This is a genomic window from Allorhizobium pseudoryzae (assembly GCF_011046245.1).
GTDB classification, from domain to species: domain Bacteria; phylum Pseudomonadota; class Alphaproteobacteria; order Rhizobiales; family Rhizobiaceae; genus Neorhizobium; species Neorhizobium pseudoryzae.
On the sequence record NZ_CP049241.1, the window covers coordinates 1,643,738 to 1,685,000 of the forward strand.

General features: G+C 63.0%; 35 protein-coding genes (2 of these 35 cut by a window edge). 11 read left to right on the forward strand and 24 right to left on the reverse strand.

Annotated elements, in window-relative coordinates:
• Positions 1-874, forward strand: partial view of an acetyl-CoA carboxylase, carboxyltransferase subunit beta gene (gene accD / locus G6N78_RS07995; protein WP_165217233.1) — the 3' portion only. 11 nt of this gene lie to the left of the window's left edge; the window shows 874 of its 885 coding nt (coding positions 12-885); the start codon falls outside the window, past its left edge; its stop codon occupies positions 872-874.
• A 139-nt stretch (positions 875-1,013) separates the two neighbouring features.
• Entirely contained in the window at positions 1,014-2,357 is a 1,344-nt protein-coding gene (locus G6N78_RS08000; RefSeq protein ID WP_234905909.1) for a bifunctional folylpolyglutamate synthase/dihydrofolate synthase, read from the forward strand.
• 74 nt (positions 2,358-2,431) lie between these two features.
• Here G6N78_RS08000 and trxA read toward each other — a convergent pair whose 3' ends face one another.
• The 12 genes from trxA to G6N78_RS08060 all read right to left on the reverse strand — a co-directional run bounded on the left by trxA (position 2,432) and on the right by G6N78_RS08060 (position 20,013).
• Entirely contained in the window at positions 2,432-2,752 is a 321-nt protein-coding gene (gene trxA / locus G6N78_RS08005; RefSeq protein WP_165217235.1) for a thioredoxin, read from the reverse strand.
• Between the two features lie 72 nt (positions 2,753-2,824).
• Positions 2,825-6,379 carry a double-strand break repair helicase AddA gene (addA, locus tag G6N78_RS08010; protein ID WP_165221490.1) on the reverse strand — a complete coding sequence of 1,185 codons (3,555 nt, stop codon included), beginning with the start codon at positions 6,377-6,379 and terminating at the stop codon, positions 2,825-2,827.
• Positions 6,372-9,578 (reverse strand): double-strand break repair protein AddB, encoded by a 3,207-nt coding sequence (gene addB, locus G6N78_RS08015; protein WP_165217237.1) that lies wholly within the window; start codon positions 9,576-9,578, stop codon positions 6,372-6,374. The genes addA and addB overlap by 8 nt, the downstream gene beginning before the upstream one ends.
• Positions 9,579-9,582: 4 nt before the next feature.
• Complete coding sequence (locus G6N78_RS08020; protein ID WP_165217239.1) at positions 9,583-10,314, reverse strand: nucleotidyltransferase family protein; 732 nt, start codon at positions 10,312-10,314, stop codon at positions 9,583-9,585.
• A gap of 4 nt (positions 10,315-10,318) precedes the next feature.
• On the reverse strand, positions 10,319-11,839 hold the full coding sequence (gene tsaE / locus G6N78_RS08025; protein WP_165217250.1) for a tRNA (adenosine(37)-N6)-threonylcarbamoyltransferase complex ATPase subunit type 1 TsaE: 1,521 nt from the start codon (positions 11,837-11,839) through the stop codon (positions 10,319-10,321).
• Positions 11,836-14,412: a sensor histidine kinase gene (locus tag G6N78_RS08030; protein ID WP_165217252.1), complete on the reverse strand. Its 2,577-nt coding sequence runs from the start codon at positions 14,410-14,412 to the stop codon at positions 11,836-11,838. The genes tsaE and G6N78_RS08030 overlap by 4 nt, the downstream gene beginning before the upstream one ends.
• Positions 14,413-14,608: 196 nt before the next feature.
• A complete protein-coding gene (ahcY, locus tag G6N78_RS08035) occupies positions 14,609-16,009 on the reverse strand; it encodes an adenosylhomocysteinase (RefSeq protein ID WP_165217254.1) in 1,401 nt (466 codons plus the stop codon).
• Positions 16,010-16,154: 145 nt separating this feature from the next.
• Positions 16,155-16,430, reverse strand: a complete 276-nt coding sequence (locus G6N78_RS08040; RefSeq protein ID WP_165217256.1) for an HPr family phosphocarrier protein — start codon at positions 16,428-16,430, stop codon at positions 16,155-16,157.
• A gap of 8 nt (positions 16,431-16,438) precedes the next feature.
• Positions 16,439-16,840: a PTS sugar transporter subunit IIA gene (locus G6N78_RS08045; RefSeq protein WP_165217258.1), complete on the reverse strand. Its 402-nt coding sequence runs from the start codon at positions 16,838-16,840 to the stop codon at positions 16,439-16,441.
• A 124-nt stretch (positions 16,841-16,964) separates the two neighbouring features.
• Positions 16,965-17,426, reverse strand: coding sequence for an HPr kinase/phosphorylase (locus G6N78_RS08050; protein ID WP_165217260.1), 462 nt, complete (start codon positions 17,424-17,426; stop codon positions 16,965-16,967).
• Positions 17,423-19,165, reverse strand: coding sequence for a sensor histidine kinase (locus tag G6N78_RS08055; RefSeq protein ID WP_234905910.1), 1,743 nt, complete (start codon positions 19,163-19,165; stop codon positions 17,423-17,425). Before G6N78_RS08055 ends, G6N78_RS08050 begins: the two co-directional genes overlap by 4 nt.
• 128 nt (positions 19,166-19,293) lie before the next feature.
• Positions 19,294-20,013: a response regulator transcription factor gene (locus G6N78_RS08060; protein ID WP_206531622.1), complete on the reverse strand. Its 720-nt coding sequence runs from the start codon at positions 20,011-20,013 to the stop codon at positions 19,294-19,296.
• A gap of 326 nt (positions 20,014-20,339) precedes the next feature.
• On the opposite strand from G6N78_RS08060, the gene G6N78_RS08065 reads away from it, so the two are divergent.
• The 3 genes from G6N78_RS08065 (at position 20,340) to G6N78_RS08075 (ending at position 23,091) form a co-directional block, all read left to right on the forward strand.
• A complete protein-coding gene (locus G6N78_RS08065) occupies positions 20,340-21,950 on the forward strand; it encodes a phosphoenolpyruvate carboxykinase (RefSeq protein ID WP_165217266.1) in 1,611 nt (536 codons plus the stop codon).
• A gap of 83 nt (positions 21,951-22,033) precedes the next feature.
• Positions 22,034-22,468 (forward strand): alternative ribosome rescue aminoacyl-tRNA hydrolase ArfB, encoded by a 435-nt coding sequence (gene arfB, locus G6N78_RS08070; RefSeq protein ID WP_165217268.1) that lies wholly within the window; start codon positions 22,034-22,036, stop codon positions 22,466-22,468.
• An 11-nt stretch (positions 22,469-22,479) separates the two neighbouring features.
• The gene (locus tag G6N78_RS08075; RefSeq protein WP_165217270.1) at positions 22,480-23,091 is read left to right on the forward strand and encodes an alpha-ketoglutarate-dependent dioxygenase AlkB family protein; all 612 of its coding nucleotides are present in this window, start codon (positions 22,480-22,482) and stop codon (positions 23,089-23,091) included.
• Positions 23,092-23,122: 31 nt separating this feature from the next.
• Here G6N78_RS08075 and coaA read toward each other — a convergent pair whose 3' ends face one another.
• The 7 genes from coaA to hisB are packed head-to-tail and all read right to left on the reverse strand — an operon-like array spanning position 23,123 to position 27,723.
• Positions 23,123-24,118 carry a type I pantothenate kinase gene (gene coaA / locus G6N78_RS08080; RefSeq protein WP_165217272.1) on the reverse strand — a complete coding sequence of 332 codons (996 nt, stop codon included), beginning with the start codon at positions 24,116-24,118 and terminating at the stop codon, positions 23,123-23,125.
• Positions 24,115-24,438, reverse strand: coding sequence for a phosphoribosyl-ATP diphosphatase (locus tag G6N78_RS08085; protein ID WP_165217274.1), 324 nt, complete (start codon positions 24,436-24,438; stop codon positions 24,115-24,117). Before G6N78_RS08085 ends, coaA begins: the two co-directional genes overlap by 4 nt.
• An 11-nt stretch (positions 24,439-24,449) precedes the next feature.
• Positions 24,450-25,238 carry an imidazole glycerol phosphate synthase subunit HisF gene (hisF, locus tag G6N78_RS08090; protein WP_165217276.1) on the reverse strand — a complete coding sequence of 263 codons (789 nt, stop codon included), beginning with the start codon at positions 25,236-25,238 and terminating at the stop codon, positions 24,450-24,452.
• Positions 25,235-25,978, reverse strand: a complete 744-nt coding sequence (hisA, locus tag G6N78_RS08095; protein ID WP_165217278.1) for a 1-(5-phosphoribosyl)-5-[(5-phosphoribosylamino)methylideneamino]imidazole-4-carboxamide isomerase — start codon at positions 25,976-25,978, stop codon at positions 25,235-25,237. Before hisA ends, hisF begins: the two co-directional genes overlap by 4 nt.
• 1 nt (position 25,979) lies before the next feature.
• Positions 25,980-26,630 (reverse strand): imidazole glycerol phosphate synthase subunit HisH, encoded by a 651-nt coding sequence (hisH, locus tag G6N78_RS08100; protein WP_165217280.1) that lies wholly within the window; start codon positions 26,628-26,630, stop codon positions 25,980-25,982.
• Positions 26,630-27,109: a DUF2628 domain-containing protein gene (locus G6N78_RS08105; RefSeq protein ID WP_165217282.1), complete on the reverse strand. Its 480-nt coding sequence runs from the start codon at positions 27,107-27,109 to the stop codon at positions 26,630-26,632. The genes hisH and G6N78_RS08105 overlap by 1 nt, the downstream gene beginning before the upstream one ends.
• A 17-nt stretch (positions 27,110-27,126) precedes the next feature.
• Positions 27,127-27,723: an imidazoleglycerol-phosphate dehydratase HisB gene (hisB, locus tag G6N78_RS08110; RefSeq protein ID WP_165217284.1), complete on the reverse strand. Its 597-nt coding sequence runs from the start codon at positions 27,721-27,723 to the stop codon at positions 27,127-27,129.
• 216 nt (positions 27,724-27,939) lie between these two features.
• On the opposite strand from hisB, the gene hslV reads away from it, so the two are divergent.
• From hslV to G6N78_RS08135, 5 genes are all read left to right on the forward strand, one after another.
• Positions 27,940-28,464 (forward strand): ATP-dependent protease subunit HslV, encoded by a 525-nt coding sequence (gene hslV / locus G6N78_RS08115; protein ID WP_165217286.1) that lies wholly within the window; start codon positions 27,940-27,942, stop codon positions 28,462-28,464.
• A 73-nt stretch (positions 28,465-28,537) separates the two neighbouring features.
• Positions 28,538-29,845: an ATP-dependent protease ATPase subunit HslU gene (gene hslU, locus G6N78_RS08120; RefSeq protein ID WP_165217288.1), complete on the forward strand. Its 1,308-nt coding sequence runs from the start codon at positions 28,538-28,540 to the stop codon at positions 29,843-29,845.
• A gap of 229 nt (positions 29,846-30,074) precedes the next feature.
• The gene (locus G6N78_RS08125; protein WP_165221493.1) at positions 30,075-30,995 is read left to right on the forward strand and encodes a DUF1402 family protein; all 921 of its coding nucleotides are present in this window, start codon (positions 30,075-30,077) and stop codon (positions 30,993-30,995) included.
• Between the two features lie 46 nt (positions 30,996-31,041).
• Positions 31,042-32,445, forward strand: coding sequence for a cytochrome P450 (locus G6N78_RS08130; RefSeq protein ID WP_165217290.1), 1,404 nt, complete (start codon positions 31,042-31,044; stop codon positions 32,443-32,445).
• Between the two features lie 121 nt (positions 32,446-32,566).
• Positions 32,567-34,735, forward strand: coding sequence for a malate synthase G (locus tag G6N78_RS08135; protein ID WP_165217292.1), 2,169 nt, complete (start codon positions 32,567-32,569; stop codon positions 34,733-34,735).
• Positions 34,736-34,854: 119 nt separating this feature from the next.
• Here G6N78_RS08135 and G6N78_RS08140 read toward each other — a convergent pair whose 3' ends face one another.
• Complete coding sequence (locus G6N78_RS08140) at positions 34,855-35,532, reverse strand: L,D-transpeptidase (protein WP_165217294.1); 678 nt, start codon at positions 35,530-35,532, stop codon at positions 34,855-34,857.
• A gap of 176 nt (positions 35,533-35,708) precedes the next feature.
• On the opposite strand from G6N78_RS08140, the gene G6N78_RS08145 reads away from it, so the two are divergent.
• Complete coding sequence (locus tag G6N78_RS08145) at positions 35,709-36,197, forward strand: MmcB family DNA repair protein (protein ID WP_165217296.1); 489 nt, start codon at positions 35,709-35,711, stop codon at positions 36,195-36,197.
• Positions 36,198-36,201: 4 nt separating this feature from the next.
• Here the strand turns inward: G6N78_RS08145 and G6N78_RS08150 are convergent, their stop codons facing one another.
• The 4 genes from G6N78_RS08150 to lhpI form a co-directional block, all read right to left on the reverse strand.
• Positions 36,202-36,780 carry an ActR/PrrA/RegA family redox response regulator transcription factor gene (locus G6N78_RS08150; RefSeq protein WP_165221496.1) on the reverse strand — a complete coding sequence of 193 codons (579 nt, stop codon included), beginning with the start codon at positions 36,778-36,780 and terminating at the stop codon, positions 36,202-36,204.
• Between the two features lie 75 nt (positions 36,781-36,855).
• On the reverse strand, positions 36,856-38,178 hold the full coding sequence (locus G6N78_RS08155) for an ActS/PrrB/RegB family redox-sensitive histidine kinase (protein ID WP_370691496.1): 1,323 nt from the start codon (positions 38,176-38,178) through the stop codon (positions 36,856-36,858).
• The gene (gene hrpB / locus G6N78_RS08160) at positions 38,175-40,634 is read right to left on the reverse strand and encodes an ATP-dependent helicase HrpB (protein ID WP_165221502.1); all 2,460 of its coding nucleotides are present in this window, start codon (positions 40,632-40,634) and stop codon (positions 38,175-38,177) included. The genes G6N78_RS08155 and hrpB overlap by 4 nt, the downstream gene beginning before the upstream one ends.
• An 8-nt stretch (positions 40,635-40,642) precedes the next feature.
• Positions 40,643-41,263: the 3' portion of a bifunctional Delta(1)-pyrroline-2-carboxylate/Delta(1)-piperideine-2-carboxylate reductase gene (gene lhpI, locus G6N78_RS08165; RefSeq protein ID WP_165217298.1), read on the reverse strand. It continues 333 nt past the right edge of the window; 621 of the gene's 954 nt are visible here — the last part of the coding sequence; its start codon lies off the right edge, out of view; its stop codon occupies positions 40,643-40,645.

Consider the following 41,263-nt stretch of genomic DNA (forward strand, 5'->3'; position numbering starts at 1 on the left):
CACCAACTATGTGCGCCCGAAGATCAACTCGATGCTCGGTCGCCGGGAAGTGCCGGAGAATCTTTGGATCAAGTGCCCGGAAACGGGCGAAATGGTCTTCCACAAGGATCTGGAAGAGAACAAGTGGGTCATTCCCGCTTCCGGCTTCCACATGAAGATGCCGGCCAAGGCGCGTCTGACGGATCTCTTTGACGGCGGAGTCTACGAGAACCTGCCGCAGCCGAAGGTGGCGCAGGATCCGCTGAAGTTCCGCGATTCGAAGAAATACGCCGACCGCCTGAAGGATAGCCGCACGAAGACCGAGCAGGAGGATACGATCCTTGCCGGTCTCGGCCAGGTGAAGGGCGTCAAGCTCGTGGCGGTGGTGCACGAGTTCAACTTCATCGGCGGCTCGCTCGGCATGGCGGCCGGCGAGGCGATCGTCAAGGCTGCCGAACGCGCGCTGGCTGAACGCTGCCCGCTGGTCATCTTCCCGGCCTCCGGTGGTGCCCGCATGCAGGAAGGCATTCTCTCCCTCATGCAGCTGCCGCGCACGACGGTGGCGATCGACATGCTGAAGGAAGCCGGTCTTCCTTATATCGTGGTGCTCACCAATCCGACGACCGGTGGTGTGACAGCGTCTTATGCCATGCTGGGTGACGTTCACATTGCCGAACCCGGCGCGGAAATCGGTTTTGCCGGCAAGCGCGTGATCGAACAGACGTTGCGCGAAAAGCTGCCGGAAGGCTTCCAGACGTCGGAATACCTGCTGGAGCACGGCATGGTCGATATGGTGGTGAAGCGCCATGAGATTGCCGAGACCCTGGCGACGCTTCTGAAGATCATGATGAAACAGCCCGCCACCGCGGATCAGCCGCTGGCGTTGACGGCCTGAGCCTGGAGCCGGATGATCTCAGGTCGTTTCGACCTGAAACTTAATCCGCTCTAGAATCAAGAAGTAGAGCATGATGTCGACCGAAAACCGCATACACTTTTCGGCATCATGCTCTAGCACGGGAGCCTCGGGGACTTTGATGAATGAGATTGCCCAAAGCGAGGCAGAGCAGGTAATCAACGAGCTGATGAAGCTGCATCCCAAGGGGTATGACATGACCCTTGGGCGTATGCGCCGTCTGCTGGAGGTGCTGGGCAACCCGCAGGATCGGCTGCCGCCGATGATCCATGTGGCCGGCACCAATGGCAAGGGATCAGTCTCGGCCTTCAGCCGAGCGCTTCTGGAAGCGGGCGGCCATGCCGTGCATGTCCACACCTCGCCGCACCTCGTCAACTGGCATGAGCGGTATCGCATTGGGAAGCGTGGCGGACCGGGTGCGCTGGTGGATGATGCTCTGCTGGCGGATGCGCTGCGTCGAGTGGCGGAAGCCAATGCCGGCCAGCCGATTACCGTCTTCGAGATCCTGACGGCGGCCGGCTTCCTCCTGTTTTCCGAAATTCCCGCCGATGCCGTGATCATCGAGGTTGGCATGGGCGGGCGGCTTGACTGTACCAATGTCGTGGATCGGCCAGCGGTCTCCGTCATCATGCCGATCTCCTTCGATCACCAGGCCTATCTCGGTGACCGGGTGGAACTGATTGCCGCTGAAAAGGCCGGCATCATGAAGAAGGGGCATCCGGTCGTCATCGGCCATCAGGAATTCGAAGCCGCCGAAGAGGTGCTGGTTGCGACGGCCGAGCGCCTGGGCTGTCCCCTGTCCGTCTACGGACAGGATTTCTCCGCCCATGAAGAATTCGGCCGCCTGATCTATCAGGACGAGTTCGGTCTGGCCGATCTGCCTTTGCCGCGGCTCCCCGGGCGCCATCAGCTCGCAAATGCGGCAGCTGCCATTCGGGCGGTGCGGGCCGCAGGCTTTGCGGTCACCGAGGCCATGATGGAACAGGCGATGACTGGCGTCGAGTGGCCGGGACGCCTGCAGCGGCTGACCGAGGGCACCCTCATCCCGCTCGCGCCAAAGGGGTCGGAAATCTGGGTCGATGGCGGCCACAATCCAGGCGCCGGAGAGGTGATTGCCGAGGCCATGGCGGCCTTCGAGGAGAAGCAGCCGCGGCCGCTTTATCTCGTCACGGGCATGCTGAACACGAAAGATCCGATCGGCTATTTCCGCGCCTTCACCGATATTGCCGAATGTGTCTTCTGTGTTCCGATCCGCGGCAGCGATGCGGGGCTGGATCCGGTGGTGCTGGCCAATGCCGCCTATGATGCCGGCCTTGTCGCCGAACCGCATTCGACGGTCGCCGATGCGCTGAAGGAGATCTCGGCCCGGCAGCTGGATGGCGATGTGCCGCCGCGGATCCTGATCGGCGGCTCGCTCTACCTCGCCGGCAATGTGCTGGCCGATAACGGCACGCCGCCGAAATAACCCGAGAGCCAAACCGACGAACGAAAAAAGCCCGGCGAAAACCGGGCTTTTGTCTGTCTGGTGTGCCGGAAGGCTCAGGCCGCGCTGGAAATCCAGCTGGAAAGGGCTGTCTTCGGAGCAGCACCCACCTTGATATCGGCCACTTCGCCGCCCTTGAACATGGCAAGCGTCGGGATCGAGCGGACGCCGAACTTGGCGGCGAGTTCCGGGTTCTCGTCAATGTTCAGCTTGGCGATCTTCACCTTGCCGGCCAGTTCCGAGGAGATTTCTTCGAGGCTCGGCGCGATCATCTTGCACGGGCCGCACCATTCGGCCCAGAAATCCACGATCACGGGTTCGGAAGCGTCCAGAACTTCGGCCTGGAAATTGGAGTTGTCGACTTTCACGGTAGCCATGGGGCTCTCCTTCGATACGGGTGTTGGCAACAATGTGATGCGTGGACGCGTCAAATTCAATGCCTGCCTATCTCACTTTGTCAGGAGTTCTTCAAGCGTGGCCGCCAGCAGGCCGTCCGGCAGTTCCATCACGCTGGCGGTCTCGCTGTAGACCAGCGTGCAGGCAATCCGGAGCGCCGGATAAAGCGGCTGCAGGATCTTTGCATAGATCGCCATCTGCGCCCGGTGGGCAAACGGAATGTCGGAAAGCCCGCGGGGCGGAAAGCGGTTGGTCTTGTAATCCAGGATCACCACGCGACCGTCTTCGGTGACCACCAGCCGGTCCACACGCCCCGAGACCGCATAGTCTCTGCCCTTCAGCGAGAGGCGCCCCATGATGGACACTTCCGCCTGGGCATGGGCAGAAAACAATTGCGAAAGCTGCGGGTGGCGCAACACGCCCATGACCGCCGACAGGAGCGCCTCGCGTTCGCCAGCGGGCCAGAAGGATGCGGTGCGGTCGAGATAGCGACGCGCGGCCGCCTCCTGCTCGTCTGCGGCAAGGCCCGGCAGCATCTGCAGCATGCGGTGCGTCAGCCGGCCCTTCTGCAGCGCCAGCCCGGACGATGCCTCCTTTTCCCCGAAGAGCGGCGAGACGAAGGCCGCCTCGCCATCCTCGTCCTCGATGATGATCCCGGCACCGGAAGGGCTCAAAGGCCGCGGAAGCGGCGGGGCAGGCGGCAGGGGCTGGAACAGGGCAGCGGGAAGGCTTTCCCGTAGCTCGTGGCGTTCGTCCTCGACATGCCGTTCCAGCGGTCGCAGTTCCTGGGTTCCGATGCGCCAGCGATGGCCGCTCCATGTTCCGTCCGGCCCGGAAAATTCCGCCGGCTGGCAATGCTCCGGATCAGCCGACAGCGCCCGGGCGATCATCGCCTGCCAGCTGTCGTCATTGTCGCGCTTGCCCCGATAGCCGCAGACGACCAGCCGGTCGGCGGCGCGCGTCATGCCGACATAGAGCAGGCGGCGATATTCCTCTTCCGCCGATTGCTTCAGGCGATCATCATCTGCCGCCGTCAGGGCATTCGACAGCGTTTTCCCCGGCACCCAGGCGGGAATGTCCGTTTCGCCGATCTTCAGGAACCGGAATTTCGGGACGTGGCTGGAGATGAAGGCTTTTGAGCCGGAATCGACCAGGAACACCACGGGCGCCTCCAGACCCTTGGAGGCATGCACGGTCATGATGCGCACCTCGTCGCGGCCGCTATCCTGTTCGCGTTTGATCTCCGGCGATTCCAGCTCAAGCGTCGAAATGAAGCTCTGCAGGCCGGGCAGCGCCTTGTCCTCGTGTTCGAGCGCCAGGCTGAGGAACTCGTCGAGAATATCGCCCGCCTCGCTGCCAAGCCGGGCCAGGAACCGTTTGCGCCCGCCTTCGGCACCGAGGACCCGGGCGAAGAAATCATGCACGCCGCAGCCTTCGGCCATAGTCTTCAGGCGAAGCAAGTCCTCCCGGACCCGCGCAAAAGCCGTATCCCCCTGGTCCGCGAGAGCGCACAGATGCGCCCATGCGCTGGTCTTCTCCGGCCGAAGTGCCGCGAGGCGGAAGAGATCGTCCTCCGTCAGATTGAAGAGCGGGCTTTTCAGAGAGGCGGCAAGCGACAGATCGTCATGCGGCTGCAGCAGGAAGCGGCCAAGCGCCATCAGATCCTGCACCGCGATATGGCTTGCCAGACGAAGCCGGTCGGCACCGGCGACGGGAATCTCTCCGCGCCGTTTCAGCGCGCGGGTCAGCGCATTGACAAAGGCATCACGCTTGCGCACCAGAACCAGAATGTCGCCGGGGCGGATCAGCCGCTCCTTGCCCTTCTCGATGATCGTCTGGTGCCCCACCAGGTCGCCGACGTGATGGGCAATGCGCCCGGCAAGGACAGCCGACGGCGCCTTGTCCGGCGTCGCATCGAAGGGGGCCGTCCAGTCCTCCTCCATCTCTCCCACATCCGGCACGACCGTTTCCCAAAGATCGACGGCGCCGGCATGGCCGAGGCGATTGGAACGGTGGATGACGGGATCGCCGGTGGCGCTGAGGCCGCTGGCATTCTCCGGCAGGGAAAACACTTGGTCGACCGCGCTCAGCACATCCGCTGTCGATCGGAAGGACAGCGGCAGGCGCACGGGATGAAAATTCTGTCCGCTGCGCGCGACACGCTTGCTCGTCAACTCACGTTCTTCGGCAAAGCGCTCCGGTCGCGCACCCTGGAAGGAATAGATTGATTGTTTTTCGTCACCAACGGCGAAGATCGTTCGTCGGGTTTCGCGGGCGCTGCGCCCGGCAAAGAAATCTTCCGCCAGCGATTGGATGACACTCCACTGAATGGGGCTGGTATCCTGCGCCTCGTCCACCAGGATGTGGTCGATGCCCTGGTCGAGCTTGTAGTGCACCCAGGCGCCCACGCCGTCGCGGGTCAGGAGTTCGGCGGTGTGGTTGATCAGGTCTTCAAAGTCGAGCAGGCTGCGGCGCCGTTTCAGCTCCTCGTAATCCTCGTTCAGCCGTTCGGCGAGCGTCAGCGCCGCGCGCGTCGCCGCCAGCATGCGCACCAGCTTCAACCGGTCGCGAAGGGCGGCCACATGGTCACGCGCCTCGGTGACAGCATCGCCCAGCTCCGGCGCGGCGGTCAGCATGGCCTTGGTGATCAGTGATGTATCGGCCTTCGGCTTTCCGGCCTGCGTCATAAAAATCTGGTCGAGCAGGCGGGCGCGGATCGCCCCGTCTCTTTCCTCGACCACCTGCCGCAGGGTAAAAGCCACCTCGGCCGCCTTGGCGCCGCCCTTGGCATCGGCCACCTCCAGATAGGTGGTCAGCCGGGGCCCGTTCAGGCCCTTCAGCGGCCAGTAGGCCGCAAGCACGGCAGCCTCCGTCTCGCCCGGCTGCAGCCCGAAGGCCTCGGTCAGAACTTTCTCCATGCCGCCGCGCGCATCGGCCGCGCCCAAGAACCGGCGGATGGCCGTGCGGTTGGCGACGATATCGGACAAGAGCGTTTCCAGACCGGATTCGTCGCCGAGATCCAGCACATGGGCAAAGGCGTCCGCCAGTCCGCTGTCTTCTTCGATCGCGGTAGCGGTGAGCAGCGACCGCCGCGCTTCCGCCAGAAGGGTGGAGGCCGAGACATCGTCCAGTACGGAGAAATGCCCCGCCACATTGGCTTCCAGCGGAAACTGATGCAGTAAAGCCTCACAGAAGGCGTGGATCGTCTGGATCTTCAGCCCGCCCGGCGTTTCCAGTGCCCTGGCAAACAGACGTCGCGCATCGGCCAGCTTGAGGGAATCCGGCTCATGACCTTCGATGGCGGCAATCCGTTGCGCCAGCTCCTCATCTGGCAGCACTGCCCATTCGGCAAGCCGCTGAAACACGCGGTTCGACATTTCGGAGGCCGCGGCCTTTGTATAGGTAAGGCAGAGGATCGCGGACGGACGGCAGCCGGCCAGCAGCAGCCGGATCACCCGCTGTGTCAGCACATGGGTCTTGCCTGATCCGGCATTGGCGGACACCCAGGCGGAGCTTTCCGGATCGGAGGCGAGCGCCTGCTGCTGCGCCGTCCAGTTCAGCCATTCGTGCGGATCGTTGCCAAGCGTTTCGAGGCTCATCTCAGTCATCGGCATCACCGTCTTCCGCATCGGCCGTCGACCATTCGGCAACCCGGGCGAGATGATCATACTCGCCGCCGAAATCGCTCTGCATCACCGGAATGACGCGGGAAGCAAACCCAACGCTGTTGTCGCGCAGACGTTTGACGAGCGTGGTCAGTTGCGTGATCGAATCCTCGGCCAGTTCGATCGCCGATTTTGGCTGGGTCGTCGCCGTTGCGCGGGCGCCCTCGTTGTTGACTTTGTCGCACGTGAAACGTTCGCCGGGGCGCAGTCGGACATAGAGGAGATTGTCCGGCCGCTGGGCGCCGAGTGCCTTGAAGGCACCGGCTTGCAGGGCGGCCGCCTCCAGCGCCAGTTGCGGGTCGAGCAGCGCGCGGGCCTGGGCGGGCGAGGGGTTCAGCCCCGTTTTGTAGTCTATGATGTCGGCATCGCCGGACCCTTTGAGGTCGATCCGATCGGCGATACCGGTGAGCCGGATACCTGCCTCCGTAAGCTCGAAGCCCGCCGGAAGCTCCGTATAGGTCTTGCGGATATCCGGCGCACGATCGGCCTCCCAGCGCAGGAAGGCGCGGGCCACCTCGCGAAAGCGCGGACGCCAGACCTGGTCGATATGCGGCGGCAGGTTTTCCCGGTCGAACTCTTCATTAGTCACCCGGCGCATCACCTCTTCGGCATGCGGCGTGCCGGGCACCGGGGCCACCCGCGTGTAGCGCTCGATGATCCGGTGGTAGAGCGTGCCGCGTTCGGCAGCACCGGGATCCTCGTTGAACGGCTCCAGCGGATCGAGTTTCAGGATACGGCGGGCATAAATCGAATAGGGGTCGCGGCGCAGCCGGCCCACTTCGCTGAAGGAATATTTCGCCGGCTGCAGATCGGCGGGCGGTGTCGGCGCCGGGCGTTTCGTCAGCGTCTGCTTGTCGCTCAGCTCACTGTCATCCAGTTGCTGGGCCCATTGACGATAGGCGGTGCCGCGGGCTCGCAGGTCGCGACCCAGCTGCTCACCGCCAAGCGCCAGCAGGCGCTGCAGCCAGCGGGAGGCCACTGTCGGGGCACCACCTTTGCGCAGCGAGCGGGAGTAGACCAGCCGACGCGTGCCGTTTGCCATCTCGAAGTCGTGCGCCAGCTGGCCGATCTTGCGTTCCGGCGGTTCCAGCCCGATGTCGGTCTTCATGCTGCGCGACAGGAAGGGATTGTTGACCGACTGGCCCGGCCAGGAACCCTCGTTCAGCCCGCCGAGGATCATCGTGTCCACCCGCTGCAGGCGCGATTCCAGCGTACCGAAGATGAAAACGCGCGGATGGCTGAGCTGCCGGGGTTTCACCGCTTCGCTGGCGAGAAGCGCGGCCATGATGTCGATCCACTGCGGCCCATCCGCCTCAATCTGTCCGTCGGTCTCGATGATTTCGGACAGCACGGCGGCGAGGCGTTCGCCCGCCTCTCCCGTCCAGAGGGGGCGGAGATCTTGTTCGGCATTGGCAGCTATCGCTTCGAGCACGCGGCCAGTCCGGGTGGCCCAGTCGGACAAGGGCAGCTTGGCGGAGATCCGCCGGCCATCGGGCATCCGGGTGATCAGGACTTCCGCCAGCGGTTCGACCGCCGCCTGGATTTTTTCCGCCAGAGCCAATGCCCGGTCGCGTGCGTCCTCCGGCAGCGAGAGACGCCATTGCGGGGTGTGGCGGTCCTCGTCCTGCTCCTTCAGGCGCTGCTGGAGGAGGGGAAGAAGCGAGGCAATATCCGGTTCGCCGGTGCCGCCGCGCAAGCCCAGAAGCTCCAGTGCTTCGCGGGCCGGGCGGCAATCCCCGCTTGCCATGCCGAAACAGGCGAGCGGATGTTTCAGGAGCGCGGTGATCGCGACGGGATCGCCGGGCCGCAGGATCGATTCCAGCACGAGGGTCAGCAGCGTGCCCTGCGGCGTGGCGGAAAGAGGCGTGCCGGCGGTATCGTCGGCGGTGATTCCGAAACGGGCAAGTTCCGCCGTCACGCGGTGGGCCAAAGCCCGGTCAGGCGTGATGAGCGCCGCTTGGGATGGTCCGTCGGCACCCGGTTCCTCCAGCGCCAGCCGGAGCGCAATCGCGATGGCGGTCGCCTCCTCGCGCTCGTTGGCGGCCTCGATCAGCGCCACATCGGCAAAGGCAGCGGCGACGGTGCCGGCCGATGTCGATTGCCGCCAGGCGTTCCAGCGATCGGTGGCGTCTGCCGGTGCCAAGGCCTGGGAGAGCAGGTCCGCCCGGCACTTCAGATCCCCCGGCGCATCGCCCAGGATGGAAACCTCGTCGCGCGACACCTGAAGCCGCTGCAGCAGACGGTAGAGACCGTATTGCGGGTGGCTGCGGCTGGTCGGATCGGGTTTTAAGCCGTCCGCGCCCTTGCCCAGCATCACCCATTGCTCGTCCGGCATGGAAAGATCGAGACCCGGCAGAATGACCGCACCGTTGGGAAGAGCCGCGATGGCGGCGATGAGATGCGCGGCGGCCGGAACCGAGCCGGTGGACCCGGCGACGATGACCGGCCCGTCGTGGCTGCGTTCAGTGATCCGCCGCGCTTCGGCATTGATCCGCGCCGCCTGGTGTTTTGCCGGCGAAGACCGGCGCAGCTCTTCCAGCCGCGCCGGCCAAAAGGCACTGGCGATCTTCAGAAATTCCGCCGTCAGCTGCCACCAGAGCGAATGTTCGGCCGTCTGCAGCCGTTCGAGATCCGACCAGTCCCGCTCTTCGGTCTCGATCGCATCGATCAACTCAGCGAGTGACCGCGCTAGCCAGATGGCATCCGCCGGGCTTGCCGGTGCCACCAGCGGCGAGTCTTGGTGCACGTCCATGATGGCGCGGGGCAGGGTGTTGCGCCAGGCCAGGATCAGCCGGCCGAGCTCCAGCAGACGCGCGGTGCCGCTGATCGGAACCGCGAGATCTATCTCTTCGGGCGCCACGAGATCAAAGAAACCCTCGTCGTCATCGGTCTCGCCCAGCGGCCGGACGATCGGCAGGATCGCCGAACGACCGCCGAGCAGCTCGACGAATTCCGAGCGCAGCACACGCGCCGCACGCCGGGTCGGCACATAGATCGTCACCTTGGAGAGGGACAGCGGATCGTCGGCATCGTAGCGGAAGGAAGGCAGCACGCGCCCGTCGCAGAGACCGGCAGCCACCGTGCGCAGGAATGGCACGGCGGCAGGAATGGTCAGAATGCGTTTCTCCCGATGATCCGCCATGGCATCAGGCCGGAACGGAACGGCTGGCGAGAAAGGCCTCCGCCTGTTCGAGTTCCTGAGGAGAACCGACCGTCAGCCAATGACCGGCAAGCTCGATGGCAAACAGCCGCTGCCTTGCAATCGCCTTGTCGAAAGTGAGGTTGAGGTTGAAGGCTGTCTCCGGCGCATCGGCGAGGAAATCGGTGTGCATGACGAAGGCGCCCGAATAGACCACGGGATCGGGATCGCCTGCCTGATAGCGGGTGAGCCGGCCATCGGGATGCAGGCGGAAATCCATCTTCCCCGCATGGCAGACGACGCGCTCCGGGCGCGCGCAGAGCATCAGCATGTCCATGCGTGACGGATCGAACTCAGCCATCAGCCGCTGCAGATTGGAAGGCACGCCATCCGGTTCTCCAACCCAGAACAGATCGGCGTTCATCACCAGCACGAGGCCGGGCGGCAGGAGCTTCAGCCCCTTGGCAAGCCCACCGCCATTGTTCATCAGCTGCGCGCGCTCGTCCGAAATCAGGATGTCCAGATCCGTGCGGCCGGCCAGATAGGCCTCCATCTGGTCGGCGTGATGATGCACGTTGATCGCCACGGTCCGAATACCGGCCGCTGCGATCGCGTCCAGCACATAATCGATCATGGGCTGACCACCGACAGGAACGAGCGGTTTCGGCATCCGGTCGGTGAGGGGACGAAGACGGGTGCCAAGCCCTGCGGCCAGCACCATGGCATTCTCGACACGCATCAGATCAAGCCCTGGATTCGCTGAACTCTATGCCTGCTTGTGCCATCCATTGGCGCAAGGGTGCAAGCACGGGATGCGAAAGAACATCATTGAGATAGGCAAGCGTGCGCGGCATGTGGCGCATGTAGCCCGGCTTTCCGTCTCGCTCCTTCAGCCGCACCCAGAGCCCGATCAGCTTGCAGTTGCGCTGGGCCGCCATGATGGCAAAGGCCATCCGGAAACGGTCTGCGTCGAAGGGGCCTTGCGCCTGTCTCTGGCGAAGGTAATGTTCCAGAAGCGTTGCGCGGAGCGCTGGCGGAATGGTGACGCGCGCATCCTGCACCAGCGAGGCCACATCATAGGCCGTCGGTCCGATCATTGCGTCCTGGAAATCGATGAGACCGACCCGTTTGAGGCCGGTCGCCTCCGGCTGCCAGAGAAGGTTCGGCGAATGGTAATCGCGCAGCAGCAGGTGCCGCTCGCAATCCGCCAGCATCCGGATCAGGTCGTCCCATATGTCGCTGAACGATTGGCGTTCGAGATCGCTGGCAGTCTCCCCGCCGCGTTTCCACGGCAGGTACCAGTCGAGCAAGAGCCGGGTTTCCATCTTCATCGCCACCGGATCGAAATCCGGAACGTGATGCCGATGCGTCGGCGAGACTGGAAGATCGCGAACCGGTGCCGTGCCGTGCAGATGAGCCAGACATTCGACGGATGCCAGATACCGTTCGGCAATCGGCGCGCCGTCCTCATCCAGCACGCCATCCTGCCCCAGATCCTCGATCAGCATCAGGCCCTGATCGTAATCCACCGCCAGCACGTCCGGCGCCAGAAGACCGATCTCCCGCAGATGCCGGGCGATGGCGACGAAGGGATAGGCGTCTTCGGCCAGATGAGCGACCTTGGGATAGGCTTTCCCGTCCAGAACCGGCGGTCCCTCCGGGCGCCTCGGCCAGTCCATCAGGATCAGGGGCGTGCCGTCCGCAATCGTCAGCGTTTCATAGGCGCGGAAGGAGGCGTCGCCGCTCAGGAACCGGCGGGTCGCGGTGCCGTAACCGTGGTCTGTCAGAAATTGTCGGATGGCCAGCACACGGCGAAGCCTTGCTGCCATGTCCGGGGGCGCGTCAATCTCTGCGCGGCGTCCCGTCTCGGTATGCGAAAGTGTCAGACGAATGCGATCCTTCGGCAGCTCCGCCTCGGCCATTTCTGGCCATTCCACAAGGCATATCCCGTCGGACAGAGCCTCATCGAAACCCAGTTCATCGAGTTCGGAGCCATCAGCCAGACGGTAGAGGTCGAAATGTGCCACCGGAATGCGGAGTTCATAACTCTGGACCAGCGTAAAGGTCGGGCTCGGCACTTCGAGATCCGAATCATCGGCCATGGCCCGCAGGAAGGCGCGGGCGAGTGTCGATTTTCCGGCGCCCAGATCACCGGAAAGAGCAAGGCAGCTTCCCGGCTTCAGCGCGAGTGCCAGATCTTCGCCGAAGCGGATCGTGTCCGCCTCGTTTGCGAGTTCCACGACGATCCGGTCGTCAGCAATCATTCGGCAGCGACGGAACGAAAGGAGACGGCGCTGGGAATGCGGCAGGTGACGGTGGTGCCATCACCCGGCCGGCTGTCGATCTTCACATCGCCCTTGTGCAGGTTGACGAAGCTTTCGACGATCGACAGGCCAAGGCCCGCACCGCTGCGCTTGCCGCCCTTGCCGCTCGAGAAGCGATCGAACACGGTTTCCAGCATCTCCTGGGCAATGCCCGGGCCCTTGTCGGCGACGGAGAAGAAGAAATCATTGCCGGTGCGCCAGCTGCTGAGCGTGATGGTGGAGCCTTCCGGCGAAAAATTCGCCGCATTGGTGATCAGCTTGATGAGGATCTGCTTCAGGCGCTGCTGATCAGCCACGATCCTGCCCATGCCCTTCGGCGCGACGATTTCCAGCATCACCGTGTTTTCATGCAGCCGGTCGGCAATCTGCATCGCCACATCGTCGAGCAGATCGTCGATGTCCATCTCCGAATAGTTCAGCTCCATGATGCCGGCATCGACGGTCGCCAGATCCAGGATGTCGTTGACGATGGTCAGCAACACCGAGGAAGAGGTGGAGATGTGGTCGATATATTCGGCCTGCCGCTCGTTGAGTGAGCCGATGCCAGGTGTCTTCAACAGGTCGGTGAAGCCGATGATGTTGGTGAGCGGCGAACGCAGTTCGTAGGAGACGTGCTGGACGAAATCGTTCTTCAACTCGTCGGCCTTGCGCAGCGCCTCGTTCTTTTCCTTCAGCGCCCGCTCGGCGCGCGCGCTGTCCGTCATGTCGACGAAGGTCAGCATCGTCTGTGCATTCGGCAGTGGTGTGGCAGCGTAATCCAACACGATGCCGGAGAACAGCTCGAACGTGCCCTGCAGCGACGGGCGTTCGTCGTCGAAATTGGTCAGCATCTGGCCAAACAGGCGCCAGCCATCCGGCTTGTCATATTCCAGCGCACAGGCCGCCTCGATGGCCCGGATATGCGTGCCGGGCTTCGTCTGGTCTTCGGTCAGGCCCCAAAGCGCCCGGAAGGCGGGGTTGGAGAGGCGGATGCGCCCATCCGGTCCAAAGACGGCGACACCTTCGGTGAGGTGGTCGATGGTCTCACCCTGCACCTTCACCAGCGTGTTGTAGCGCGTTTCCAGATCCACCTGTTCGGTGAGGTTTTCGAAGACCCAGGTGGCCCCGCCCTGCGGATGGGCGGTCGCGATCACCTGCAGCGTCTGGCCGTTCGGCAGGTGCCAGCGGTTGGTCTGCGTGTCGAGCGCGCGGTAGACGGAGAGCACGCTTTCCTTCCAGTTGCGCCAGTTGAGCTGTTCCGGCAGCTTGTTCTGGCTGCGCAACCGGTCGAGCAGCTCGTTGTGGTCCGGTCGGCTTTCCAGGAAACCAAGATCGAGATCCCACAGCCGCACGAAAGCCTGGTTGTAGAATTGCAGCCGCTGGTCCCGGTCGAAGATCGCCACCGGCGTCGCCAGGTGATCCAGCGTCTCGGCGTGACTCTTCAGCGTCCGGTGCAGTTCCGCCTTGATGCTCTCGGCTTCGGAAACATCGATCGCCATGCCGGCGGAGCCAGCCTTGCCCACCACATCCACCACGTCGAAGACGGTGCGGTTGCCGCTGACGACGGTCGAGATGCGATCGTGGAAGGGGGAATCGACCGTCGCCGTGGCGCGGATCTTTTCGCGTGCGATCGTGCCAAGGAATTCACGGCTTTCCTGCACGGCCTGCGAAGCGCTGGAGGCTTCCACCGCCTCGCCATAGGCGTGGTTGACCCAGGCCAGATTGCCATCACGGTCACGGTGCCAGACCGGCTGTTCCAGCGCATCCAGCAGCGATTGGAAGAGGTTGATCGAGGAGACCAGCCTTTCGCGCTCGATCTTCAGTTCCGCGAGTTCCGCGCGAAGATTGTCGAGGGCGATGAACCGGACAAAGGCCTTGCCGCCGGAGACGCGGCCCTGCACTTCGAGGATTTCGTCCCGATTGGTTTCCACCACCATGTCGAAGCTGCGAGCCTGCCCGCGCAGACCTTCGACCGCATGCTCCAGTTCGGCTGCGGAGTGGGCGCGCATCCATTTGCCGAAGGCCAGAAACTGCTTGGCTTCCGAGGGCGCGCCGGTTTCCGGCGGCAGGTGGCCCAGAAATTCCGGGCGCGAGGGACCTGCTTCCCAGATCACGATACGCCGGTTCTTTTCGGCAATCAGCGCTTCATATTTCGAGATCGTCTGCTGGGCATCCGAGAGCGCGCCCCGCATCTCCTGGCTTTCGGCCTCCAGATGCGTGCGCTGGCGAAACAGCCAGATCGACGAGAAGAGAGCCGCCGCAATCGCGCCGATGGCGAGAGAGGGGAAGATCACCTCGGAGGAGGTGAACAGGCGGGCCGCCGGCAGGCGTGCATCCTGCGCGAGCGCAATGCCGGCCATGCCGGAAAGCGCCGTGCCTGTCAGCGCCGCCCGGGCGATGTGAACCACGCGCGAAAGGCTGCTCAGTCTTTTAGGTGTCACGTGTTCCGCCATCCATCGTCCACCGATTGCCGGCGCCTCGTTGCCGTCATCGGTCTTGGCCCGCCCGGGGTGAGCCGTAGAAATTTCCGCCATTCGGTCTGTCTCCGTCCAAGTGCCGCATCATCGACAAGACATCCCTGACCACGCGGCCAACGCCTTCAGCCTGCGCGAATCGAGTCTGAAAACAATATCTGCTTCGGAAATCGAGGCAAAGGGTGGGCCGCAAAAAAGAAAGCCGCGGACTTGTCAAGTCCGCGGCCACCATATCTTGTGGATTAGTCAGCTCACATTAGTATCTGTAGTGCTCAGCCTTGAACGGGCCCGTCTTGGAGACACCGATATAGGACGCCTGTTCGTCGGAAAGCTCGGTCAGCTTCACGCCGAGCTTCGCCAGGTGCAGGCGGGCAACCTTCTCGTCGAGGTGCTTCGGCAGGATGTAGACGCCGGGCTTGTACTCTTCCGTCTTGGTGAACAGCTCGATCTGACCCAGCACCTGGTTGGTGAACGAGGCCGACATGACGAAGGACGGATGGCCCGTTGCATTGCCGAGGTTCAGGAGGCGGCCTTCCGACAGGAGGATCATGCGGTTGCCCTTCGGGAACTCGACCATGTCCACCTGCGGCTTGATGTTCGTCCACTTCAGGTTCTTGAGAGCCGCAACCTGGATCTCGTTGTCGAAGTGGCCGATATTGCCGACGATCGCCATGTCCTTCATCTCGCGCATATGATCGAGACGGATGACATCCTTGTTGCCGGTGGTGGTGATGAAGATGTCGGCGCTGGAGACGACGTCTTCCAGCTGGACGACTTCGAACCCGTCCATGGCCGCCTGCAGGGCGCAGATCGGATCGACTTCGGTAACCTTGACGCGGGCGCCGGCGCCGACGAGCGAGGCGGCCGAACCCTTGCCGACGTCACCGTAACCGCAGACGACGGCAACCTTGCCGGCCATCATCACGTCGGTTGCGCGGCGGATGCCGTCCACCAGCGATTCCTTGCAGCCGTACTTGTTGTCGAACTTCGACTTGGTGACGCTGTCGTTGACGTTGATCGCCGGGAAGGGGAGGAGGCCCTTCTTGGCCAGTTCATAGAGGCGGTGAACGCCCGTGGTCGTCTCTTCGGTGACGCCCTTGATCGCGTCGCGCTGCTTGGTGAACCAGCCGGGGGATGCCTTGAGGCGCTTCTTGATCTGCGCGAACAGGATTTCTTCTTCTTCCGAACCCGGGTTCGACAGCACATCTTCGCCGGCTTCAGCGCGGGCGCCAAGCAGGATGTACATGGTGGCATCGCCGCCATCGTCGAGGATCATGTTGGAGACGCCGCCATCGGTCCACTGGAAGATGCGGTCGGTATATTCCCAGTATTCGGTCAGCGATTCGCCCTTGACGGCGAAGACCGGAATGCCGGCGGCTGCAATCGCAGCGGCAGCGTGGTCCTGGGTGGAGAAGATGTTGCAGGAGGCCCAGCGCACGTCGGCGCCCAGAACCTGCAGCGTCTCGATCAGGACGGCGGTCTGGATCGTCATGTGCAGCGAGCCGGAAATGCGTGCGCCCTTCAGCGGTTTCGAGGTGCCGAACTCTTCGCGGCAGGCCATCAGGCCCGGCATTTCGGTTTCGGCGATGTTGAGTTCCTTGCGGCCGTAATCGGCAAGCGCGATATCCGCGACAATGTAATCTTTTTCAGTGGTCATGGTGGCTCTCCAGCTCCGCAGGGGGCTACCGCTCATCGTCAAGCGGCGTTCATCCAGCCGCTGCAACCCGCAGCGGCGCTGCCCTCGATGTAGCAGGGTTCCCGGAAACTAGCAATAAGGATATAAAGAAGTCTTTATATGTTCATTACATCTCTTCGCCAAATCGATCGGCGACGAGATAGGTGAGAGCATCCAGCGCGGCCTCCGCCTGGGCGCCGCTGGCCGTGACTTCGATCGTGCAGCCCGGGCTTGCCGCCAGCATCATCAGGCCCATGATCGAGGTGCCGCCTACGGTCATGCCGTCCTTCGACACCTGGATCTGGGCGTCGAACCCCTCCACCGTCTGCACGAACTTGGCGGATGCACGGGCGTGCAAGCCGCGCTTGTTGATGATCAGGAGTTCGCGGGAGAGATTGCTCATGGATGATCTTATTTGCCGCTCAGGACGCGGCTTGCGACGTTAATGTATTTGCGCCCGGCATCGGCGGCCTCGGCGAGCGCCTTCTGCATGTCGTTGTCCACGCGAACCCCTGCCAGCTTGATCAGCATCGGCAGATTGACGCCGGCAATCACTTCGATCTTGCCGGTGCTCATGGCGGAGATGGACAGATTGGACGGCGTTCCGCCGAACATGTCCGTCAGGATCACGACGCCGTGGCCGTCATCCACCCGGTTCACCGCGTCGAGGATATCCTGACGTCGCTGATCCATGTCGTCTTCGGGGCCGATACAGACGGTTTCAATATTCTTTTGCGGCCCTACCACATGCTCCAGCGCATGTCGGAACTCATCAGCCAGCTTGCCATGCGTGACAAGCACAAGTCCGATCATGAAATCACCCCCAGGTACAACGATACGCTCGGCCGTGTTTCGCATTGCAACAGGCCCAACGGCGGTGGGAAGCCATCTTGTCGATGTAAAGTCGAAGTGCAAGCTAAAAATGGTCGTGGACACATCATGAAAAGGGCGGTTCTCCTTTGAATTCTGCGTGAAGCGCGCCAATCGTGGCAAGGGGTGCAATGGAGCGCGCCGAAAGTCGGATCAGGGGCAGATCGCCAAACCCGCCAAGATCGGTCCGCTCCTGCTCGGGCGGCAGACGCTCGTCGCGAGTCGGATCGATCACCCGGATCGCCAGATGAAGGACGGCACGCTCGACGCTGTCGAGTCGAACGATGCCGCTGCCGCGCAGCTCCAGAAGCCCGGCAATCGAGTCCGGTCGTGTCGCGATCGTCTCGCCGTTCTCCATCGAGATGAAGACCTGGTCGTCGGCGATGAGAGCAGCCGATACCCCTTGCAAGCGTGCCGCCGCAAGGCAGGCAAAGGCCAGTTCCGATTTGCCGGCACCGGGGGGACCGAGAAAGATCAGGCCCCGCGTGCCCATCACGATCGCCGTGCCGTGAACATTGTTGGCCGTCATGTCGGTTGACCCGCAGGCAAAGACAGCGTGAAGCGGGCACCGAGCAAATCACCGGCCGCATCGGCCAGGTTTTCCGCTTTCAGCGTGCCGCCATGCGCTTCGGCAATCTGGCGGCTGATGGACAGGCCAAGGCCCGAATTCTGGCCAAAACTCTCGCCTTCCGGCCGGTCGGTGTAAAAGCGTTCGAAGATGCGGTCGATATCTTCCGCCCGGATGCCGGGGCCATTGTCATCCACCTGGATGATGCAATTGCCCTTGGCGCGGAACAGATGCACGGAAATGCGGCCACCCTTTTCCGGCACGAAGGAACGGGCGTTCTCGATCAGGTTGGTAACGATCTGGCCAAGCCGCAGATCGTGGCCCTGCACCAGATAGCTCGTCTTGGTGCCCTGCTTGTGATCGACGACGAGGTCGATATCCACCGGCTTGCGGCCGGTGCGGATCTGGCGGGAGATTTCCACCAGATTGCCGAGCAGAATTTCGAGGTCGACCGGTGCCGCATCCGAACGGGCAAGTTCCGCATCCAGACGCGAGGCATCGGAAATATCGCTGATCAGGCGATCGAGGCGGCGCACGTCGTGCAGAATGATATTGGTGAGTCGCTGTTTGGATTCTTCCGTCTTGGCAAGCGGCAGGGTTTCGACCGCACTCCGCAGCGAGGTCAGCGGGTTCTTCAACTCGTGACTCACATCAGCCGCAAAACTCTCGATCGCATCGATCCGGTCGTAGAGCGCATTGGTCATGTCACGCAGCGCAATCGACAGGTTGCCGATCTCATCCTGCCGAACGGAGAAATCGGGGATTTCCTCGCGCTGCTTCACGCCGCGCCGGACACGAATGGCCGCCGCCGACAACCGCCGAAGCGGATTGGCAATCGTCGAGGACAAAAGCAGCGACAGGAGAATGTTGACGAGCGTTGCGACGCCGAAGACGCGCATGATGGCGAGCCGCTCGGCATGCACGATGTTGTCGATGTCGCCGGCCTGCGTTGATAGCAGGAGGACGCCGAGAACCGCGCGAAAACGCTGGACCGGAACGGCAACCGAGACGATCAGTTCGCCCTTGTCGGTCACGCGAACGACCGCACCGCGCACACCGGTCAGCGCGTTCATCACTTCAGGATAGATCGAGCCGTCGCCGCCCGGCGCCTCCTTGTAGGCCGGCAGATTGCCGGGCTGCAGGATCCGGTTGATCACGCCGGCAAACCAGCCGCTCCATGTGGTGTTTTCGCCCTCTACCGGCGGCAGGTCAAAGCGCAGAACCTGGCCGCGCGAATAAAGATGGCGCGAATCGAGAATGAGATTGGCATCCGCATCAAACAGACGGGCACGGGTGCGGGTTGGCGAGATCAGACGCCTCAGAACCGGGGCCACACGCTCCGGATCGATCGGGAAATCGAGATCTTCGTCATTCGGCACCGGCGTGATGCTCTGGCCTGCCTGCAGTTCCAGAAGTTTCTGCGGATCGATGGTGATTGAGTTCGTATCGACCGAAGCGGAGGCGGAAATCGCGCCCGCGATGATTTCGCCCTGCGTCAGCAGGCTTTCGACGCGGGCATCGATCAGCCCCTCGCGGAACTGGTTGAGGTAGAGAATGCCGGCGACGAGCACCACGGTTGCCGCGATGTTGAAGAAGAGAATACGGCGCGTCAGGCTGGAAAAGACGGCATTGCCGAAGATGCGGCGCACCAGCGTGAAGGGATGTGACCATACCCTTCCCGATGCACGGGAGGTTTTCAAATCCTCCCCGCCCGAATTTCCGGAATGAATCGTCTGATCGGCCAAGCCTTTCCCTTTCACGGCGACCGCCGGCCGTCACGGCGGTTCATGCGCAGTGAAGCAGCGTTGCGGACTCGTTGAGATGCAAATCAGGCTGCTTCGCGGAAGCGATAGCCTACGCCGTAGAGCGTCTCGATCATATCAAAATCGGTGTCAACCATTTTGAACTTCTTGCGAAGCCGCTTGATGTGGCTGTCGATCGTCCGGTCATCGACATAGACCTGCTCGTCATAGGCGGCATCCATCAGCGCATCGCGGCTTTTGACCACCCCGGGGCGCTGGGCGAGCGAATGCAGGATGAGGAATTCCGTCACCGTCAGCGTCACCGGTTCGCCCTTCCAGGTGCAGGTATGGCGCTCCTGATCCATCACCAGCTGGCCGCGTTCCAGCGTGCGGGCCTGCTGGTCGGCAGCCGCCTTGCTGCCGGGAACCGGTGCCACGTCGCTCTTGGCCGAACGGCGCAGGATCGCCTTCACGCGCTCCACCAGCAAACGCTGCGAAAACGGCTTGGTGATGAAATCGTCGGCGCCCATCTTCAGGCCGAACAACTCATCGATCTCTTCATCCTTGGAGGTGAGGAAGATCACCGGCAGGTCCGACTTCTGGCGCAGGCGACGCAGAAGTTCCATGCCGTCCATGCGCGGCATCTTGATGTCGAAGATGGCGAGTTGCGGCGGCCGTGCCAGAAGCCCGTCCAGCGCAGACGCACCATCCGTGTAGGTCTCGACCCGGTAGCCTTCCGCCTCCAGTGCAATCGACACCGAGGTGAGAATGTTGCGATCGTCGTCTACCAACGCGATAGTCTGCATACTGTCTGTCTCCGCCATTCTGTACGCATCTCCTGGATTGTGGCCCAGCCGGACGTTGTGTCCGGGTCCGCGTGTCATGGGGATAAAGGTGGAACAAATTGTGGCAAAGATAAAGGGGTGCCTGCTCCAGGGTGGAAGCGGGCCGCTTTCGGGGAGGCCCACGACAGGAATTTTATGCCAATCAAACCGATTTAAATAAGTAGGAAAATTTTTAAATCGATTAATTGTTTGATTTTATTGACTTAATCCGATTGCCGCTCTTGCTCTTTTGCATTTGCGTCGTTAGCGTGCACCATCATCAACGTCAGCTCAAAGGAAAGCGCGACATGGAGGAGTACGGAGTTCACAATCCGTCGAACGGTTTGGCGGCCATCGGCTTGTCCGGTGCTGCACGTATCAATTACAACCTGAATGAGAGCGAACTCTACGAGGCTGCCCTCCGGAATGGTGAAGCAGAGCTGACGGTGGATGGGGCTTTGCGCGCCGTGACCGGCCAGCACACCGGTCGTTCCCCGAAAGACAAGTTCGTCGTGCGCGATGCCAGCACGGAAGCGAACATCTGGTGGGACAACAACAAGCCCATGTCGCCGGAGCACTTCGCGCTGCTCAAAGAAGACATGCTGGCCCATGCCGCTGGCAAGACGCTCTATGTGCAGGATCTCGTGGGCGGTGCCGACCGCGATTACGCGCTTCCGACCCGTGTCGTGACGGAACTCGCCTGGCACGCACTCTTCATCCGTAACCTGCTGATCCGTCCGGACCGTTCGACTCTCGGCGCCTTCCAGCAGAAGCTGACCATCATCAACCTGCCGAGCTTCCGTGCCGACCCCGCCCGCCATGGCTGCCGCACGGAAACGGTGATTGCCTGCGATCTCGCCAATGGCCTGGTGCTGATCGGCGGCACCTCCTATGCCGGCGAAAACAAGAAGTCGGTCTTCACGGTTCTGAACTACCTCCTGCCGGAAAAGGGCGTCATGCCGATGCACTGCTCGGCGAACGTCGGCCCGGAGGGCGATGCCGCCGTCTTCTTCGGCCTGTCGGGCACCGGCAAGACGACGCTGTCTGCCGATCCGAACCGCACGCTGATCGGCGACGACGAGCATGGCTGGGGCGAAAACGGCATCTTCAACTTCGAAGGTGGCTGCTACGCCAAGGCGATCCGTCTGTCGGCGGACGCCGAACCGGAAATCTATGCCGCAACCCGCCGCTTCGGCACCGTGCTTGAAAACGTGGTGATGGATGAAAACCGTGTGCCGGACTTCGACGATGCGTCGCTGACCGAAAACACCCGCAGCGCCTATCCGCTGCATTTCATTCCGAACGCCTCGGCAACCGGCCTTGCGCCGCACCCGAAGACAATCATCATGCTGACGGCCGACGCCTTCGGCGTGATGCCGCCGATCGCCAAGCTGACGCCTGAACAGGCCATGTACCACTTTCTCTCCGGTTACACCGCCAAGGTCGCCGGGACCGAAAAGGGCGTGACCGAGCCGGAAGCCACCTTCTCGACCTGCTTCGGTGCTCCCTTCATGCCGCGGCATCCGACGGAATACGGCAACCTGCTGCGTGACCTGATTGCCCATCACGGCGTCGATTGCTGGCTGGTCAACACCGGCTGGACCGGTGGCGCCTACGGCATTGGCCGCCGCATGCCGATCAAGGCCACCCGTGCACTGCTGACCGCCGCTCTGACGGGCGAGTTGAAGAAGGCTGACTTCCGCACTGATGCCAACTTCGGCTTTACAGTACCGGTCGCCGTGCCGGGCGTTGAAACGGCGATCCTTGATCCGCGCTCGACCTGGGCGGATGGCGCAGCCTACGATGCGCAGGCGACGAAGCTGGTCAACATGTTCATTTCGAACTTCACGAAGTTTGAAAACCATGTCGACAGCAAGGTGCGCGATGCAGCCCCTGGGATGCTGGCTGCTGCCGAATAACGACTCACGTGGAACATCGAGAGCCGCCGGGGTCTTTGGCCTCGGCGGTTTTCTTTTGTGCGCTTGTGGATTAGACGGAGATCATGGCCAGCGATCCTCTCGTCATCAACAGTCGAATCACCCTCGCCGGATGGGAACTGACGGAGCAATTCGTGCTGGCCGGCGGGCCGGGCGGTCAGAACGTCAACAAGGTCTCGACGGCCGTCCAGCTGTTCTTCAACCTGATGGGCTCTCCCTCGCTTCCCGACCGCATCAAGGAGAACGCCGCAAAACTGGCGGGCCGACGCCTCAGCAAGGACGGCGTGCTGATCATCGAAGCCAACCGGTTTCGCAGCCAGGAGCGTAATCGCGAGGATGCGCGCGAGCGCCTGAAGGAACTGTTGCTAGAAGCCGCCAAGCCGCCACCGCCGCCGCGCAAGAAAACCAAGCCGACCAAGGGCTCCGTCGAGCGCCGGCTGAAGGAAAAGTCGGGCCGTTCCGAGGTGAAGAAGATGCGCGGCCGCCCGGCTGGTGATTGAGGAGCGGGATCATGCTGACTCTGGCCAAGGGCATCCTCCATCATCCGCAGGCAATCAATCGGGCAGCCCAGGAGCATCTCGTCGCGGTGATCCGCGCCGTCGTGGCAGAAGCGCCGCTCTACGTGCCGGTGATGCCGGGAACCGGACGGCCGATGTCTGTGCGCATGACCAATTGCGGCACGCTCGGCTGGGTGACGGACAAGGCGAGGGGCTATCGCTATCAGGAAACCCATCCGGTGACGGAGAAGCCCTGGCCGGCCATGCCGAACGAACTTCTGGCTCTGTGGGAACGGTATGCCGCCTATGACAAGCCGCCGGAGGCTTGCCTCATCAACTTCTACGCCGATGATGCGAAGATGGGCCTGCATCAGGACCGGGACGAGCAGGACCTGCAGGCGCCGGTCCTGTCGATTTCGCTCGGCAACACCTGCCTCTTTCGTGTCGGCGGTCTGGAGAGAGGCGACAAGACCAGCTCCGTGAAGCTCTCCAGCGGCGATATCGTGGTGCTGGGCGGCGAGGGGCGTCTCGCCTTCCACGGCGTGGATCGCATCTATCCGGGCACATCGACGCTTTTGAAGCAGGGCGGGCGGATCAACCTGACGCTTCGTCGGGTCAATCGCTGACGATGCACATCCAAAGCCGGCGATCCATCGCCTACAGTTTTCGGAGCGCGACCGTTTCGATGAAGTGATTGCTGCCCTTGCGCAGGATGAGATCGGCACGCGGGCGTGTCGGCAGAATGTTCTGCTGCAGGTTCTTCAGGTTGATGTTTTGCCACAGTCCTTCGGCGATCGCCAGCGCGGCATCTTCCGTGATCGTTGCATACCGGTTGAAGAACGAGGACGGATCGCGAAAGGCCGTCTGCCTGAGCCGCATGAAGCGTTCGACATACCAGTTGTGAATCTGGCCCTCGTCCGCATCGATATAGATGGAGAAATCGAAGAAATCCGAGACCATCGGCACGATCTTGCCATCGGCGGGCAGCGTGCGGGATTGCAGCACGTTGATGCCTTCAAAGATCAGGATGTCCGGCCGGTCGATGACCGAATATTCGTCTGGCAGCACATCATAGGTCAGGTGCGAATATTTCGGCGCCTTGACGTTCGGTTTGCCGGCCTTGATGGCCGAGAGAAAGCGCAGCAGCGCGCCGATATCATAGCTCTCCGGAAAACCCTTGCGCTCCATCAGATTGTCGCGCCGCAGGATGGCGTTCGGATAGAGAAAACCATCGGTGGTGACGAGATCGACCTTGGGGCTCGACGGCCAGCGGGCCAGAAGCTCCTTCAGGATACGGGCGGTGGTGGACTTGCCGACGGCGACCGATCCCGCAATGCCGATGACGAAGGGCGTCTTCACCTGGTCCGACAGGCTGAGGAACCGGTTGCGCTGTTGGAACAGAAGCTGCGAGGCTTCCACATGGGCCGACAACAGGCGCGACAGCGAGAGATAGATGCGGCGGACTTCATCGAGATCGATCGGGTCGTCGAGAGAGCGCAGTCGCTTCACCTCGTCCGCCGTCAGCGTCAGCGGTGTATCGGCGCGAAACTTCGACCATTCCTCGGAGGTGAAGAGAAAGAACGGCGAATAATTGCCGTTCGCCAGGGGGTCGGGCGGGATATCGGAATCGATGGTCTGGCTGGCGATCGTCATGAGGGCTGTCGGCTCGCCTTTTCGGTCAGGCCCGATTGGGCCGTGCGGCGTTGAAGTTCGTTCAACACATCCTGCAACGGAATGCCCCCGATCTTCAATACGACGATCAGGTGATACAGCAGGTCAGCCGCTTCCGCCGTCAGGTTGTCGCGGTCGTTGGAAATGGCGGCAATCACGGTTTCGACCGCCTCTTCGCCCAGCTTCTTAGCTGCCTTTCCCTGGCCGGCGGCCACGAGTTTGGCTGTCCAGGATTGCGTGGGATCCGCCTTGGCGCGCTCGGCAACGATGGCTTCCAGATCGCTGAGAGAAAAACCGCTCATCATGTGTCTCCTCAGTCGAGCCGCATCGCAATGCCGTGCTCAGCCATGTAGCGCTTGGCTTCGCCGATGGAATAGGTGCCGAAGTGGAAGATCGAGGCCGCGAGAACCGCGGTCGCATGACCTTCCTTCACCCCGGCCACCAGATCGTCCAGGTTTCCCACACCGCCGGAGGCGATGACGGGAACACGCACCGCATCGGCAATCGCCCGCGTCAGTTCGATATCGTAGCCGATCTTCGTACCGTCGCGGTCCATGGAGGTCACCAGCAGTTCGCCTGCGCCCCGCTCCACCATCCGCGCGGCAAACTCCACCGCGTCGATGCCCGTCGCATTGCGCCCGCCATGGGTGTAGATCTCCCAGGCGCTGGCATTGTCCTGACCCGGCCCCTGCGTGCGCCGCCGCTTGGCATCGATCGACACCACGATGCACTGGTTGCCGAACTTGTCCGCGGCTTCCGCGACGAAATCCGGATTGTTGACCGCCGCCGAATTGATCGACACCTTGTCGGCGCCGGCGAGCAGCAGCTTGCGGATGTCGCCGACTGCGCGCACACCGCCGCCAACCGTCAGCGGCATGAAGCAATGCTCGGCCGTCTGGGCGACCACGTCGAAAATAGTGTCGCGATTGTCGGAGGAGGCGGTGATGTCGAGGAAACACAGCTCGTCGGCACCGGCCAGATCATAGGCTTTCGCCGCCTCGACCGGGTCTCCCGCATCGATCAGATCCACGAAGTTGACACCCTTGACGACACGGCCGTCCTTGACGTCCAGGCAGGGGATGACGCGGGCTTTCAGGGTCATGCACGGCCTCCCTTGGCAGCGCGAATGAGAGCAAGTGCTTCCATAGGGTCGATGCGGCCGTCATAGAGCGCGCGGCCGGAGATGGCGCCTTCGAGTTTTGCTGCATCCGGTTCCAGCATGCGGCGGATATCATCGAGCGAGGCGAGGCCGCCAGACGCGATGACGGGAATGGAGACGGCGTTCGCGAGTTCCAGCGTCGAGGACCAGTTGATGCCGGCCAGAATGCCGTCGCGGTCAATGTCGGTGTAGATCATCGCGGCCACACCGGCACCTTCGAACTTCTTCGCCAGTTCGATCACGCCGAGTTCGGAGGCTTCCGCCCAGCCCTCCACCGCCACCTTGCCGCCCTTGGCATCGATGCCGACGGCGATCTGGCCCGGGAACTTCTGGCAGGCCTCGATAACCAGCGCCGGGTTGCGCACGGCGACCGTGCCGAGAATGACGCGGGCGAGCCCGCGCGACAGCCAGGCTTCGATATGATCGAGCGTGCGGATGCCGCCGCCGAGCTGGACGGGATTGCTCGTCGCCTTCAGGATGGCATCGACGGCGAAACCATTGCGGCTTTCGCCGGCAAAGGCGCCATCCAGATCCACCACATGCAGCCATTCGAAACCCTGGTCCTGAAAGGCTCTGGCCTGGGCGGCAGGGTCCGGATTGTACACGGTCGCCTGGTCCATGTCGCCGAGCTTCAGGCGAACGCACTGGCCGTCCTTGAGGTCGATTGCGGGAAAAAGGATCATGTCAGGGCTTCCAGCGCAGGAAATTCGAAATCAGGGCAAGGCCAAGCGTCTGGCTCTTTTCCGGGTGAAACTGGGCACCGGCCGTGTTTCCATGCGCCACGAAGGCGGTGACCGCACCGCCGTATTCGGTGGTCGCCACGACATCATCCGGGTTTTCGGCGGCCAGATGATAGGAATGGACGAAATAGGCGTGCAGACCGTCCGGCCCGGTCGTAATGCCGTCGAAGAGCGCGTGTGGCCGGTTGAGCGTCAGCGTATTCCAGCCGATTTGCGGGATCTTGAGGTTGGGATCGGAGGGCGTCATTTCCACCACATCGCCCTTGATCCAGCCGAACCCCTTCGTCACGTCCTTTTCCAGTCCGCGGGAGGCCATCAGCTGCATGCCGACGCAGATGCCGAGGAAGGGGCGACCCTTGGCCTGCACGCCGTCCAGAAGCGCCTCTTCCATGCCGGAAACGGCAGAAAGTCCGCGGCGGCAATCGGCATAGGCGCCGACGCCCGGCAGAACGATGCGATCGGCCTTCGCGACCACGTCGGGATCGTCGGTCAGGATGATCTCGGCCTCAAGCGCGGCCTCGCGGGCTGCACGTTCGAAGGCCTTTGTTGCGGAACGGAGATTGCCCGATCCGTAGTCGATGATTGCAACGCGCATCAGCGTCCTCCACCAAGGTCAAAAAGCCCAAGCGCCGGACCCTGTCGAGAGGCCGTCTGGGCGGGCGGGGAGAGGTTTTTCCAGTCGGTTACCGGAACGGCAGGCTTCGGTGTCTCGGCCGGAAGGTTCGAAAAGTAAATCATTTCGGCGGTTGAAAGATCCGGCGCCGCGACAACATCGGCCATGGTCCAGCCCTTGGCGAGGAGATGCCGCACGACGATTTGCCGCCCTTCCAGGCCGATCAGCAGGCCAAGCGCCAGTTCCGACAGCGTGCCGGCCCAGAAGAAACCGGACTGGTCACTGAGCCAGGCGGCCGCCAGTTGCGCCGCAAGAACGGCGAGGCCCATCAGCCAGCAGCGATGAAACAGCAGCCAGAGCCCTGGAAACACGAAACCGAGCCAAGCAAATCTGTCCGCCAGGAAACGCGTCGAGGCATGATCGCGGCCTCCGGGGGGCGTCAGAACGAAATAGCTGATCACGGCTCCTCCTGACGGCGTCAGACCAGCGTGCCCTTGGTCGAGGGAACGCGGCCCGCCTGGCGCGGATCGATTTCGGTGGCCACGCGCAGCACGCGGGCAACCGCCTTGAAGCAGGTTTCCGCGATATGGTGGTTGTTGGCGCCGTAATGGTTCATCACATGCAGCGTGATCCCGGCATTCTGGGCGAGCGCCTGGAAGAATTCCCGCACCAGTTCCGTATCGAACGTGCCGATCTTCGGCGCACTGAAGGTGACGTTCCAGACCAGGAACGGCCGGCCGGAGAGGTCCACCGCCGCCTTCGTCATGGTCTCGTCCATGGCAAGATCGAGCGAGGCATAGCGGGTGATGCCGCGGCGGTCGCCGAGCGCCTTGGAAATCGCCTGGCCGATTGCAATGCCGGTATCTTCGACCGAGTGGTGGTCGTCGATGTGCAGGTCGCCCTTGCAGTCGATTTCCATGTCGATCAGCGAATGTCGCGACAGCTGCTCCAGCATGTGGTCGAAAAAACCGATACCCGTCTCGATCTTCGAGGATCCTGTTCCGTCCAGGTTGACGGTCACGGAAATCGAAGTCTCGTTCGTCTTGCGCGAAACGGAAGCGCGGCGCTCGCTCATCTTGTCCACCGGATTCTCAGTGATTGCTGGGCCTTGGTCTGATCTGCGCTGCTTATCAGCCACGCCGCGGCGGTGCAAACGATTCCGCGAGATCAACCGCTTCCCGTCAACGGGAAGCCCGTATTTGCAATCGTGGCACCACCACTTACATGTGGCTGAACAGCCGGAATGGACCGGCATGACAGAGGCCCGGTGTCTGGGCCGACAGGTGTGAGTATGACGACAATTATTACCGTGCGGAAAGGCGGAAAGGTCATCATGGCCGGTGACGGTCAGGTGAGCCTTGGCCAGACCGTGATGAAGGGCAATGCGCGCAAGGTGCGCCGGATCGGCAAGGGCGAGGTGATCGCCGGTTTTGCCGGGGCGACCGCGGATGCCTTCACCCTTCTCGACCGACTGGAAAAGAAGCTCGAGCAGTATCCCGGCCAGCTGATGCGGGCCGCCGTCGAGCTGGCCAAGGACTGGCGGACCGATAAATATCTGCGCAATCTCGAAGCCATGATGCTGGTGGCCGACAAGAGCGTCACGCTCGCCGTCACCGGCAATGGCGATGTGCTGGAGCCGGAACACGGCACGATCGCCATCGGTTCGGGCGGAAACTTCGCCTATGCGGCGGCGCGCGCCATGATGGATTCGGACAAATCCGCCGAAGAGATCGCCAGGCGTGCCCTCGATATCGCCGCCGACATCTGCGTCTACACCAACCACAATCTCGTGGTCGAAACGCTCGACGCCGAATAACATCATCCCAGCAACGGGTCTTGGCCGCCGGGCTTGATGAGCCGGCCGCAAGAGACGCCGAAGAGGTTTACATATGACGACTTTTTCCCCCCGCGAGATCGTCTCGGAACTGGACCGCTACATCATCGGCCAGCATGACGCCAAACGCGCCGTCGCGATCGCGCTTAGAAACCGCTGGCGCCGCCAGCAGCTGGACGAGAGCCTGCGCGACGAGGTGATGCCGAAGAACATCCTGATGATCGGCCCGACCGGCGTCGGCAAGACGGAAATCTCCCGCCGCCTCGCCAAGCTCGCCGGCGCGCCCTTCATCAAGGTGGAAGCCACCAAGTTCACCGAGGTCGGTTATGTCGGCCGCGACGTCGAGCAGATCATCCGCGACCTGGTCGAGATCGGCATCGGTCTGGTGCGCGAAAAGAAGCGCGCCGAGGTGCAGACCAAGGCGCATCAGAGTGCCGAAGAGCGTGTTCTCGACGCACTCGTCGGCGCCACGGCCTCGCCTGCCACCCGGGACACATTCCGCAAGAAGCTGCGCAATGGCGAGCTGGACGACAAGGAGATCGATGTCGAGGTGGCCGACAGCGGCTCCGGCATGCCGGGCTTCGAGATTCCGGGCATGCCGGGCGCCAACATCGGCGTGCTGAACCTGTCGGAAATGTTCGGCAAGGCCATGGGCGGCCGCACGAAGAAGATCCGCACCACTGTGGCGAAGTCATACGGCGAACTGATCCGCGACGAAAGCGACAAGCTGATCGACAACGAGGTCATCCAGCGCGAGGCGGTCCGCTCCGTCGAAAACGACGGCATCGTCTTCCTCGACGAGATCGACAAGATCGCTGCGCGTGATGGCGGCATGGGGGCGGGCGTCTCCCGCGAGGGCGTGCAGCGTGATCTGCTGCCGCTGGTGGAAGGCACGACGGTTTCGACGAAATACGGCCCCGTGAAGACGGATCATATCCTCTTCATCGCCTCCGGCGCCTTCCACGTGGCCAAGCCGTCGGACCTTCTGCCGGAACTGCAGGGCCGCCTGCCGATCCGCGTCGAGCTGAAGCCGCTGTCGAAAGAGGATTTCCGCCGCATCCTGACGGAGACGGAAGCAAGCCTCATCCGCCAGTACCGGGCGCTGATGGAGACCGAGCAGCTGTCGCTTGATTTCACCGAAGATGCGATCGATGCGCTGGCCGATGTCGCCGTGCACCTCAACTCCTCGGTCGAGAATATCGGCGCGCGCCGCCTGCAGACGGTGATGGAGCGGGTTCTGGACGAGATTTCGTTCCACGCGCCCGACCGGCCCGGAACGACGGTGATGATCGACGCGGACTATGTGCGCAAGCACGTGGGCGACATCGCGGCCGATACCGATCTCTCCCGCTACATCCTGTAAAGCGTGGCGGCAGGGCAACGCCGGGCACCATCCGGATCGCGCCTGACGGGAAAGTGAGAGGGGCGGGCTCGACTCCGCCCCCTGCTTTTCAGTAAGGGATCATGCATAGAATGCGTGACGCTTCATCAGGGTGATTCGCAGGCGGTTCGCGCTTCCTCTCGACGATCGACGACCGAACAGCCATCTGCAAGGATGCTGCATTTTGCAAAAGTTCGTATTGGCATTGGTGATGGTGCTCTGCTGGGCCTTGCCTGACGTGCAGGCCGGCGGCTTGTCCGTTGTTCCGTCGGGCAACCGCAATGCCGAACAGCCCAAGGTGCCCGGTGCTTCGTTTCGCCGAACACGAGCCGGCAAGACCACCTTTGACGAGAAATACGAGAAGATCCGCGATCTGCTCGCAAGCGATTCGGCGCTGATCTCCAAGATCAAGCAGACCGCCCGCCAGTACGACATCGACCCGATCCATATGATCGGCGCGATCGTCGGCGAGCATACCTTTAACGTCGATGCCTATGATCGCCTGCAGTCCTATTACGTGAAGGCCGCAGCCTATGCCGGCGACAGCTTCCGTTTCGGCTACAAGGGCCAGTCCATCGGCGATTTCGTCGGCAAGCCGGAATTCGAGAAATGCGCAAGCCTTTCGGATTCCTACAAGCTGTGGTCCTGCCGTGAAGATGTGTGGGAGAAGGTCTTCCGCGGCAATCGCGTCGACGGCGTCTCCTATCCGGACAACCGTTTCAGCGCCGTCTTCTTCCAGCCCTTTTATGCCGGCCAGACCTTTGGTCTCGGCCAGATCAATCCGCTGACGGCTCTAATGCAGTCCGATCTGGTGGCGCGCCGCTCCGGTTATCCGAAGCTGGATGCGTCCGATGCCAATGATGTCTATCGGGCCATCATGGACCCGGACAAATCGCTTGCTTACATGGCCGCGACCATTCGCCGTTCGATCGACGATTACGCCGACATTGCCGGCATGGACATTTCCCGCAACCCTGGCATCACCGCCACGTTGTATAATGTCGGCAATTCCGCCAAGCGTGCCGCAGCGCTGGCGGCCCGCAACCGCAATGGCGGATTCTCCTGGCCGGAGGAGAATTATTACGGCTGGCTGGTCAACGACAAGCTGGATGAATTGAAATCGCTTCTGTGAGTGCCGATATCAGCGGTTGGTGATCCTCAAGGACAGGAAGCAACCGATGGATATGCGCCCGGAGCCCTTCGAACCGCCGGCACCCGTTCCACGCACCTATGCGCCGAGCAAGCTCGAGATCATACGCACGGTCCTGCGCAATCCGTTGGAGCTGTGGGGCGCGCCCTCCTACACGCTGCCCTGGATCGAAACGAAGTTCTTCTCCGAGCGGACCTTGATCATCAACCACCCCGGCCTGATCCGCCATGTTCTGGTGGACAATGCCGCCAACTATCGGATGGCGGAGGTGCGGCAGCTGATCCTGCGGCCGATCCTGCGGGACGGCCTTCTGACGGCCGAGGGGCCGGTCTGGAAGCGGTCGCGAAAGGCCGTTGCCCCGGTCTTCACGCCGCGCCACGCCAAGGGTTTTGCGAACCGAATGCTGGCGAAATCCGAGGACTATGCGGACAAATATGCCGATGTCGGTTCGTCGGGCAGGGTTGAAGACGTCTCGATCGACATGGCCGAGCTCACCTTCGCCATCCTGATCGATACGCTGTTTTCCGGCGACGTGGTCACCGACAGCGAGCGTTTTTCCGATGACGTCGAGGCGCTCTTGCATCGGATGGGTCGGGTCGATCCGATGGACCTCCTGCGGGCGCCGCCCTGGGTTCCGCGTCTCAGACGCATCGGCGGCCCGAAAGTCATGGATCACTTCCGCGGTATCGTTCGCCAGACGATGGAGAAGCGGAAGGCGAAGATGGTGGAAGACCGCGCCGCGACGCCGGACGACCTCTTGACCCTTCTTCTCGATCTGGATGGCCCCGATGGCCTGACCCTGGACGAGATCGAGGACAATATCCTGACGTTCATCGGGGCCGGTCATGAAACGACAGCGCGGGCCATGGCCTGGACGCTCTATTGCGTGGCGAAGTCGCCGCATATCCGCGAAGCGATGGAGCGCGAAATCGATAGCGTGCTGGCCACCGGCGCCGAACCGGTGGAATGGCTGGACCGCATGCCTTACGTGCGCGCCGCCTTCGAGGAGGCTATGCGGCTTTACCCGCCAGCGCCATCGCTCAACCGCGAAGCCATCGAAGACGACCAGTGGACGAGCCCGGATGGCAAAACGGTGCATATCGCCGCCGGCACCACGGCTCTGGTGATGCCCTGGACCCTGCATCGGCATGTGCTTTACTGGGAGAAACCCCGCGCGTTCATGCCGGAACGGTTCCTGCCGGAAAATCGCGGCAAGATCGACCGTTTCCAGTATCTTCCCTTTGGCGCCGGCCCCAGGGTCTGCATCGGTGCGACCTTTGCCATGCAGGAAGCGGTGATCGCCTTGGCGGTGCTGTTGTCGCGGTTTCGCTTCGATGCCTTGCCGGGGGTCAACCCATGGCCGATCCAGCGGCTGACCACCCAACCGCGGGACGGTTTGCCCCTCAGGGTGACGCTGCGCAACAGGCATTGAACAGGTCATGGGCGGCCAGTCGCAGGATCGCGTCGGCGTCGTCTTCCACCATTGCTGCATTGACTAAGGCCCCCGGGCGCGCAAAAACCTCTGGCAACACTGGTCAACATGGAGGACGCGGATGAGCCGCATTGAACGCAATGGTCTGGCAATCGACGAGGCGCTGCTGACCTTTCTGACGGAGGAAGCGCTTCCCGGTAGTGGCATCGATCCCGATCATTTCTTTGCCGAGTTTTCCACGATTATTCAGGATCTTGCGCCGAAGAACCGGGCGCTGCTGGCCAAACGCGACCGCTTCCAGGAAAAGCTCGACGAGTGGTACCGCAAGAACGGCGCCCCTTCGGATCTGGAAGCCTATGAGGCCTTCCTGCGCGAGATCGGTTACCTTCTGCCCGAGGGACCGGATTTCCAGGTGACCACGGAAAACGTCGATCCGGAAATCGCGGAAATTGCCGGTCCGCAGCTGGTCGTGCCGGTGATGAATGCGCGCTATGCGCTGAACGCGGCGAACGCGCGCTGGGGTTCGCTCTACGACGCGCTTTACGGTACGGATGCGATTGCCGAGGCCGATGGCGCGGAAAAGGGTGCCGGCTACAATCCGGTGCGCGGCGCCAAGGTGATCGCCTGGGCTCGCAATTTCCTCGATCAGTCGGCGCCGATCGAGGGCGCACGCTGGAGCGAGGCAACGGGCTTTGCCGTCGTTGATGGCGCGCTGGTGATCAAGGCCGGCGAGGCCGCCCTGTCGCTGGCCGATCCCGCCCAGTTTGCCGGCTATCAGGGAGATGCTTCTGCGCCGATGCGCCTTCTGTTCGCCAAGAACCGGCTGCATGTCGAAATCCGAATCGATGCCTCGACGGCGATCGGCAAGGATGATCCGGCGCATATCTCCGATGTCGGGCTCGAATCGGCCATCACCACCATCATGGACTGCGAGGATTCGGTCGCGGCCGTCGATGCCGAAGACAAGGTCGTCGTCTACCGCAACTGGCTGGGCCTCATGCAGGGTGACCTGAAGGAGACCGTCAACAAGGGCGGCAAGATTTTTACCCGCGCTCTTAATCCGGACCTAACATTCACCGCACCGGATGGCTCGAACCTCACGGTGCATGCCCGTTCGCTCATGCTGGTGCGCAATGTCGGCCACCTGATGACGAACCCGGCGATCCTGGATCGCGATGGCCGTGAAGTGCCGGAAGGCATCATGGACGCCATGGTGACGGCGCTGATTGCGCTTCGCGACGTCGGTCCGAACGGACGCCGGCAGAACTCCCGCACGGGCTCCATGTATGTCGTAAAGCCCAAGATGCATGGACCGGAAGAGGTGGCCTTCGCCTGCGAGATCTTCGATCGGGTGGAAAAGGCGCTCGGCATGCCGGCGAACACGATCAAGATGGGCATCATGGATGAGGAGCGCCGCACCACGGTGAACCTCAAGGAATGCATTCGCGCAGCCCGCGAGCGCGTGGTCTTCATCAACACCGGCTTCCTCGACCGCACCGGCGACGAGATCCACACCTCCATGGAAGCCGGCCCGATGATCCGCAAGGGCGACATGAAGCAGGCGGCCTGGATCGCAGCCTACGAGAACTGGAACGTCGATATCGGTTTGGCCTGTGGCCTGTCGGGTCATGCGCAAATCGGCAAGGGCATGTGGGCCATGCCGGACCTGATGGCGGCGATGCTGGAGCAGAAGATCGCCCATCCCAAAGCCGGGGCCAACACCGCCTGGGTTCCATCGCCGACGGCGGCGACCCTGCATGCCACGCATTACCACAAGATCAACGTGGCTGAAGTGCAGGACGGCCTGAAGTCGCGTGCCCGCGCCAAACTGTCCGACATCCTGTCGGTGCCGGTGGCCGAGCGTCCGAACTGGACGCCGGAAGAGGTGCAGCGCGAGCTGGACAACAATGCGCAGGGCATTCTGGGGTATGTCGTGCGCTGGATTGACCAGGGTGTCGGCTGCTCCAAGGTGCCGGACATCAACAATGTCGGCCTGATGGAAGACCGCGCAACGCTGCGCATTTCCGCACAGCACATGGCGAACTGGCTGCATCATGGCCTGGTGACCGAAGCGCAGGTGATCGAGACTATGAAGCGCATGGCCGCGATCGTTGACCAGCAGAATGCCGGCGATCCGCTCTACCAGCCGATGGCCGGCCGCTTTGACGACTCGGTTGCCTTCCAGGCGGCGCTCGATCTTGTCCTGAAGGGCCGCGAGCAGCCGAACGGCTACACCGAACCGGTCCTGCACCGTCGCCGGCTGGAAGCCAAGCAGAAGGTGGTGGCTTGAGCCGCCTGTAAGGCCGGGGGTGGTGGAAACACAAACCCCGGCAATCGTCTCTTCAAAACCCCCGAAACGAAAAACGGCGCGAAATCCGCGCCGTTTTGCTGTTTGACGGATGCTGATCTTTACTGGATCACGACGACCTTGGTCTGGCGGCCGGGACGCACGCGGCTGTAGAGATCGATCACGTCCTGGTTCATCAGGCGGATGCAGCCCGACGAGGCGGCCGTGCCGATGGACGCCCATTCCGGCGTGCCATGCAGACGGAACAGGGTGTCCTGGCCCTTCTCGTTGAAGAGATACATGGCGCGCGCGCCGAGCGGATTGCTGAGGCCGGGGCCCATGCCGTCTTCGACGTAACGGGCAACATCCGGCTTGCGCACCGCCATTTCCTTCGGCGGATGCCAGGTCGGCCATTCCTGCTTCCAGGCCACATAGGCCTCACCGGACCAGGCGAACCCCTGCTTGCCGACGCCGATCCCGTAACGGACCGCCCTGCCGTTCGGCAGGATATAATAAAGGAACCGCTCCCGCGTGTTGACGATGATCGTGCCCGGCTGTTCATTGGTCTGAAACTCAACGATCTGCCGATGGAACTTCTTGTCGAGCCGGCTGATCGGAATGGCCGGCAGGCTGTAGCCCGCATCGGTCACCGGGCCATAGGCGTCGCTGAAGATCTCGGTGGTCTGCGTGCGGACGGCAACGTCCTTCGGCTTGTCCTTGGTGTCAGACGTCGTGGAGCAACCGGCCAGGGCGAGGGATGCCAACAGGCCGGACGCAAGCATGCTTGTGCGGATGCGCATGGAATTCTCTTGCAACAGGGGTGGAAGCAAAGACGGGTGAAACCATCTTTTGATGCAAGGTTTATTTTCGTTTAGACGAGCTTGGCAAGGCACGTTTCAGTCAGCTCTCTTCGCGGCTGCACAAATGAAGTGGCCATTGTCTTTTTGCAACATCTGGAACAGGGGAAGGATCCGCCGTGACACTTCTCAATATCGGATCGAACAACCCCTTGGTGGATGGACGCCAATCGGCACGCGCAATGATGGTGCGCCGCGGTGTGCAGCGCCTGCTCGACGAGATGCGCCACGCCGTCCTGCCGGAGTTGACGCTGGCCAATGGCCGGCGGGCGGATCTGATCAGCCTCTCCGCCAAGGGCGATATCTTTATTATCGAGATCAAGACCTCGATCGAGGACTTTCGGGTGGACCGGAAATGGCCCGAATACCGCGATTATTCCGACCGTCTCTATTTCGCCACTCACAAGGATGTGCCGCTGGAGATCTTCCCCGAGGATTGCGGGCTGATCCTGTCCGATGGCTACGGCGCGCACCTGCTGCGCGAGGCGCCGGAGCATCGGCTGTCCGCGGCCACCCGCAAATCGCTGACCTTGAGCTTTGCCCGCACCGCGGCCCAGCGCCTGCTCGCCGCCGAGCGGGCGACCGGCCAGAGTTTCGAGGACGTGTAACCGCTTATTTCGGAGCGCGCTTGGCAAGGATCCGCTGCAGCGTCCGGCGATGCATGTTGAGGCGCCGAGCCGTCTCGGACACATTGCGCTCGCACATTTCATAAACCCGCTGAATATGCTCCCAGCGCACCCGGTCTGCGGACATCGGGTTTTCCGGCACGTCGGCCTTCTCGCCCGGCCGCTGGGTGAGAGCGGCATAGATGTCATCCGCATCCGCCGGTTTCGACAGATAGTCCACGGCGCCAAGCTTCACCGCGGTGACGGCGGTGGCAATATTGCCGTAACCGGTCAGCACGATGACGCGGGTGTCTTCGCGGCCCTTGCGGATCGCCTCGATCACGTCGAGCCCGTTGCCGTCCCCGAGCCGCAGGTCCACCACGGCGAATTTGGGCGGGCGGGCGCGCGACTTGGCAATGCCCTCCGCCACGGATTCGGCCACCTCCACAGCAAAACCGCGGCTTTCCATGGCGCGCGCCAGGCGCCGCAGGAAGGGGGCGTCATCATCCACGATCAGGAGCGAGGCATCGGCGCCGAGACTGATCTCCGAATCCTGAGGCTCGCTGTGTTCGATCTTGTCTGCCATCATTGTCTTTCTCCACACCTGCCATCACCTCGTCTCTACGAAGCGAAAGGCTGCTCGGCTCAGTGGCGAGCGTCCTCAGTCCTTAATTTCCATCACCGATCTCGGCCAGACGATCCGCACCCGTGCACCCGTCTCATCCGGACCGCGATTTTCAAAACTCAGGCTTGCGCCAGACCGTTCCAGCAGGGTCTTGGCAATGAACAAGCCCAGCCCCAGACCGCCTGCACGATCCATCTCGCGGTTCCTCGTTGACATATAGGGTTCCCCGATATGGGATAAAACGTCCGGTGCAAAGCCGTCACCGTCATCCTCGATGGTGATGGCCACCTTGTCCGCGTCATGTTCGACCGTCAGCTGAACCGTCTTGCGGGCAAAATCCACGGCATTTTCGACAAGGTTGCCGAGCCCGTAGAGGATGCCGGCATTGCGATGTCCCACCGGTTCGTCGGATCGGTCGCTCTTCTCAACAAGCTGAAATGTAATGCCGAACTGCCGGTGTGGTGCCGTCACTTCCTCGATCAGCGAGGAGAGCGGCAGGCGCCGCATATGCTCCTCGTTCTCCGCCGAGAGCGAGGTCAGCCGGCGCAAAATGTCGCGGCAGCGTTCGCTCTGGCTGCGCAAGAGCGCCACATCCTCCCGAAACCGGTCGTCGTCGGACAATTCCCGTTCCATCTCCTTGGCGACGACGCTGATCGTCGCAAGCGGTGTGCCGAGTTCATGCGCCGCCGCCGCTGCCAGTCCATCGAGCTGCGACAGGTGCTTTTCCCGCTCCAGCACCAGTTCGGTGGCCGCCAGCGCATCGGCCAGCAGCGTCGCCTCCATGGAGACCCGGTAGGCATAGAAGGCGGCAAAGGCCATCATCGAGACGATGGCGCACCAGATGCCGAGCTGCATCACCGGATAGATGATGAGGATTTCATCCGGATGCCAGGGCAGGGGATAGGGAGAAACCGTCAGCAACGTGGTGCAGGCAATTGCAAACACCAGTAGCACCAGCGACTGCCGGAGCGGGAGCGAGGCAAAGGAAATGATGACCGGAACGCAGAGAAGCGGCGCGAAGGGATTGGCAAGCCCGCCGGTGATGAACAGAAGTCCGCTCATCTGCAGGAGGTCGAAGCCGAGCAACGCCAGCGCCGCCAGCGGCTTCAGGCGATGGGTGGCGGGAAAGCGCAGGGATAGCCCGAGATTGACGAGCGCCAGCGCCGCGATCAGCAGCCCGGTTTCGACGATCGGCAGGGAAAAGCGAAACAGGCCCGCCACGATCAGAACGGTCACCGTCTGCCCCGCGACCGCAAGCCAGCGGAGCCTGACCAGCGTCTGCAGGCGCATGTTGCGGCTCGCCCGGCCAAATTGCGCATGGCGCAGCGAGGTTGCTTCCACGGACGTATCCTTCATCATGTTCCTCTCGGTTTCGCCCGGTGGGTCGGCATGGCATTCGCCGGATCTTCCGGCCAGGGATGTTTCGGATACCGCCCGCGCATGTCGGCGCGCACGTCGCGCCAGGACCCCGCCCAGAATCCCGGCAGATCGCGGGTTGTCTGGATCGGCCGGTGTGCCGGCGAGGTGAGCTCCAGGACAAGCGGCAGACGGCCTCCGGCAATGGCCGGATGTGTCTTCAGCCCGAACAGCTCCTGGACGCGGATGGCCAGCACCGGTTCGTCGCCGTCATAGCGGATCGGGTGGCGTTGGCCGGTCGGCGCCTCGAAATGCGTCGGTGCCAGCCGGTTGAGATCCTGACGCAGCGCAAAAGGAATCAGCGACCGCAACCCCTCCGACAGGCTGCCGGCATCGATGGCATCAAAGCTCGTCCGCCCCTCCTGAAACGGGATGAACCAGTCATCGAGGCGCTGCAGCAGGGCGGCATCGGACACATCCGGCCACGGGTCACCGACACTGCGAAACAGGAAGCCGAGCCGCTCGCGCAACTGATCGCCGTCCTTCGAGAAGGGCAGGGCGTCCACGCCAAGCTCCCGCACCCCCTCGGCCAGACCGCGTGCGGCCGCGGCTCCTGTCGGTCGCGGCAGGGGAGATTCCTCCAGCACAACGGCACCCAGTCGCACGACGCGACGGGCACGCACCTGCCGGCTGGCGCGGTCGAAATAGCTTTCGTCGCCGCGCGTGATCGATGGGTCAAGTTCCGCCTCCACTGCCGCCCGCGTGGTTTCCGCTGCGGCCAGAATGCGCGCCCGCGCCGCCTGGCCGGTCAGGTCGGCGATCACCAGCATCTTTGCGCCGGCCAGACGCTCGGTCTCGGCAAGCTCGCCACCACGTCCATTCGCCATCACGAAGCGCCCACGCGCGCCGCGCTGCAGCGCAACGCGATCGGGATAGGCGTGCATCAGAAGATCTGCCGCCGAAACCGGTCCGGTGGAGGGCGGGGTTTTCGGCAGCGAGTCGGCCAGCCGCGCGGCCAGCCGTCTCGCCTGCTCGGCCCGTTCGCCCCGCTCCTGGCGAAAATGGCGCAGCCGGTGGTCCAGATCCACGTCCGGTCCGCCCAATCCCTGCTCGGTCAGCAGTACAGCCAGCTGGCAGGCGCCAAGTCCCTGTCCGCGTTCACCACCCGCCAGCGCCATCGCCGCCAGCCGGGGTGGCAGCGCCATCTGCCGCATCTGCCGGCCGCGGCCCGTCGGCCGGTCGTCGGCATCGAGCGCGCCCATCATCCGCAACAATTGCCGCGCCTCGGCCAGCGCCGGTGCCGGCGGCGGATCGAGAAAGGCAAGGCTTGCCGGATCGCGCACCCCCCAATGGGCAAGATCGAGCGCCAGGGAGGAAAGATCGCTTGCGAGAATCTGCGGCGGCGTGAAGGCGGGAAGGGCAGCGGTCTGCCCGCTATGCCACAGGCGGACCGCGATGCCGGGTTCCGTGCGCCCGGCGCGCCCGGCCCGCTGGTCGGCGGACGCGCGCGACACACGCACGGTCTCCAGCCGTGTGATCCCGGTCGATGGTTCGAAAACCGGCAGGCGCTGCAGCCCGCTGTCGATGACGATGCGAACGCCATCAATGGTGATCGAGGTCTCCGCAATCGAGGTCGCCAGAACCACCTTGCGCTCTCCCGCACCCGTCGGCCTGATGGCGAGATCCTGCTCCTTTTGGGAAAGATTGCCGTACAGCGGCGCAATCGCCGTTCCCGGCGGCAGCCGGCCTTTCAGTCGTTCGGCGGTGCGCAGGATTTCCGCCTGGCCCGGCAGGAAGGCGAGAATGGAGCCTTCCTCGTCCGCATGCGCCCGCAGAATGGCACGCGTGACGCTGTCTTCGATGCGCTCGTTCGTCTCCCGGTCCTGGTGGCGGATATCGACCGGAAAGGCCCGGCCTTCGCTCGCAAGTCGCGGAGCCTCCCCCATCAACCGGCTGATCCGCTCGACATCGAGCGTCGCCGACATCACCAGGAGCCGCAGATCCTCGCGCAGCCCGCCTTGCGAATCGAGCGCCAGCGCCAGGCCAAAATCGGCATCCAGCGACCGCTCGTGGAACTCGTCGAAGAGCACGGCGGAGATGCCGGCAAGTTCCGGATCCTCGAGGATCATCCGGGCGAACACCCCCTCCGTCACCACCTCGATCCGGGTGGCGGCGGAGACGCGGTTGTCGAGGCGCATGCGGTAGCCGACCGTCTCGCCGACCGTCTCTCCCAGAAGCGACGCCATGCGGTGGGCCGCGGCGCGGGCGGCCAGCCGCCGTGGTTCGAGAAGGATGATTTTGCCCGAACACCAGGCTTGATCGAGAAGGAAGAGCGGCACGAGCGTCGTCTTGCCGGCGCCGGGCGGTGCCGAGAGCACGGCGCGGTTGCTTAAGACGAAAGCCTCGGCCAGCGATGGAAGGACCGCGCTGACCGGAAGGGAAGGCAGGGAGCGAGCCATTCGCGACATCAGATCTCTTTGCCGCCGCGGACGGTCTCATAAGCAAGGATTGCGCCGGCGAGATCCTCCAGCGCCGCGCCCACGGACTTAAACAGCGTAATCTCGTCCTCAGAGCTTCGGCCTGAATGTCGCCCGGTCGCCAGATCAAAGAGATCCGCCCGGATATCCGCGGGCTGCAGAACACCGGTGGAGAGCGGCAGGGCGATATCGCCCCCTTCGGCCATGGCGCCCGGGCGGGTATCGACGAAGACGGAGGCGCGGCGGACCGCCTCGTCATCGCTCTCGCGCATCGTCGGCTTGAAGGCGCCAACGAGATCGAGATGGGCGCCGGGCTTCAGCCACTCGCCGCGGATCAGCGGTTCGACGGAGAGCGTGGCGCAGGAGATGATGTCGGCCCGGCGGGCTGCCTCGGCCAGATCCGTCACCGCCTGCGTGGCAAAGCCGCGCGCGCTCGCCTCCTGCGCGCTCGCTTCGGCCTTGGCGATGTCACGACCCCATATGAAGAAGCGCGTGAGCGGGCGCGTCACGGCATGCGCTTCGATGAGGTTGAGCGACAACCGCCCGGTTCCGACCATCAGCATCTCCTGCGCATCGGCCCGTGCCAGGGACCGTGCTGCGAATGCCGAGGT

Excerpts from the sequence above, each read along its gene's own strand:
- hisB (WP_165217284.1), bottom strand. The coding sequence starts at position 27,723 with ATGAGCGAGCGCCGCGCTTCCGTTTCGCGCAAGACGAACGAGACTTCG.
- hslU (WP_165217288.1), top strand. The coding sequence starts at position 28,538 with ATGACGACTTTTTCCCCCCGCGAGATCGTCTCGGAACTGGACCGCTAC.
- trxA (WP_165217235.1), bottom strand. The coding sequence starts at position 2,752 with ATGGCTACCGTGAAAGTCGACAACTCCAATTTCCAGGCCGAAGTTCTG.
- G6N78_RS08045 (WP_165217258.1), bottom strand. The coding sequence starts at position 16,840 with ATGATCGGACTTGTGCTTGTCACGCATGGCAAGCTGGCTGATGAGTTC.
- arfB (WP_165217268.1), top strand. The coding sequence starts at position 22,034 with ATGGCCAGCGATCCTCTCGTCATCAACAGTCGAATCACCCTCGCCGGA.
- hrpB (WP_165221502.1), bottom strand. The coding sequence starts at position 40,634 with ATGGCTCGCTCCCTGCCTTCCCTTCCGGTCAGCGCGGTCCTTCCATCG.
- G6N78_RS08135 (WP_165217292.1), top strand. The coding sequence starts at position 32,567 with ATGAGCCGCATTGAACGCAATGGTCTGGCAATCGACGAGGCGCTGCTG.
- ahcY (WP_165217254.1), bottom strand. The coding sequence starts at position 16,009 with ATGACCACTGAAAAAGATTACATTGTCGCGGATATCGCGCTTGCCGAT.
- hisF (WP_165217276.1), bottom strand. The coding sequence starts at position 25,238 with ATGACCCTGAAAGCCCGCGTCATCCCCTGCCTGGACGTCAAGGACGGC.
- hisA (WP_165217278.1), bottom strand. The coding sequence starts at position 25,978 with ATGATCCTTTTTCCCGCAATCGACCTCAAGGACGGCCAGTGCGTTCGC.
- G6N78_RS08050 (WP_165217260.1), bottom strand. The coding sequence starts at position 17,426 with ATGACGGCCAACAATGTTCACGGCACGGCGATCGTGATGGGCACGCGG.
- G6N78_RS08000 (WP_234905909.1), top strand. The coding sequence starts at position 1,014 with ATGAATGAGATTGCCCAAAGCGAGGCAGAGCAGGTAATCAACGAGCTG.
- G6N78_RS08130 (WP_165217290.1), top strand. The coding sequence starts at position 31,042 with ATGGATATGCGCCCGGAGCCCTTCGAACCGCCGGCACCCGTTCCACGC.
- G6N78_RS08140 (WP_165217294.1), bottom strand. The coding sequence starts at position 35,532 with ATGCGCATCCGCACAAGCATGCTTGCGTCCGGCCTGTTGGCATCCCTC.
- addA (WP_165221490.1), bottom strand. The coding sequence starts at position 6,379 with ATGACTGAGATGAGCCTCGAAACGCTTGGCAACGATCCGCACGAATGG.
- addB (WP_165217237.1), bottom strand. The coding sequence starts at position 9,578 with ATGGCGGATCATCGGGAGAAACGCATTCTGACCATTCCTGCCGCCGTG.
- G6N78_RS08065 (WP_165217266.1), top strand. The coding sequence starts at position 20,340 with ATGGAGGAGTACGGAGTTCACAATCCGTCGAACGGTTTGGCGGCCATC.
- G6N78_RS08060 (WP_206531622.1), bottom strand. The coding sequence starts at position 20,013 with ATGCAGACTATCGCGTTGGTAGACGACGATCGCAACATTCTCACCTCG.
- G6N78_RS08030 (WP_165217252.1), bottom strand. The coding sequence starts at position 14,412 with ATGGCGGAAATTTCTACGGCTCACCCCGGGCGGGCCAAGACCGATGAC.
- G6N78_RS08150 (WP_165221496.1), bottom strand. The coding sequence starts at position 36,780 with ATGGCAGACAAGATCGAACACAGCGAGCCTCAGGATTCGGAGATCAGT.
- G6N78_RS08085 (WP_165217274.1), bottom strand. The coding sequence starts at position 24,438 with ATGAGCGGTTTTTCTCTCAGCGATCTGGAAGCCATCGTTGCCGAGCGC.
- tsaE (WP_165217250.1), bottom strand. The coding sequence starts at position 11,839 with ATGATTGCTGACGACCGGATCGTCGTGGAACTCGCAAACGAGGCGGAC.
- G6N78_RS08020 (WP_165217239.1), bottom strand. The coding sequence starts at position 10,314 with ATGCGTGTCGAGAATGCCATGGTGCTGGCCGCAGGGCTTGGCACCCGT.
- hisH (WP_165217280.1), bottom strand. The coding sequence starts at position 26,630 with ATGCGCGTTGCAATCATCGACTACGGATCGGGCAATCTCCGTTCCGCA.
- coaA (WP_165217272.1), bottom strand. The coding sequence starts at position 24,118 with ATGACGATCGCCAGCCAGACCATCGATTCCGATATCCCGCCCGACCCC.
- G6N78_RS08155 (WP_370691496.1), bottom strand. The coding sequence starts at position 38,178 with ATGATGAAGGATACGTCCGTGGAAGCAACCTCGCTGCGCCATGCGCAA.
- G6N78_RS08075 (WP_165217270.1), top strand. The coding sequence starts at position 22,480 with ATGCTGACTCTGGCCAAGGGCATCCTCCATCATCCGCAGGCAATCAAT.
- G6N78_RS08040 (WP_165217256.1), bottom strand. The coding sequence starts at position 16,430 with ATGAGCAATCTCTCCCGCGAACTCCTGATCATCAACAAGCGCGGCTTG.
- hslV (WP_165217286.1), top strand. The coding sequence starts at position 27,940 with ATGACGACAATTATTACCGTGCGGAAAGGCGGAAAGGTCATCATGGCC.
- G6N78_RS08125 (WP_165221493.1), top strand. The coding sequence starts at position 30,075 with ATGGTGCTCTGCTGGGCCTTGCCTGACGTGCAGGCCGGCGGCTTGTCC.